The following is a 57,671-nucleotide window of genomic DNA, read 5'->3' on the forward strand; positions in this document are numbered from 1 at the left end:
AGCTCTTGTGAGGCAAAAGCCCTTACAGGAGCTTTTTGATATTTACCAACATTGTATTCGGTTATAAAAAAGAAAGAGGTGAAAGTAATGGATTTTTCAAAAGAGAAATTTAAGCATCTAGATCAGTTCTTTGCTAAGAATCCTGATATTTGCTTAAGAAGTATGAACTTATTGGATGAACAAGAGGTTTCTACCTTATGTTTTGACAGATTAAAAAAACATAAAGACCAGCTTATGCTTCTATTAAAAGCTTGGCAGCGATTACTAAAGATATTACCTGAAAGTCAAGATGAAGTTACAGTCATTAAGAAGTTACTTAATAAAAATCTACATTCAGCAGTACAGATTGCGTCCATACCTAAGAAACACTTTCTAAAAGAGTACGGGCATCTCTTTAATGATTTAGAAGAAGCAAATGCAGTGTATCACAATGCCCAAATGGTGAGAAGTCAAATTGCTGTTAAATACATGAGGTTGAAACAGAACCATGAACCTCATATTGAAGCTGCTAGATTTCGCCATCAATTATAATAAGAGAGGAGTGTAAAAAAATGAGTCAAGATAACAATACTGATTTTTCAAGTTATGAAAAAATCTTTGGTGAGATAGATTTCAGAGAAGGCGATGATGCCAGATCTGTTCTATCACCAGCAGCTTATTTAGCTGATTTACTACAATTATATGAAGATGAATTTGATGAAGAAGCCGATAGCAGCTTATGGAATATGAGAAGAGAAGATATTCTTCATATACTTCTAGACGAAGAGAATACTTTTACTATGGTTCCTTATCTAGATATTGTCAATGAAATATTGGAAGGAAGAGTAGAAGGAGAGACCTATGAGGTATTAAAAGGAGCTAAACATCCAATTAATCTTCCATTCAATCTAGAACATGAGAAGATAAAAAACTATTTAGCACATATGGAAATTACACAAGAGCAATTATATAAACTCTTCTCTATAGATAGTAATGAGGAATTACGTAATAAGAGCAATAATATTATTGCAAGAGAATATTTAGGACTATCAGAGGAAGCTTATAATCATATCTGTAACAATACAACTGAGTTAGTATCACTCTATGGTATTACTCAGGGAGATATTGACGAAGAAGCAGATGACTTAGAAGGAGACAATATAGATAACCTCTTAAAAGAAGATATTAATACTCTACTTACTAATGTAAAGAGGTTCATGAGAAAGACTAAGATTACATTTAAAGAGTTACTAGAATTACTATATGGAAATCTTAGTGACAATGAGTCAGAATATGCAGGAAGCTTCTACTTGAATAATAATTTATCAGGGTATGCTGTATTAGATGAGGAACAAGAAAAAATTATAGGTATTGAAAATAATGATGATATGCAAATATGGTTTAGACGTGCATATCTTTTTATTTATCTAGCTAAGAAGACACAAGTATCATTTGTAGAATTAGATATGATTATTAGGAGTTGTTGCAATAATATACTTGATAAAGAAGCTATTCTACATATGGCATATATTCTAAAATTACATAAAGATTATGAGTTGCCCATTGATATGACATGTGGACTACTTGTATCCATGAACACTCTAGGAACAGGTAATGAAGAGCAGCCTATTGATTTATTTAATAGAATATACAATGGTGATATTACTGCCATTGATAAAAATTACATCCAAGTGACAGATACTCTTCATCCTGAGTACGAGAACAGTGAATATACTAGAATCGTACCAGTTAATGAAGATGATCTCATGAGTGATGATAATATAGATTTTAGAGAAAGATTGTGTAAAGCCCTTAAGATGACAGAGGAAGATGTGGCAGCTTTTATAACATGTTTCACTGATAGATCAGGGATTGAAGGCTTAAAAGTAACCAAGGACATGTTATTAACTAATTTAACCCTTCTCTATAGGGTAGCTGCAGTAACAGAGTTCCTTGATATATCAGTAAAGGAACTATGCTATATATTAGACGTCATAACTGATGACCCTATTATTAGAGTTCATAATGTTTTTGACAGGTTAGTTGCTTATAATCCTAGTATCAGGGACTGTTACACAATCTTTTCAAGTAACGATGTAACAAATAATATTTGGCTTATACAACTCATAGTATCTATTACTAAATGGATGCAGGAAAACGATTTTACGGGTGAAGAATTACGTCAGATAACATTACGTTTTCAAGCTATTGAAGAGGATGAGCTAGAGGATGACGAAGAAACAGAAGAAATAAAAGCTCTGAAAGAAGAGAAGAAAGCTAAGATTGAGTTCTTGAATAATCTTTATACTCAGTTCAAAGCCCTACTATTTGACCCACAAGTATTAACAACTGATGATCGTGATGATAGAACTTCAAGAGCTATTTATCGTTATATTATAGGGCGCGATAATAAAGTTGTTTCTCATAAAAATAAAGGTATTCTTCTTTGCAGTAAAGATAAGGATATAGAGAGAGTTTCTGAAGTTGTATATGAAGCTATTAATCATTTGGATCATCTAGGTATAGAAGATTTTACTAATACTGGTTTAGAAGAGAAAATTCTTAATAAATTAAAAAATAATTTAGTTTATAGAGGTTATATTAATACTAAAGGTGATATCAATGAAAAAACTTTCCCAGATAATGTAGAACATTTCCAGATCACTACGGATTTCAGAATAATGAAAGATGATGTTTTTGACATAATAGCTAATATCTATGAAGAAGTTTTAAGTGAAGAGGAATCTAGTGAAGATGTATTAATGTCATTATATCCATCTGATTTTGAGGAGTTAAATTTATCAGAAGGTGAGCAGCAGGAACTATATGATAATCTATTATTCAACAATTATATAGATGAAGATAGTAATGTGATTGATCCTGAGTTCTTTGGATTTGTGGAGAACAAGGTATTATTTATGGTTAATGCTGATATAGCAGATTATGCTAAAGAAGTACATCAAGTTATTAAAGACAATATGCAGAAGTTTACAGATAAGGATATTGTTCTTGATAGTACTATCTTTTCACATTTACCTATAAGCGAACTTGATACAGAAAAGCTTATGACTAATCTACTATTCAACGATTATATAGATGATGAGCATGTTATTAGGGATAAAGAAGAATTGCTCAATACATCTATTGAGGATTTTAATTTAGCTATTGCTTATTATCCTTATCGTTTTGAAATACTGGATACTATTAAAAAACATATTATAGAGGTGAAAGACTATTTTTATAATGTGGACGATACTATGCTTAGAGAGGTATCAGGTTATATTGTAGCATCAGATATATACAAAAATTTAGAAGGAAGATACTTAAGAAATGGAAAGATGACTTTAGAAGGTTATAATTTCTTCAGTCAGAACTTCAACATTGACAGTTTCGAGCTTGGCGATTATTTCACTAATATCCATGAAGAAATCATTTTCAATCATATGAGTAAAATAGTAGAGGTAATTGACAGATACAGAGTTAAGCCTGCTACTTTAGAAGAATTAGGATTGAATGAGATGGAACGAGAAGAGCTTGTGGAAATGTTGGAAACCTGTGAGTATACCTATGACTATAAGCTTAATAGAGAAGAGATAGATTATTTCTTAAATGTGAATAATGCTCTTGTATTTAAAATAGAAAGATTTGATGATTACAATAAGGATATCTTCTTCTTATTACATGATATAGCTAAGGAGATGAAACAGGAGATTGATGATATTAGTCAGATTCTTATAGATCAGGCAATAATGCAGGAAGAGACATTACTTACTGCTTTACAAGATGTATATGGTATTGGAGCCGATGAGATCAGTGTTGTTATGAATAATATCATTGGAACCCATAATAGCTTAGTGGAACAATTTATGGGTCCTGTAATAGAAGCCGTCAATGTGAATGATAAGCTTATGTTAGAACCTAAGAGCACAAGATTTAACAACCTCTATCGTAGAGCGAAACAGATTGCTATATTGATAGGAAAATTAGGTCTTACCACAGATCAGATAGAAGTAGCTTTTCATGACCAACAATTAACAGAGAAGTTTCCAGAGCATTTAATTTTACCAGAGGGTATTGAAACATTTGATGTCATCTTAGAAGGGGTAGGTTCTATAATATATCTCTTTACTAAAGATAATTATTACGCATATTCTGCTGATGATTATACCTATGTAAGAGATATGGCTACTACAGTTAAGGTTATAGAGGAAAAGGATGAAGAGGATGAGATATATCAAGGTTTAACAGATATAGATAGATTCTATTATGAGTATAGTGAGCAAGGGGTGAACCCATTCTGTGTTGATGCTGCTTTTGTAGATTCATCAGGCACGATTCACATCATATCAGGAACTAACTACTATTGTAAAACTACCAATTCTGACCTATGGGAAATTAAAGAGAGACAATGGGGAAAAGTAGAAAATAACTTTTCTGATATTGACAAGATTGATGGAGCTTACGTAGATGAAGAAGGAAAAACTTATTTATTTTCAAAAGGTCAATATATTAGATATATATCCCATGTGAATATTAATGACCAGATTCAATATATGGATGAAGGCTATCCAAAAGATATTAATAAAAATTGGAAGGAAGAGTTTGGTAAAGAAATTCATCCGTTTTTCCATAAGTCTATAGATGCTTCAATGGTGGGAATAGACCATAAAAGATATTTATTCAAGGATGATGTATATGTATCTTCAGATGACTATGTACATCCAAAAATGATTTTAGACCGTTTTGGACATGTTAAAAATAATTTCAATAGAATGAGACATATTGATGCAGCTTTCACTATTGAAGATAAGTACTATTTATTTGCTGGTGACCAAGTTATATGCTATAGGAATAATATAGAAAATAATAGAGTCTATGTAGAAGAAGGTTATCCTCTTACTATTGACACATGGATGCCAGAATTACCTTATAATTTTAAGAAGAGAATAGATGCAGCTATTAACACAGACGATTGCATTTGCCTATTATCAGATGGTAAATCCATTAATATAACCTGTGATGACAAAGGATTCCATGTATTAGGAAGCGAGGAAGAAACATCTAAACAGTGGGGTATTGTTAAGAATAATATAATTGAAAATAGTAAAGTAGATGCAGCATTTGTAGGATTAGATGGTAAGGCTTATGTGTTTAGTGGAGATCAGTATTATCGCTATTCAGGTGAAGATTATAAGGTTGTTGATTCTGGTTATCCAAGATTTATAGAATCTGATTGGAATTCACTATTAGAGGTAACTGCGGCATTTGTACTAGATGGCAAAACCTATTTATGTGGTATGACAGATGATGAGTCCATGAAGTATGTTAGATATTCTACTAATAATTATACCGTAGTGGATGAAGGCTATCCAAAGACTTTAGATGATAACTGGTGGAATCTACCTTTTGCTTTAACGAAGACTGATACACCAGATAGATATTTTGATACTATTGATGCTGTTTTTACTGACAAACAAGGACGTACTTATTTATTCTCTAGTAACAGATATATTTATTTTGATAATCAACATAGATGGTGGTCAGAACCTGCCTTGATGTCAGATACTTGGGGAGATATGCCATTTGAATATGTTGATGCAGCTTTTACAGGCAAGGATGGAAAAGTATATATCTTCTCTAATGAACATTACATAAGTTATAAGACTAATGATTATTCAAAAATAGATAGTAATGTACCTAGTAGAATAATGGACTTTTGGGGTAGTGTAATAAATAATATTAAAGATACAGGCATAGTGGATGCTTCTATGACAGTAAGAATACCTGATAATGATGAACTTAAAGAGCGTATTTATGTATTCTCAGGTAATCAATATTATAGATATACTTTACCTTTTAATATGAACAGATATGTAGATGAAGGTTATCCTAAAAACATAGCTAAAGAACTATCTGAAGAACCAGGGTTTGAAAATCTGGATATAGACTTCTCTAATGGAATAGATAGTGCTATGGCTAATGGTAGGAATATGTACTTCTTCAAAGATGGTACTTGCACTATACTTGTAGAATCTGTATCACAAGTTTTGGATAAAACATATTCACTTATGGATGATGAAATACCTACATGTGTATTTACTCATGAAGGAAACATCTATATGCGTACTCAAAAGGATGGTAACTATAAACGCTGCAATGATTTAGAAAGTTTGGCTGGTATAAAGCTAACTGATATTTTACCACCATTGCTTAGACCATTAGATGAAGATGGCGACGGCAAGCTTATAGAGGATAATAGGAAAATATCTTCCATTCTTGAGGGAACAGATGGGAACACATATGCTTTCTTTGATTTTAATAATGAAGATTCAGAAGATGATACAGGTAATATAGAAGAGGATAATATGTATCATACATGTTACAACTTCTTATCCAAGCAAGAATATAGCATAGCAGAAGAATGGGGATATGTAGATAATAATATTATCAAGAATAATCATGTTGATGCTGGATTAGTTGGCGTTGATGGTAATACCTATTTATTTAGTGGGGATCAATACGTTATGTATAATCATGAGTCATCAAAAGAATATGCTTATATTGATAAAGTACCAAAACTCATAGAAGAACATTTTGGACTAAGAAATGTGAATATCGCTTATGTCATAGAGGATAAAACTTTCCTATTAGAAAAACCAGATGAACAAGGAAGATTTAGATATGTTCAGTATTCAGGTAAGGATTATAGCAAAACTGATACAGGATTCCCTAAAACTGCTGATGAACATTGGTGGAACATACCTATACAGTTTGTTATAGAAGGATTTGATCAAGTTGATGCAGTATATGTAGAAGATGATAACATCTATTTGATTCATGGGGATAAACAGCTGCAGTATAATTATGTAGAGGGAATATGGTCTTATCCAAAAAACATAAATAAGATGTGGAAGAATATACCCCTAGAGAAGATTACTACTCTGTTTAAAGGTATAGATGATGCTATCTATTTCTTTGATGAAGACAAATATTCTAAATTAGTAGATGGAGCCTTTGTCAATATAAACATAGACCCAGTGGAAGGTGAGAACAGACGGACAGATACATATGTAGAAAGTCTTAACAAGGTCTTTGGTAAGGTAGATAATAATATTGTTGAACTTAATAGAATAGATGCTTCTTTTGTAGATTCACATGGTATTACTTATTTATTCTGCGGGGATCAATATGTACGTTATTCATCAAGTGATTATAGATATATTGACTTCGGTTATCCAAAGAAAATCTATGAAAACCTACGTTTCGAGAAAGGTTTTGAGAATCTGGATCATAAGATTGGTAAGACAGATGAGAATTATAATAAAGAAGTTATTATAAAAGCAATAATAGCTAATCGAGGCACTATCTACATCTTTATAGAAGATAAATGTATAGCTTTGGCACAAGGAGAAATTCGAGAGATGCCAATAAGTCACTTAGGAAGAATCAGAAATAATCTGCTGGAAGAAGAAAAAATAGATGCTGCCTTTGGAGATGAAAATAGAACATTTATTTTCTGTGGGGACCAATATATTCGTTACTCACAAAAAACATACGAATACGTAGATGAGGGTTATCCAAAATCCATTACAGCTATAGTTGACGAGAATTTGGGTATAGATGCAGCTACATTCCAAGGAATATTTACTTATGATTTGGATGCAGCTCTATACAAAGATGAAAGATTATATCTCTTCAAGGGGGACAAGTACTATTATGATAATCAGATAGCAGAAATAGCTACAGCTTGGGGTAAGATTAAGAATACCTTTAACCCAGATGAACATCTAGATGATATGGTTGAAATAGATGCTGCGTTCTTAGATAGAGAGGGTAAACTATTTGTTTTCAGGGATAATCAGTATATTCGTTACAGTAACTTGGATAATGAATATGTAGATGAAGGCTATCCTAGAGATATCTGCAATAACTGGGGTAACATGCCGATTAATTTTGAAGAATCCATTGATGGCGCATTCATATTTGATAATAAAACTTATATGATAAAAGGACAACATTATATACGCTACTCAGACCCTGCTTATAAAAAGATGGATATTATATATCCTCAAGTAATAACTAACAGATGGGGAGAATATGCAGATTATCTATTAGCTGATATTAAGATTATCACTGATTATGAGTATATGGACCATATGTATATAGGAGATAATTATACCCTTACAGATTTTTTACATCCACAGAAGCATATTATAGAAGAATCCTATGAAGTATTAAGTAATATATTTAAGTGGGATGCAGAAGAAATAAAATGGCTCAAGAAAAAACACGCTTTTTTATTTAGTGGGTCACCTTATGAAGTAAATCTTAACATAGAAATACTTATAAAGATGCTGTCTGTCTTCAAAGTAACACAAGATATAGAGACTACACCATCTAAGCTTTATAGATACGTATGGTCATATATCTATGGAGACAATAAAGATTTAGATGAGGCAGCTGGGTATCTGTACAAACAATTAGGACTAATGAATAGTCAGAAGGATTGGGCGATACTAAAAGAACAGATCCAAGACGAAGAAAATATTATGAAACGAGATGCATTAGTACCTTATCTCACATATGTAGAAAATGATGTAAGCAATAGCAGAGAATTGTATGAGAAGCTGTTAATTGATGTGGATATGGATAGCTGTGCTAGAACATCTAGAATCAAAGAAGCTTTAGCTTGTATGCAATTATATTTCCATAGATACTTTATGGACTTAGAAAAACCAGCACTAGAGAATTTTGAAGATATGGATATAGTAAAAGATAAGCTGAAGTCCTATTGGGAGTGGATGAAGAATTATCGTGTTTGGGAAGCTAACCGTAAGGTATTTCTATATCCTGAAAACTATATTCGCCCTGAGCTTAGAGATACTAAGACAGAACAGTTCAAGACTCTTGAAGATGAAGTTATGCAAGGAGAACTGACAGATACATTGGTTGAACAGGCTTATAAGAATTATTTGGATTCCTATGATGACGTATCTAGATTAACTGTTGCAGGTGGTTATCGCTATAACGATGATTCTACTAATGATGATAGAATCATTATTTTTGGACGCACAAAAACAGAACCAACAAAATACTATTATCGTACTGCTATATTTATTGATGGGGATACAGAGACTGTTCAATGGGATTCATGGATAGATACTGAACTTCAAATTGATTCTCAAAAGGTATACCCAGTATATGCCTTTGGTAAAACATTTGTTTTCTGGCCACAAGTAGAACTGGATAACAAAGAAAAAGAGAGTCAAAACGCAACAGCCAGTGAAAGTGACGGAAAATATAATTTTAACAAAACCCAGAAAAATAATAAAGTCATAAAGATTAATTTTTCATACCTTAACTTAAATGGTAAGTGGGTTATACCTCAGACACTAGATCAAGAGATTAAGATATCAGAATTAGTAACTAAGTCCACTACAGAGGTTAAGAGTCCTGTAGGTGTAGAACTGTTTGTAAAGAAATCACACAAATTAGATTCAGATACTCATGATAATATTGTAATCAACTGTAGTTATAGTCTTCTTGACAAGGATTTACTGAATTATAATATTTTCAAATCATTTGATACAGGATATGAACGAAAGAATAAGACCTTCCTATTAACACCAGAACTATATACTGTAGTAAGCAATAACAATCCAGCTTATGAAAATATGGGACAATCAGTATTTAAAACCTTATTTGAGGAAAATATTGCTATGGAAAATGCCGTTGCTTTTAACATAGGAAAAGCACCTTGGTTTGCCTTTGATCATAAGGGTGGTAGTTTCTTATGTAAGCCATCAATGCATAATCTGGATGAAAATGAATGGCCTAAGACTATAGATTATTCGAATCTCGGTGAAGATGTAACACATATTGATGCATCTTTCCAAGTAGATGGTACTACCTATCTTATAGTTGGTGAAAGCTACTTTGCTTTTGATGGAGACTTTATGGATGAAAAAGGAAATATACTTGATAATTATGTTACAGGCCCTAACTATGAAAGATGGGGACACGCAGATCCTAATGAAGAAAGTGTAAAAGTTAAAGCTGCATTTACCATTAATAATTATACGTATATCATTAAAAATGATAATTATTTACGTTTTGAAAATGGTGAGTTCAGTCAGACACCAGTTAATTATCCAAAGAGTATTGATTTCTTGGAAACGGATATAAAATCTGTCCTTGGTAATCAAGAATTCTATGTTAATTTAAATGAGATTAACATTGATTCAGCTTTTATGAAAGATGGTATTCTTTATGTTATTGATGGAAAAGAAATTATAGTTGTTAATAGTGACTTAACAGCAGAAGAATTATTGACACATGAATTTGTAAGACATCTAAAGACAGGTACAGCAATAGGGGCTGTCTCTTTATCAGATAGTGGTGTAATGGTATATAAACGAAACGATATGGTTGATTATAACTTCTACTTCTGTGAATATAACCTAAATACCAATAACTGGGATTCACATGGATTGCTTATTAGGGACCAAGATAATAATCCAGTAGATATTGATGCTAGCTTTAGATATAACAATGATCTATATTTGATTAAAGGTAATGAGGTCATGCTGCTTAATGATGCACCTACAACAGATGTTAGTTGGGTAACTACACAAACTATTGCTGTTAGTAGATTCTGTGATATGAGTAGTGTAGAATCAGCCACTGTAGTAGATAATAAATATCTGTATATGTTTAGTACTGATTTATATATCCGTTATACACTAGTTAACGGTAAATTACCACAATACATGGATATAGGATATCCACAGCCTATAAGTCTAATACCTATACATGCTTCATTTACATTAGATTCAAAGAGTTATATCTTATATAAAGGCTATTATAAGAGATTAGCTATAGACAAAGGAGAAATTATCAATATTGATCCACTTGGTTATAAAAATATGGCTGGAAGTTTATTGAATATACCAAGTGAATTTTTAAACGGTATTGATGCAGGTGTTAATACAGGTAACTATTTGTATCTATTTAAAGATAATGCTTATGTTAAGTATGACATTAATAGTGATATTAGACCTTACGAAGTGGAAGATGTACCTTATGATATCATTAGGCTCACATCAAGTACTTCTCATAAGTTAAGTACTAAGTTATTCACAGAAGGTTTAGATGCTTTCTTAGACCTAAGCACCCAGCAAATAGGTGAATTACCTAAGTTTGATGCTAATATAAGTAATACTACTACTATTAAGATAAATAAAGATAGAATCAAGATATATCCAATATCAGAAACTCTTGATTTTGATAGTGCTAATAGTAGTTATTATTGGGAATTATTCTTCCATGTACCATTCTTTTTGGCCCAGACATTAAATACAGCGCAGTTGTTTGAAGAGGCTAAAAAGTGGTATGAATTTATATTTGATCCAACAGAGGCAGTTTGGTGGAAGTTCTTACCGTTTATAAATGCATCTACAGATGGTCTATATGGAATAGAAGATGATGATGATCAAACTCAAATTAAGAAATATCTAGAAGACCCATTTGACCCTCATGCCATAGCTGCTTTACGTATTATTGCTTATGAAAAGGCTTTGGTAATGAACTATATTGATAATATTATTGACTGGGGAGATTTACTCTTTGGACAATACACAAGAGAATCTATTAATGAGGCACGGATGCTGTATATTCTAGCTTATGATTTACTTGGTGAAAAACCAGAAGCCTTAGGGGAGAGAGTATTAACTGATGATGTAGATTATGAAACACTTACAAAAGAAGCTACTAATAATGAGGATAGATACGAATTCTTGTTAGACCTTGAGAATGCTAATAATCTTAGTCGCAATACTTTGATACACTTATTCTCTGGCGGTACAGTTAATGATAGTTTAGTTAATCCTTATTTCTTTATACCTGAGAATTGGAATTTCATTAATTATTGGAATACTGTTGAGGACAGATTGTATAAGATTAGACATTGTATGAATATTATGGGAATCAATCAACCGTTACCATTATTCCAGCCTCCTATTGACCCTATGGCTCTTGTACAGGCTGTAGCAGGTGGAATGAGTTTATCACAGGCAGTAGCTGTTAGTGATGGAAGTACTCCACACTACCGTTTTAGCTTCATGATAAATAAGGCTAACGAGTTAGCATCTAAGGTTAGCCAATTCGGTAATGACCTATTAGCTACCCTTGAGAAAAAGGATTCTGAAGAGCTTAGTCTCCTACAGCAAAAGCAGGAGAATACTATCTTGACTATGACTCGCAAGATTAAAGAAGATCAGCTGCAAGAGGCTATAGAAAATACAAAATCATTAGAGGAAAGCCTAAAGAACACTGAGGACACTATTAAACATTATAAGGATTTAATAAATACAGGTTTCATACCAGCAGAGATAGCTCAGATGAGTCTTATGTCTATTGGTGCTGCATTCATGACAACAGCTTCTATTGCCAAATTTGTTAATATGGGTATTTCACTCATTCCTAAGGCTATAATAGGAACGTTCACTTATGCAGAAGTTAATACAGATGGATTACTAGAAAATTTCTCAGAAGCTACAGAAACCTCTGGTGAAAGCATTAATATGCTAGGTGAGATTGTAGGTATGAAAGCTAATCTGGAACGTATGAAAGAAGATTGGCAATTACAGCTCAAGATGGCTAAAAGCGAAAAGATACAATTACAGCATCAGATTAATGGCTCTAAATTATCAGAACGTATAGCTCAGACAGAGATTGATATTTTAGAAGAAGAAATTAGACAAAACGATTCAGTTAATAGATTTATGAAGAACAAATTTACGAATAAAGAGTTATATAACTGGATGGCAGGTAAATTATCTACACTGTATTTCAAGACTTACAAGCTTGCACATAAAATGGCCAAATCTGCTCAAAAAGCATTCCAATATGAGAGAGGTATGAAGGAAAGAGAAGTAAATTATATCTCATCCATGTACTGGGATAGCTTAAGAAAAGGTCTTTTAGCAGGAGAGAGTTTGGGCTATGATTTAGACACAATGGAACAGGCATATATAGAGAGTAATAGTCGTGACCTGGAGATAGCCAAACCTATATCTCTACTAGAACTTGACCCATTTGCACTAGTTAGTCTTAAGGAAAAAGGAGTTTGTGAGTTTAATTTAACAGAAGCTCTATTTGATTATGATTTCCAAGGACATTATGGCAGACAAGTAAAGACCATATCAGTTGTATTTGATATGGGAGAAGGTAAAGCACCTGTTAATGCTACTTTGACACAGTTAAGCCATAAGACTATTATTGAACCAGATGTAAAAGCCGTTAAGTACATGATTGACCCTAAAGATGTTCAGCCTACTTCTATTCGCTCAGATTGGAGAGCTAATCAGCAGATTGTCTTATCACCAAGAGGTGAGTATGAAGAGAATAACGGATTATTCGAGCTTCGCTATGATGATGAACGTTATTTACCATTTGAAGGCACTGGTGCAGTATCAAGATGGCGACTAGAACTTAATGGGAAAAAGGGAGCATATAATCCTAAGGACTTAAAAGATGTCATTATTAACCTTAAGTATACAGCAAAACAAGGTGGACAAAGTTTTGGGGATGCTGTTAGAGGTATGTTAAAGCCATATAATGCTTTGCATTTTATAGATATGGCAGAAACATTTGGTGATAATTGGACTGATTTCCTACAAAGTAATGATGAGCTAGCTGTGACAATAACTAGAGATATGTTACCTAATATGGCAGGAAGCAAGATTGATGGTATCTACATGATAGGTGACCTTTATGAAGAAGGTAAATTAGGAATGATACTTGATAGTGGCAAAACATATAACCTAGAAAGTGGCAATTATGTAGAGACAAGCGGTTTAAGTATCAGTAGTAGAGGTTCACAGTGGAGCTTTACTCTAAAAGGAGATAAGTACAATGTTAAGAATGTAGGACTTATTATAGGATATAAGGCTTCCGTATAATAGTTACTAATAAGAGAGAAAACTATTAAGTTTTTTCTCTTATTTTTTCATATAAAAAGGAGAGTGAAATTATGCCAAACGAAGTATTTGATAGTTTATTAAGTTGGTTAGAGCAATGGATGCAAGTGGTAGATGATAAATTTACTACAGAAGACGCTTATGCAAAGTATGATTATAATCGTAAGATTAAGGATATATATAATCTATACAAGGTGAATGTACCTGAGTATGATGAACCTAAAACATTAACAGATAGTGAAAAAGAAGCTTTCAAAAATCAATTAGTAGCAGTTGAGGGTAAGTATAAAGGACTTAGAATGTATGGACAAAGTTCAAAAACTACAATTAAAAAAGCCCTTAGAGATAGGAAAAAAGATTTTGCTTATTTTATAAGAGATATAAGGAGTAAAAAAGTAGAACAAGGAAATTCAAGAACTACATTAAGTTTTGACCCTAAAAAATCCAAAGAGGCTTTTGAGTTATTGGCTAAGTATATGGAGGATATAAAAAGATCTCCTGAAGCATCATATATTAATGGCTTAAAAGTTCTAGGACCTAATTACCAAGGAGAAAGAACAGATAGTGCAATTATTTATTTAACTACTAGTGACAAGGAAATAATAGATAAGATTGTTAAAGAATTAGATGATAGATTCAAAAAAGCGGGTATAGAAATGTATGACCATGCACCTCTTGGAATGAAAAAATGGTCACCAGGATTTTCATTCTCACAACAGGGTCCTTTTAGCTCAAGTCATGGAATGGCTAGGTCAAAGATAATAAATGATGCCACAGATATTTTGGTCAAGGATGCTGATTCTGATTTAAGTCAAGAAGCTCTGAAAAAAGCGCTGCAAGAGTCATTGAAAATGAATGGCTATGATACAGATAAACCAGAATTTCTTGATATCATAAATTTTGTAGAGAATATTGAGACTACTGATACAGATACTGAGATCAGACGTGATATTCTAAAACGCTATATACTCAATAATAAAGATAAAGGAGTAACTAAAATAATTTCTGCTAATAAAGAAATGTTTAAAAATGAATTAAAGCAGTTGGATAAAAAATATAATGACGATAAGAAAAGTAACCCAGCTGAAGCTCCTTATTCTGTTAATGATCAGGTTCTTAGTTTAGATGAAGATTTTGGTGATGATGGAGATGAAATTGATGTAAATAGTACTGTAGTCGAAAAAGATATCACAGATGCAATGGTATACGGTAAGATTATGAGATTCAGAGATTTATTTGGTGCCAATAAAGAAGTAGAGGAGATACTGGAAAGTCATATAAGGAATAAATGCGAAGAGCTTGAAAAAGAAGATAGATTGTTTATATTAGCAATGGAAAAAGTTGCTTTGTCAGTAAAGATGGATCGAGCAGCTGATATATGGCCTAAAGAAGAATCAGACAAGACTATCAAAGCATTAAAAGAGCAGATAACTACCATAGAAAAGGAAGTAAAAGAAATTAATGATCGTATGGTTGTTATGAGAAGGGAAAAAGAAGCACTAGAAAAGAAGATTAAAAAAGTACGAGAAGACATAACTAAGCAACGACAACAACAAAGAATTCCTATACAAAAATCTGAGGATGATAAGAGTAAAGAGTCAGATGCTGCTGATAAGAAAAAGGATAGTGATTCAGCTAGTAATGTCAGTGACGCTAGTAGTTCTGATAGCGATAAGAAATCTAAGATACATAGACGCAGGAAAAGCAATATTAAGAAGTAAATTTTTATAATAGGAGGAGATTTTTATGAGTATGGAACAAGTATTACAAGTTATTCGTCCTGAATTATTAATAGTTGTGGTGGTATGTTATTGTCTAGGGTTATTCCTTAAGAATATTCCACATATTAAAGATTGGGTTATCCCATTTGTACTACTAATAAGTTCTATTATTATGTGTGTATTATATATTGGACTAGTAATAGAGAAAACATGGAGTTTTGATATTGTTTTCATTGGTATTATGCAAGGTATTTTATGTGCATCTGTATCGGTATTCGGTAATGAAATTTTAAAGCAGATTACATACAAAAGAGATATTGACAAACGAAGATCATAAGAACTACCATGGAGGTGATTCAATGAACATCATTGAAGATTTTATACCAAGTAATAGACCAAATAGACCAGGAGTTACAATAACACCTACTAGTATTACTGTACATAATACTGGAAATACTAACAAAGGTGCAGATGCAGCCATGCATGCATCGTATATTAAATCAACTAATGACAAAGTATCTTGGCATTATACAGTTGATGATTATAATGTAATTCAACATATACCTATAGATGAGATGGCATGGCATGCTGGATGTAGAAAAGGTAATGAAACTAGTATAGGAATTGAGATATGCATGAATCAAGGTATTAATATGGAAATGGCAGAAGAAAATGCACAACAGCTTATTGCTTACCTAATGGCAAAAACATCTATTACTGACATTAAGAAACATCAGGACTGGACAGGCAAGTACTGTCCAGCTGTACTCCTTAAGGAAGGAAGATGGGAACAATTTGTCCGGGGCTGTTTTTGTTTGTTTGAAGAAAAGAAAAACATTAAAAAAGAACATTGGGCTAAGATATATTATCAACTGCTTATTAACAGAGGAATGGTTATTTATGAAGAACGATTTGATGATCCAATTACTCGTGGAGAATTATTTGCTATATTATGTAGAATGTTAGAGTTATAACCATAAGGCACTATTTGTAATCATTACAAATAGTGCCTTTTTTTATTTTAATCTTAACATTTAATACCATTCAATTAAATAAATTGTTATCTTATTGTTATAATTATACATTAAAATAGAATTATAACAGCTCTGGTTAGTATAATATAGTCCTAATATGAATTGGTTGTAAGTCATTCATTGAATAAGAGTGTAAAAATTTAATGCTTATCTTATCCTGGTAGACAATTATCAACAAATAATGGACAAAAAAAGGACAGATAAGAGAATAAAACAATAAAAATAAATGTTATTATTAAGAAAATAATGTATATTCTAAATAAACTACATACATTGTAATTAAAATGTTAACTAAATAACTAATTATTAAACATGTACATGGCTCATAGGGGTTAATGAAGCATTAGTTTTTACAGCTTAAAAACAATATTTAGGGAGGTTGTAATTTGAAGTATATAAAATTAATCGAGGATCTACTCAAGAATTATGAGTACAATAAGGTAAGAGTGACATTTTTAAGGAATCAAATACAACGACTATCAAGTGAAGAGGAAAATGAATATATACGGTCTAAGATGCTTAAAGGGGGATATTCAGGTAAAGTGACACGTTTTGTGATTGAAAATGGTAAGGAGGTTGCTACATTAAATAATGTAGAAGCAACTGCAGATAACTATAAAGAAAAGATTGAAGAAGAATATAAAATGGTTCTTCGTGAAATAGAACAAGAAATAAAACAATTAAGCTATGATATAAGTATTATTGATGATTCTTTGGCATTAATAAAAGGAATAAATGAAAAATATTATATAATACTCAAGCAGAACTATGTTCATAAATGTCCTATGGAGATTGTTGCAGAAAGCATGCATATGAGTAGAAGTAGGTGTTATGAACTTAGAAAACAAGCAGTAGAGCTAATTGTAAAAATCGTATACGGTGAACGATTGTTATTACAACAAATAGCAGAAAATAAATAGATGGAAATTGATATACATCTTTTATAGCAGACAGTTGAAATAATAAAACTGTCTGCTATAAAGGAAATTACTCTCTACAGTTGTTTATCAAAATATTTTAATGAAAAAAATTCAATTGAATTTCTCAAACCGACGAATAATAAGCCGTAAGTTAAAGCTCTATCGAAGGTAAAGGTTATTTGAATATCCTTAAATAGTGTTACTGCTTCGCCCACAGCTAAAGATACTATCAAGATATAGTTTGAAAAATTTGCTGCATTGTTTGCTTTGTTCTGAATTAATTGCCAGCGTTCGTCTTTTCTGTATTCAATTTCCTTCTTAGCCTTCCACACATAAAGAAAAAGTGTAATGCTAAGACCAAAAATAAGAAAAAGTAATAGAATAGTTTGTTCATTCATCGATTTAACCCTCCTTGTGTTCAAAAACTTTATTGATTGAAACATTAAATACTTCTGCAATTTTGAAAGCTAATTCTAATGAAGGAGTATATTTATACTTCTCGATTGATATAACCGCTTGACGAGAAATACCTACCTTTTCAGCTAAATCAGCTTGTGTCCAATCACGTTCTGCTCTCAAAACCTTAATTCGATTCTGTACCAAGGTAATACCTCCTTAACAAAATGTAACTTGTTATTTACATTTATAATGTAACATAATGATTACATTTTGTCAATACATGTTAACTTAGTTATTGCTCAAAATATATTTTTTGTCTTGTGGTTAATACATACGTCTGAGTTAAATATGATTACTATTTTTTTAATATATGTAATTTTCTATAATCAGTTGGTGACATATTCATACGTTCATTAAATACCTTTGAAAAATAACTGGAACTGTTGAAACCAGTCATTTCAGCAATTTGAGTCATAGAGTAATTTGTCGTTAGTAGTAGTGAAAGGCTAACCGATATACGATATTTCATAAGATATTTTACTGGTGGTGTATGGATGATATTTTGAAAACATCTGGAACATTCTCTGGTACTGATACTAGCGAAATCAGCGATGTCTTTGATAGATAATGGTTCTGAATAATTATCATGAATAAACTGCATCATGCACTGAGTACGACTTTCCTGTAATGGGTTAATAGGCACGCTCTTTAAATTTTTGTACATTATATCATTTAGAATGAACCGCCAAATACGCGAAAGATTTTCACATATAATCAGCTCTTTACAAAAAAGTTCTTTATTAAAAGCAGAATAAATCTCTTTAATGGCTAAAATTATCTCATTTTTCCATGTGGAAGTATTGGAAAAAGTATAGGTTGCTAACTCTGTATTGTCAAAAATAAGTGTAGTCATTTGATGATAAAGTGAGGTTGCTTTACCACCAGTAAAAATAGATGGCGAAAAAAGAATTGTGATTAATTCACAGCCTTCACCCTCTGCTACTTCCATTGAATGCAAAATATTTGAATTAACAAAAGCTCCTTCGTTTTCATGGATGATATACTCCTGACTACCCAAAAGCATTCGTAGACAGCCTTTAGTAACCACAAAAATTTCTATTTCTTTATGCCAATGCCATGGTACACTACCTAGTGCATATTTTGCTATATCAGCAAAGAAAATTGCACAAGGGAAGTCTTCGGCAACATATTCTAATATTTCCATACCTTTTTCGTTAATAGGAATAATATCTCTCTGCATAGTTATATACCTCGGTTGTCTTAAATTTACAAAATATAGTCTTAAATATAATATAATATAATGCTTTTTGGCTATATAATTATAACATAGCAAATTAGTATCAACTATAGTTATAATGAATGATACTGATAAAAGATAATAAGAAAGGATTAATTTATTGTGATAAAAGATGTTTTCGGTAAAAGGTTAGGTATGGTTATATCGGGGATCATAGGGACTGCTATAGGATGTGGATTATTAAAATTCGCAGATTTAGGAATTGATCCTTTTAATGCACTAGTAACTGGAATGGCAAATCTAAGTCATATGCAGTATGGTATGATATGTATGATAGTGACAGGTGTATTTATGGTTGTTACATTGATTTTTGATAAATACTACATAGGTATTGCAACCATTTTCAGTCTTTTTTTATTCGGATATATGGTTGAGTATACATTGGTACTATTAAATATAATTTTGCCAAATACAAGTATGCTTATCCGAGTCATCACATTGATGTTGGGATTAATAATTATCAGCGCATCATCTTCTCTATATTTTACTGCCAATATGGGTGTTTCAACATATGATGCAATGTCTTTGATTGCAGCAGATAAATCACCGATTCCATTTCGTATATGCAGGATTATTTCAGATGTTATTTGCGTAATTATAGGATTCGTTTTTAATGCCACCATTGGGATTGGAACTATTATCACTGCATTTTTCCTTGGTCCTGCAATTGACTTCTTTAACAAAAGTCTAGCCAAACCGTTACTCTATGGGAAGTGTAGTTGTGAAACAACAAACCATTTGAATAAAGATATGAAACAGAACAGGAGGAGGATTATATGAAAACAGAAGGTATTATGCAGAGGTTTCATTTTCATTTTTTTTAAAGAACCAACTAAGTAAAGAAGAAATCAACCAACTAGCAGAAGAAAAAGAAGTTGTCTACAGACAATTATGCCTTTCAGATAAGCAACATTATCGATTGGCTGATGGTTTAGTTGAGTTTTTGGATTATTTAAAAAGGCAACAGATACCTTTTACTATTGCGACTGCCTCTGGTCTAAATAATCTTAAATTCTTCTTCGAAAATTTAGATTTGGGAAAATGGTTTAACATAGAACAAGTAGTTTATGACAACGGACTTATTCCAAGTAAACCTGAACCTGATATATATATATAAGCGTCTCAAAATATAGGTGTTTTGCCTGGTAATTGCATTGTATTTGAAGATGCTATGTCAGGTATTGAAGCTGCCCATAGAGCAGGAGTAAGTAACATTATAGGAGTTGCTTCTACATTATCCAAGGAACAGCTCCAGCAAATACCTGATATTTCTATGGTAATAGAAGATTACAAAGATGTAAAAAACTTGATTAATCTTATATAATAGATTACCTATTAGCACATGAATCAAACATATAAACTATAGTAAAAATTTTACTTGACTATTTTCAGAATAGGAGTATAATTAAACCAAAATTATTAACAAGTATTAAAAGAAGGAGTTGATTTTATCGAAAAACGCGAACAATATAATAGGACTATTTAGAGCATTACCACTATTTAGCTAATTGTTTAGCGCTTGAATATTTTGATGATACATTGTGTTGTTGAGTTTGAGTTCACCATAGGGGTGATGCTTTTTGTATGCATAAATTTATAATGTAACTAGGAGATATGGAACAAAGAATATTAAAAGGAGATAAAGTGATGATACATACGATTAAGAAAATATTAGGTGAATTTTCAGGGATGGATTATAAACTTGTTACAAATGATATGAATTTAAAAGATGATTTGTATCTTGATGATAGTGATTTAGATGATGTACTTAATGAGATTGAAGATCTCTTTGGATTTGAGTTTAATGAAAGGGACACAGAATTGATTTATGTTAGTGATTTAATTGCATTTGTTAAAACTGCAATATAATCATTTAAATTAGGTTTTGGTAAAAATTCTAGGATTATAGTGACGTGGTTAAAATGATGTTTATTGATGGTCATGGTGTAATCAAAAGATAAGAGGTGTTATGTATGGTGTTAGCTTATGTACAGAAAACAATAGCTGAAATAATTGGTGTAGAAAAGCCAAAAGAGATTGGTTTGGAATTTTCATTTGTTGAGGATAAGAGGATGAATGAAGATGAATTTTTTTCTATGCTAGAGGATCTTGAAGAAGAGATGCAGATAGATTTAGTTGATTATGCATGGAAGTTTGAGACTGTAAAACAACTGGTTGATTATATTAATAGACATAAATAGAGTTAATCTCTGCATATATCTTGAAAACAATATGAAAATGAAATAATAAGTTAAATCTAAAAGGAGATTAAATTAACAATGGAAAAAGAAAGGGAATTAAACTTTGATGAAATGATGATCATGAAAGAGAAAAGGCGTACTTCAAGATCAAAAGGTAAACGTACTTACGAAAAAACAAAGATTAGAAATAGTAGACAAAAGCAAAGAAACGTAAAAAACATTAACTATGATTTATCCTATAATGAAGATTATTATAATGAATTCGAAGAATATTAAGAGGTAGAAATGAAAGGTATATTACTTTATAAAGTAAAAGAAAGTGAGCTAAATATCACTCATTATGAAACAAGAAGGTTTTTGGAAGAAGCTGCAAACTTATGTATAGACCTAGATGTAATGAGTCCGGATCAATTTGAGTTATTTGTGAATAAAGAAGATGAATGTAGTATTTATGTAGATGGAGAACCTTTGGATTTACCTGATTTTGTTATTCCTAGGATGGGTTCAGGAACTACTTATTTTGCTTTAGCATTAATAAGACAGTTTGAAAGGCTGAATATACCATGTATTAATTCAAGTGTAGGTATAGAGACTGTTAAGGATAAGTTGTTTTCTCAACAAATCCTTGCTCAAAAGAAATTGCCTGTACCAAAAACAATGCTAATGAAATTTCCTGTAGATGTTGACTTTGTAACCAAGCAGTTTGAATATCCCCTCGTAGTAAAAACCTTATCTGGGTCACTAGGCAAAGGTGTGTTTTTGATGGAGAATCGAAAACAGCTTGAAGATTTATCTAGAATGATTGAGATTGCTAATCCAAATATGAATATTATCATTCAGGAAATGATAAAAGATAGCAAAGGGAAGGATTTAAGAGTATTCGTTGTTGGAGGACGTGTTGTAGGTTGTATGCTGAGAAAAGCTAAAAAAAATGACTTTAGAGCTAATTATTCAGCAGGTGGAACGGTTGAAAGCTATCCTTTATCACCGATTATTGAACGGATTGCTCTTGAAGCTTCAAAAATACTAGGTTTAGATATTGCTGGAGTTGATTTATTATTTGACGGAGAGAGTTTTAAAATATGTGAAGTGAATTCTTCTCCAATGTTTAAAGGCTTAGAGTCATGTACAGATGTAAATATCCCAAAAGTTATCTTTAAATATGCATACGATGAGCTGTATTTAACAGACCATGTTATATCAAAAAAATTAGAGGTTGTGGAGAAAATGTGACCATAAGGTTTGATGATTGTAGGTAATATTATGAAGGAGCCAATATGATTATAGAATTTGGAAAACCAGCAGTAAAGATTTTAGACAATACATTTAGTAGCGAACAACATTATTATAACAAGGTATTACATGCCCAAATGCATGAATTGGTTAAATTTTTCTTTAACATGGATAGAGAAAGAGTTGCTGAAAGATTTTGTCATTTGAATCCAAGTGTAGATAAAGAAAAGTTATTACTTTGGTTAAAATATAAGCCTAAGTATATGCAATGGTCAGGTACAGATTTGTTTAATGTAACGACAGAAAAAGGAGTAAAAAGGATGGTTGTACTTGAAACGAATTCATCACCATCTGGACAAAAGTCGATGCCCCTATTGAATGAAAATGAAGAGATGGGAGGCTACAAACGATTAATAGAACAATCTTTTTTACCTTTTGTTAGGTCTAGGCGCACGATACCTGGTGCTTTTGCGGTTGTATATGATAAGAATGAGATGGAAGCATCAGGTTATGCCATCACACTCGCCAATTTAGTCAATGAAGATGTTTATTTAGTACCATTTTTTAATAATGATCCAAACCCTAGTGTACGTTTCGAAAATGAGATTATGCAAGTTAGGGATGAATTAGGAGAATGGCATGATATAAAAGCAGCTTATCGTTATGTAACACAAAAACCATGGAATCGAATACCGGTAAAGACAAAAACATTAATTTATAATCCAATAATAGCATGCCTTGCTGGTGGACGTAACAAGAGAATGGCTTCGAAAGCTTATGAGCTTTTCAATTCAGAGCTGAAAGATGCTAATTTAAAAATAAGAAAACCTGAAACAATTAATGATGTAAAATTTAATGAAATTCCCCTATGGGTTGATAGATTTAATGGACATGCGGTTATTAAAAATCCATACTCTAATGCGGGACAAGGCGTGTATACAATTACTTCTGAAAGAGAACTGAAAAAGTTTATGGATGAAAGACATGACTATGATGATTTTATTGTACAAATGTTGATTGGTAATTATCATTGGTCAACCAATTCAACTGAAGGGAAGTATTATCATGTAGGGATGGTGCCTAATAAAAAAAATAATATTTATGTTGCTGACTTAAGATTTATGATTGCATCAACTGAAGACGGATTTGTACCAGTAGCTATGTATGCTAGAAGAGCAGAGAAGCCACTTACGCAGAATCTAATGTCTTCAGAAGATTCGTGGGAAATGTTAGGAACGAATCTATCAGTAAAGACTGCTGATGGATGGGATAGTGAAACAAGAAGATTAAAACTAATGGACACGAAGGATTTCAACCAGTTAGGTTTATCATTAGATAGTTTGGTGGAAGGTTTTATTCAATCCGTTTTATCAACAATTGCTATTGATAGAATGGCAGATCAATTAGTTGGAACCAAAAAAACAATGAAAAGAAAGCTATTTTCTGCAATAAATGGTGATCCAATACTTCTTAAAGAAATAATGAAATAAGTTTTAAATAGGGCAGGATTAGATTGTACCAATCGGATCCTGTTTTTTTGTTATATAAGTAAAAAATGTACATCACTTAGCACTGAGTATAAAAGCTTTGCAAAGAAAATAGAGGAGGAGTTAAAAAAATTGAATAACATGTTAATTGTATATAATGAAAAAGAAATTACTGACTTGACTTTACCCTTAGGGCAAGGTGTAAGATATAGGTAAACATATAGGATATGCTGAAAGGAGGATAATCTATGTTATCTATTGGAGAGTTTTCAAATATATGTAAAGTATCTACAAAGACGCTTCGTTATTATGCAGAAATAGGGCTTATTCTACCTGCTGAGATTAATACTGAAAATGGTTATAGATATTATTCTGTAGAGCAATTAGAAACCATGTTATTTATCAACCGCCTAAAATCATACAATTTTTCTTTGGAGGAAATTAAAACAATCATCAAAGCGGAAGAATTACTGGACGAAAAACTTTACTTGGCACTTACCAAAAAGAAAAAAGAAATTGAGAAACAAGTACTGGAATCTAAAAGAAGTCTAGACCAATTAAATAATGATATATCAAATTTGAAACAAGGCAAATCAATTATGTCATATCTGGAAAGTATTGATGTTCAACTTGTAGAAGTACCAAAGATGTATCTTCTATCTTATCGAAAAATGGTTCATGAATATGAATTTGCTGAAGAATATGGTAATAATTTTGCTAAATTATTTAAGAAAATACAAGACGACAAATTAACAATACTTGCTCCACCGATGGTACTTTTTCACAGTGCAGAATTTAGTCCATTTGGTTTAGATACTGAATTTGCTATTCCAATAAAAGAGTATGTTACAGGTACAAGAGATTTTCATCCGGGACTATGCTTAAAAACAGTGTTGTATGGTTCTTATTCAAACCTTTCTTCTATATATACTAAACAGCGTGAATGGGCAGAAAAGGAAGGATATGAATCTAACAATGCCCTTTATGAAGTATATGTAACCGACCCTTCTCAAGTTCAAAAAGAGAGTGAGCTTATAACTGAAATATATTATCCTGTAAAGAAGAAAGTGTGAAACTTTATATAGCATATGAAATAAGAAAAGATCAGTAAGCTAAAAAGACAGTAAATGATAAAGGAGAAAATTATATGAATCAAGAAAAAATAACAGAGTTGGAAAATAAAATAAATAATGATTATAGCAATATTACAGGTATGGTTGTATTGAAAAACGGTAAAACAGTATATGAAAATTACTTTAATGAATGTAATGATACTAGTCGAATTCATGTCTATTCAGTAACAAAAAGTATTATTTCCATATTGATAGGTATTGCAGTAGATAAAGGGTACATCAAAAGCATCAACCAGAAGGTATTAGATTTTTTTCCAGATTACATAGTTAAAAAAAGAGAAAAAACAATACAGAATATTACACTTAAGAATTTGCTGACAATGACAGCTCCGTATAAGTATAAGGCGGTTGTACCCTACATAAAGTATTTTACCAGTGATGATTGGGTAAAATTTACACTTGATTTATTAGGGGGTAGGGGACAGATAGGAGAATTTAAATACACTCCCCTCATAGGACCAGATATTTTATCAGGGATACTTGTAAAAGCAACTGGGCAATCTGTGTTAGATTTTGCAAGAGAAAATTTATTCTCACCACTAGGAATTACTGTTGAGAGTAATGTGATTTTTCATAGTAAAGAGGAACAAATGGAATTTAATAAATCAAAAAATATCAGCGGATGGGTTGCTGACGGCGCTGGAGTAAATGCAGGAGGATGGGGGCTTACGCTTTCTCCTATAGATATGGCAAAAATAGGTCAATTATACTTAGATGGTGGAATGTGGAATGAAAAACAGATTGTATCCACAAACTGGATAGACGAGAGTATAAAGGAACATAGCCGATGGGGAAAAATCAATCTTGCGTATGGATATTTATGGTGGATTATCGATGAAAAAGAACATTCCTGTGCAGCTATAGGAGACGGAGGAAATGTGATTTATTTTAATGCAAAGAAAAAAATAGTAGTTTCTATTGCTGCCTTTTTTAGGCAAAATGTAAAAGATAGGATAGAATTTATAAAGGAATATGTTGAACCAATATTTGAAAATTAATATTTTTAATTAATATATATAATTCTTGACTATTAAAAAGTGCTATAATATAAATTAGAATTATAGTTAGTTTATGTATATATTCTAAAATGATAATATTTTATGTGATGATGTGGTTTAAGGGGGTTTTAATGTTTGAGATTGGTTAAATATATTTTTAAAAATAAGATTTCATCTATTGTAATAATTATTCTAAGTGCATTGTTAATAATATTAAGCTCAAAATATTATAAGTTAAAAAGTTATGTTGATTCTAATATTGTAATTGAATCATGGGGTTTTGCAGTAAATAATTTTGGAATCATTGAGTTGTTAGAACAAGACAATATACAAGAAGATCGTGACAAAAAAATTCATAAGCTTTGTTTTGAAATGTATGATCAGTACAATGAAATATGTAGAGCATATGGAATGTCAGGTGTTTCAGGTGAAAAAAATACATTTGATAATAGATTAGTAGAAATACTGCATGATGATTTAAAGAACTTTAATTACTCAGAAATTGTAAAGATACACAAAATGATAGAGGAAGTATTGATAGAACATAAAGTATGCTATAAAGATTTAGAAAATTATATGAATACAAATGAAGTAGACTACAGTAGGTTGCTTGTTAAAGAATGGAAGGAAATAATAATTAAGTTGAATTCGTTAAGCTTCTAAAGATGGTATTAATTCACTTTCTATAGAGTAAGTAACTAAGAGAAAAGTGCGTACTTGTATAGCTTTGCTAATATCAGGAGCAGGGATTCTACCAGTTGATATAATCGAGAAAAATGATGATTATAAAATAGTTATGACACAGGGGAAAATTATAATGCACTTTCCCAGTTGAGCGAAATCATAGAATGTAATGGATATTATGTTTTTACCCAAGATTCAAAAGATGAAAATATTTTGGTTGAAGGTAGAATGTTTGCCCCGGCAATAGGAATAAATGAAGACCCAGTTACAGGGAATGCTAATGGACCTCTAGGGGCATACATTGTTCATCATAAACTTGTAAAGCATAACAAATCTTTATGTACTTACTTTAGAAACCTATATAGGTTTCTTTTATTTATTGGAAAAACTAAAAAGTAGTAAGGAATGTATCTATAGTCACTACCATCAGCCGGTGTAAATTAGTTCAAGCTAGTGATGATTTTAATTTAGCCTTATGTTATAATAATTTAGGGTAATTTATGGAAAACAGAAGTTTGAATTTAAAACTACAGATTATTTGTATTTTTATGTCTTTGAGAATAGGGCAATATAATTAATTAGCTTTTGTGATATAAAACAAATTAATATAAAATAATAGTAATAAGGAGGTAAATTATGAGCGATTGGTTTACCATTGAACAAATTGACAAAGATACTCATATCATTAGTGAGTATAAACACTGGGAAGAATCTCATGCGTATCTTCTAAATGGTGCAACTTACAGTTTGCTAATTGATACCGGTCTTGGTATTATGAATATTTATAACGAAGTTGTTAAATTAACAGACAAACCTATAATAGCTGTTGCCACTCACGTACATTGGGATCATATTGGAGGACATGAGTATTTTCCTGATTTTTATGTACACGAAAATGAGGTTAATTGGCTTGCAGGTGAGTTCCCATTAACGATGGAACAAATAAAAGCCTTTGTTGTTGAGGACTGTAAGTTGCCAGAAAATTTTAATATTGATGATTACAGGTTCTTTCAAGGGACTGCTACAAGAGTTTTGAAGGATAATGATATTATTAATCTTGGAGGACGTACTATACAAGTGCTGCACACACCAGGACATTCACCGGGTCATATGTGTTTTTATGAAAAAGAAAAGGAATATCTTTTTACTGGCGATTTGGTTTACAAAGGAACATTATTTGCTTATTTCCCATCAACTGATCCCGAAGCATATTTATTATCCATAGAGAGAGTTGCAAGTTTCCCAGTAAAAAGAGTGTTTCCTGCACACCATGATTTGAATATTAACCCTTCTATCCTTCAAGATATGAAGAAAGCTTTTACTGAACTAAAAGCCCATGACAAACTACACCATGGAAGTGGTACTTTTAAATACAATAATTTTGCTATATGGTTATGATTAACTATATTAATAAAAATAATAAAGAAAATTTAGAGGTGTTCAGATAAAAATCTTTCTGCTTCTGTTTTCATATAAATCAAAAATACAATTTAGTTAATTTGCTAATGGGCAAAAGCTATGAGACTATGCTCTTCATATTCATTTAACAATAGTGAAAACCATACTCTAAGAAGGTGGTTTTCACCTATTTAGCATCCAATAATACTATGAGTGGCCTATATGGATGAGGGAATAAGTAAATAGAGCCAATAAAAAAATTATGGTTGACTGATTGTTTATACTGTATAATAAAAAAGTAAAATGAAATGAGTTACAAGTTTAATAAGAAAATAAATTTAATAAAAATTAGAAGTCTGGTTAATACCATTAATTAGCATATCAAGAATATATATAATAAACGACAATTAGAAGACTAAATGATGCATAGGAGGAAGTATGGAATTAAAGCTATTTGGATTTATACATGATGTGACGAATTATTTAGAGAGTAAAGAAGATGATTTGGAAATAGCATCTAATGAAATAAAAATTTTTCTAAAAGAATTATTAGAGGTAAGTACTGATGGTTACTTGAACATTAATAGAAGAGTGAAATCAGTTCCTAGTTTAAAAGAAAAGATTATCAGAAATAATTCTTATAAGGAATATGATTCTTCAGAAGAATTCATTTCCAATCTATCAGATTTAATAGGTATAAGAATAGAATGCAGATTCATTGAAGATGAATATAAAATATATGAAGTATTGAAGAGATGTTTTAGTATGTGCCACTCAGATGGATATTATTATAACTCACTTAATAATAATATTAGACTGGAACTAGATGGACCACAGCCTCAAAAACAAAAAAATGGGTTTGAAATATATAGGATAGATGGAGTTTATGAATATGATGATGAATTGTTTAATTTTGAACTACAAATAAAATCCCTTGTTAATGTGTTTTGGGGTGAAATAGAACATAAGATAATATATAAAAACAATAATTACACCATATGGGACAGCTTTTTTAAAGATATTATGGGATCAATAAACGAAAATCTTTCCATGATAGATAAACAATTACATATTATTGATGATCAATTTAAACAACTAAATACAATCAGTCCATCAGTTAGAAAAAATCAAATTGAAACAACCCTGGCAAAAATGATTTATGATATTTTCTCAATAAAAATTAAGAATAGCATTGGTTTCATTGTAGATTTTAGAAAGTCATGTGATACGATAATGAAATATATTTTCAGGTCTAATCATGCAGAAAACTTGGACGACTATAATAAGACTTTAGTAAAAACATTTTCAAGGTTAAATGATATAAGTGAGAATGAGATTGATTTTACACATGAGATAATATTTGAAAGAGAAGTAACATTCCAAGATGAATTCTCTAAGGTTATGGGAGAAACTATCATAGCTTCAATTAATAGTGATTTTCAATGGAATATTTTTTTTAGAATATTATTTGAAATAGAGCTTGGAAATAATGTAGAGGATTTTGAAACGTTTATCCAATTTATTAAGGAGCGATTTAGTAAAAATCGAAGTCTATCAAAGTTATTTGTGTTATTTGAAGAGATGCAAGCTGAGGAAATGATAGAAAAATTAATGGAAACCATTGTATATGCTTTTAAAAAGATTGATTCAATAAAATTCATTTATGATACAAGCATAGAGGAAATAAACCATACACTCCGCTATATAGTTGGACTAATATGTAAAAATATTCAAACATATGAAGATTGGCTCGAGTATAAAGAAATATATCTGGAATATTTACAGGTGAAAATCTTATCTATATTTGACTACAAAATAGAAATAACAAAAGTGAAAAAATTTCTAGAAAAAGCAAAACATACATCAAGTATAATAGAAATTAGTGAAGATATCCTTGGGTATACCCATGAATTAGAGTCACTATCTGTGATAGAAGCAGATCAAGCTTTAAAACTTTTTAAGTTGTAATTTTGCACTAAACATTACTAATGCGTTATAGCAACTTAAGGCTGGGATATAAAAAGGAATAATCTAGGAGGAGATACTATTATGAAACATACTGGATCATGTCTTTGTGGTGAAATTGTTTTTGAGATAGAGGGAGATTTTGAGAATTTCTATCTTTGTCATTGTGGGCTTTGTCGTAAAGATACTGGCTCTGCTCATGCTGCAAATCTGTTTTCTTCCACAGCTAAATTAAAATGGTTGTCAGGTAAAAATAAAGTAAAAACCTATCAATTCAAATCAACTAGGCATATTAAGAGCTTCTGCCCTGATTGTGGATCGGCGCTTCCGAACATTCAGATGGATGGAACACTGTTAGTTGTTCCTGCTGGGTGTCTGGACACTGAAGTACCCATTAGACCCCAAGGTCATATTTATATGGCAAGTAAGGCTAACTGGGACAATGATTTAGATAAAGTCCCTAGATTTGATCAAGTTCCAAAATAAAATAAAACCTGACTATAAATAAAAGGAAAGCTAAATTATTTTCATTTGAATAAATCTTATCTTTTAAAATAATAATAATAATAGAAAATATATGAAGCGGGGTAATCTACTTGCTTGAATCTTTAATAATTGTACTACGGACAGTTTTGGCACTCATTTTTCTTTTTATATCTACAAAAATACTAACTAAAAGAAGTTTGTCTAAGTTAACTTATTTTGATTATCTTGCTATTGTCACCTTGGGAACTGTAGCGGGTAATCTAGCATTTAATGTGAAAATCAAGATGATTGATTTTATTATTTCTATGACTGTAATCACATTAATTATTTATTTAATATCTTGCCTTTCTTTAAAATCTAGATTGTTACGTAAGTATTTGGCTGGAGAATCAACAACTTTGATTAAGAATGGTAAGATTTTAGAAAATAATATGACTAAGTTGAAATACTCCTATGATTATCTAATTCAACAACTTCGTCAGGAAGAAGTTTTTGATATTAGTCATGTTGAATTTGCTATATTTGAACCTAATGGAGAATTAAGTATTCAGTTAAAATCTCAAAACCGTCCATTGACTCCACAAGATCTAAATATACAGACTAATTATGAAGGACTTGCTACGGAGATAATCCTAGAGGGAAAATTAATAGAAAAAAATCTTAAGTTAAACAACTTAACCAAAGAATGGATTAATGATGAACTAAAGAAAAGAGGAATTGAAGATATAAAAGAAGTGGCTTTTGCAGCATTATCTACAAATGGGAACTTATATATTGACCTTTATCAGGATTAATTTGATTTATGTCAATTTATTAATTATGAGGCTTACATTTACTTACTTTTCTTTAAGATTAAAACAGGCTTACTTAAAAGACTGTTTTTTTTTACCCATCAATACTCCAGATAATCCATCTCCTATAACAATTACTTCACAGTATTTAATTACTTGAATCATAAGATTTGCCTCCTAGCTTAATGTAATAGGTAACTGTAGATTTATATATATCGTAATACCACAATAAGTAAAAATCCTTAAAGAATAAGTAAAGAATCTTAAAAAAAATGCATGGTTTAAAAAAGTGATACAAGTTATAATAAAGTTAGATTAATGGATGCATCATTATACTGGTTTAAAGACTTTGTTGGAGTATCTCCATCTATCTATAGAAAGGGAATTGATCATGAATCCATTTAAGAGAAGTATTTCATTACAAAAGAAATTAATGTTAACAATTTTCCTTGTTGCTTTTATCCCAATGGTGATTTTACCACTTATTGGCTATTTTTATACAAGTAACCTTCTCAAAGATAAACTTGAAGTTTTAACGAATCAAAATGTTGAAGAAATTGAAAATGGTATTAACCATGTTATTGATGATATTATTATTGCTTCTAATGTAATTGTTTTAGATAAAGAAATACAAAAAAATTTACATAACAAAATGGATAGTATAACGAAAGAAATACAGCAAAAAAAAGTCATTGAAAGTAAATTAGAAAACATGGAAGCCAGTAATTTGTTTCCTTATAATGTAGAATCTATTCTATTAGATTTCAATGGAAATTACTATCATACGGGAATAGAAAGATATTATGATTATAATCAAATTGTCAAAGAAGACTGGTTTATCGATACTGTTAATAAAAATGGCTTTTTCTTATGGGATGCACCTACCACAAAAATATTACAATTTCAAGGTGGAATTACCCTGGTAAGGCTGCTAAAGGAAGATTATTATGAAGCAACCGGAGTGTTGGCTATACATCTTTATCCAGAAAAAAAAGTAAAAAAATTATTGGTTAGGGAAGAAGATTATGGAGGCACTGAGAGGTATTTATTAAATAGTTCAGGGGAGATAATATTAGATTCTATTAATCATATGAAAGAACCCAAATATATTAATCAACTTGCTCACATCATCAGTGAAGAAGGTGTAGTACATATTGGAGGAGAATCAGTTTTCGTATCTATTAGAGAAATTGAAAAAACCAACTGGACTTTAGTTCAGATCATACCCTATAATTCAGTTATGCAGGAGGTAAAGCATTATAGAAATTTTACAATCTTTTTAAATTGTGTCTTTATTGGACTTATGTTATTTAGCGCTTATGTTGCTTCAAGACAAGTTACAAAGGCCATTAAAAAATTAAATCAGACAGTGAATCAAGTGACTAAAGGTGATTTAACGGTTAAATCAAATATTACTGGTAGTATAGAAGTCAATCAGTTAAGTGAAAGTTTTAATTATATGGTAGATGAAATTAATGGCTTGATTGAAAATGTCAAATTGGAAATAGAACAAAAACAAAAATTTAAATTAGAAGCTCTCCAAGCACAGATTAATCCTCATTTTTTATTAAATACGTTAAATGGAATTAAATGGCTGTGTGTTATTGAAAATGCAAAAACAGCAGAAAAAATGCTTGTTTCTTTAGGTTATCTTTTAGAAAATACTCTTGAAAAGTATGATGATTTCATATCTCTTGAGGATGAAATTAAGTGTTTAGAAAGCTATGTTAAACTCCAAAAAATGCGATATGGTAAACGATTTCGTATAGAATATAATATTCATGAACAAGTAAGAACTATAAAAATCCCTGTATTGCTATTACAACCTATATTAGAAAATAGCATATTACATGCATTTGATAAACCCTTCGAAGGTGAAGGGTTAATTACTGTACAAGCATCTCCAAAAGCAGGATTTGTAGAAATTATTATATTAGATAATGGTGTAGGAATGAATCAAGAGAAGGTTCAAAAGTTAATGGAAGGTATTAGAAAAAATGAAAAGTATTCAGGTATGGGAGTTAAAAATGTAAAAGAACGTGTAAAGCTTTATTATGAAAGTCCATGTGGCCTATGGATAGAAAGTGAAGAAGGTGTTGGAACAAAAACTACAATAATCATTAAAGATTTATTAGATGGAGATGAAGATGATGAAAGTATTAATAGTTGATGATGAAATACTAGTTAGAAAAGGTATAGCCATGGGAATTGAATGGGAGGCTCTGGGTTTTAATGAAGTATATGAGGCTAGTAATGGCGTTGAAGCCTTAGAGATTGTTCATCAAGTTCACCCAAATCTTATTTTTACTGATATTAAAATGCCTAAAATGGATGGGTTGGTACTCATTGATGAGATTAAGAAGGTATATCCAGACATTGTAATACTGGTACTAAGTTGTATTAATGATAGTGATTATGTAAGAAAGGCTTTAAAATTTAATCGTGCCATTGATTATATTCCTAAGCTTTCTATGGGTACTGATGAATTAAAAGAGATAGTTATTAAGGCAAAAAGCTATATTAAGATCAATAATGAACCTACTTCAAAATATATCCCAATATTTAGTGGTGATCGGATACATTCCCTAAGAGAAGCTATTAAGCATAGAAATGGAGAAGAGGTAAAAAAAATTCTTAAGAACTGTTTTTATGAAGCTAAATCCTATTATAATGTAGTAGAAACCTTTATAGAATGGCATGATATCTTTAGTGTATTTAGTACTGTTATGAAAGAAGCAGGTGGTAATGTTCATAATATAAAAATTGCAGATGTTGAAGCATATGAGTATTTACGTAGAGCGAATAATCTTGATGAACTAGAAGAACGCTTTAATAAGTTTGCCCTGACATATCTAGAAAGTCTAATAGAACTTGAAGGAGCAGGACTTAGTAAAGAAATCAAAAATGCAATAACATATATTCGAAATAGATATGCACTGAATTTAAGATTACAAGATGTTGCCATGGAGATTGGCTTAAACGATACTTATCTTTCTAGAATCTTTAAGAAACAATTAGGAATGAATTTTAGTGATTATCTGAATAAAGTTCGGTTGGAAAATGCAAAGGAACTCCTAAATACAAAGAAATTACCTATCTATGAGATAGCTGAAAAAGTCGGGTATAATAGTGAAAGCTACTTTAGCAGGATTTTTAAGCAGTACTATGGAATTACGCCAAAGCAATATCAAATGAAATAATAGTACATTTTCAACTTTTTGATGCACTATTTTTACTTTTTTAGTTTTCAAAATTAAATCAGAGGAAAAGAATGAAAAAACAAGTAAATACAGTTCATTCAAAGCTTAAGATTAATCTTTTATACTTAACTTATATTTTAGAGGAGGTAGGAACATGAAAAAAATATTTTCTATAGTACTTTTAGTATCATTAGTGCTTTCAATAGTAGGATGTGGAAATCAAAAGGGAGATATCAAAACAACAAATAGTAATGGACAAAGTGAAACAGGTACATCAAGCTCGTCAATGAGTAACAGTGAAGTTTCCGATGAGATAATTAACTTAGTAGTATGGGGTGGAGTACCAGCTGAATCAGGACCTCAAGCATTAGTTAATGCATGGAATACTGAACATCCAAATATACAAGTAGAATATGTACGCTTTGTTAATGATGACACGGGAAATACAAAGTTAGATACAGCAATACTTTCAGGGGAACAAATTGATGTATTCTTCACTTATAGTATTGATACATTAAAGAAACGTGTTGAAGGTGGTATGGTTGAATCATTAGAATTGTATGAAGCTGAAGAGTTTATTAAAGAAAATATAATTGGTGGTGATGATGGTCAAGTAAAAATTAATAGTGAATTATATGGCTTGTCAACAGCTAAGGAATCAATAGGATTTATGATTAACTCAACCATGCTTGAAAGTCAAGGGGTTACCATTCCAGATAATTGGAGTGTTGATGAGTTTATGGAAGTTGCTAAACAATTGACTCATGAAAAAGATGGTCATAAAGTTTATGGAACTCATGGTTACTATGCAGGATTACCCCTTGCTATTTCATCCACGGTATTAGGCGGAGATCAGTATTATAGTGAGGATGGCAAAGCTAGTAATTTTGATGCACCTGAATTTGAAGTGAATGCTAGGGTAAAAGAATTAATGGATGATGGTTATGCAATGCCTTATGATGAAGTTTTCTCTAGAAAGCTTGAGGCTTATTGCCATTCAGCATTTTTAAATGAAGAAGTAGCAATGATGCCATTTTCTGGTTGGATGCTTCGTTATGTAAAAGACCTAGAAAACTATCCACATGACTTCATAACGACATTTGCACCATATCCAACTAGCGAAAAGGGTGTGCCTAATAATTATCAAGCAACTCTTAATAATCATATAAGTATTAGTAGTAATTCCAAATATAAAGAAGAAGCTTGGGAATTTATTAAATTCTGGATTACTGATGGAACAAAATTTATGCTTTCAGCTGGAAAAATTCCTGTGTGGAACCAAGTGAGCGATGAAGAAGTAATCGCTGGAATCGTAGGAAAAGACGGAGAAAAACTATTTGATATAGAAGGTTTTAAGAGAGTTATGTTAAATCCTCATTTGCAATATATTGTAGATACATACACAACTGCTTATCCACAAATTATGCAAATATACAAAGAAGAAAGTGAGATGTTTTTCTTAGGAGAAAGCTCTAAAGAAGATTACTTATATAATATAAAAAGAAGAGCAGACGAAGCTATAGAAGCCGAATTACAATAATGAAAGGTTGGCTTTTAGCCAACCTTCTTTTAAAGGATGTGACTATATGAAAAAAAGAAGAAATTGGACTGCTATTTTATTTATTGCTCCAAATTATATTGGATTTATTATATTTATCTTATTACCTGTAGTATTTTCTTTTTTTGTTTCCTTTACAGATTTTAATATCTTTAAGGGAATAAAGGGTATGCAGTTTATTGGTTTTGAAAATTTCTTAAATATGTTAAAAGATCCATGGTTTAAAGCGGCCTTAATCAATAACTTAAAGTATACATTGATTACAATACCTTGTTTAATTGTAATATCCATGGTTTTAGCTACAATTTTAAATGATAAAGTCTATGGGAAAAATATTATGAGAGCTCTTGTATTTATACCTTATATAGCTAGCGTTGTAGCAGTTAGTGCTGTTTGGTCTATGCTGTATAATCCTTCTCAAGGGATTATTAATCAGTTGTTAATGGCAATAGGAATTAGTAACCCCCCAGCTTGGTTAGGAAGTACTCACTGGGCATTACCCGCATTAATGATTGTTGGTATATGGATGGGATTGGGCTACAATACCATTGTCTATATGGCTGGTCTTCAATCCATTGATAAGACTCTATATGAGTCAGCACAAATTGATGGGGCAAATAGTTTTCAATCTTTTTTCCATGTAACAGTTCCAATGCTTAGCAGCACTTCTTTTTTCTTATTTGTAACGAATATTATTGCATCTTTTCAAGTATTTGGAACAGTCAATATTATGACAGATGGTGGTCCAGGAACATCAACAACAGTGTTGGCTCAATATATTTATATTTCCGGCTTTAGATATCATAAGATGGGTTATGCAGCAGCAATTGCTTGGATTCTATTATTATTCATTTTTGCAGTTACGTTATTTCAATGGAAACTACAAAAGAGATTTGAAAATTCAATGTAAAAGGAGGTAAATGATGGAAGAGCAAAATACTGTAAAAAGCTATAAACTAACAAATATAGATGAAATTATTAAACACATTAAACAAAAATTTAATATTCAAAAAGTATTGATAACTTTTATTATCGGCTGTATTACAATGTTGATCATTTATCCTTTTCTTTGGATGATTGTATCTTCTTTTAAACCACTTGGCGAGATTTATCAATTTCCGCCTAAATTTTTTACTAAGTCCATGTCTTTAAAAAATTATAAAGAAGTATTATTCAATCAAAATCCTTCATTTTTACTCTATTTCAAGAATACAGTAATAACAACTGTAGTATCTGTATTTGGTACAGTTATAACTGCTTCTATGGCTGGATATGCCTTTGCAAAAATGAAATTTAAGTATAGAGATAAATTATTTATGCTATATTTAATTACAATGATGGTTCCTTTTCAAGTGTTAATGGTACCTCAATTTATTCTATTTAAATATATGGGTATATTTAATACTTTATGGGCTCTAATTTTACCGAGATTGTTTTCTCCTCTAAGTACATTTCTTATGAGACAATTTTTTGTAGATATCCCTAATAGTATTATTGAAGCTGGAAGAATAGATGGAGCCAGTGAATTTCGAATATTCCACAAGTTAGTTTTTCCATTAGCAAAGCCAGCTTTGGCAACAGTTGTTATATTAAATTTTGTGTGGAGATGGAATGACTATGAAGGACCACTCATTTTCTTAACAGATAAAAAATACTATACATTAACTGTAGGTCTTACAAACTTTATTGACGAAGCAGGGGTTGCACAAGATCATTTGATTATGGCAGGTGCTGTAGTAGCTTTAATTCCTATGTTAGTAATATTCTTAATAGGACAAAAATATATGATACAAGGATTAACTGCAGGAAGTGTAAAAGGTTAGGTTAAACAATAGCATTTGATTGTAAAAATAATGAAATAGAAAGGAAGTTGGAATAATGGAAATCATTCAATATAAACAGGAAATACCTATTACTGATGAAGTAGATATAATTGTTTTAGGAGCAGGACCTGCTGGGTTTGGTGCAGCCTATAGTGCGGCAAAGCAAGGGAAAAAAGTTATGTTAGTCGAACAATCAGGTATGGTAGGAGGCGTAGCAACATCAGGATTAATGAGTCATTGGACTGGTAATACAAAGGGGGGCCTTTATGAAGAATTAATTGAAAGAGCTTATTCTTTTGAACGAGAAATAAATAAATCGATTATTAAAGAGGACATGATTAAGGTAAGGGCAGAAAAGAGTTCCCTTTGTCCACAACAAATTATTAACCCTGAAACGTTAAAGGTTGTCTTACTTCGTATGCTTGAAGAAGTAGGGGTTATCTTAAGATTATATACTTTCGCTATGGATGTACATTTAAATGAACAAAAGGATAGAATTCAGGGAGTACTGTTAACCAGTAAATCAGGAATAGAAATGATAAAAGCAACAATAGTTATAGATGCAACTGGAGATGGAGATATTGCTTATAAAGCTGGAGTTCCTTTTACTAAAGGGAGAGAGAAAGATGGTAGGATGCAGCCTGTAACGATTATGTTTAAGATGGCTGGAGTTGATATGTCTAAGGTTAAATATGTTTATGGATTTGAAGAGAGCTATGAAATTGAAGCTGGAGACTTACAAACTATAGCAAAACAAGTATTAAAAGCCCCTGCTGGACATGTGTTGATCTACCCATCCACTTTGCCCGATGTAGTTACGATTAATATGACCAATTGTATTGATATTGATGGTACAGATGCCAAAGACTTAACCAAAGGAGAGAGAGTATGTAGGTATCAAATTCAAGATATTACACATTTTCTAAGAGACTATGTGCCAGGATTTAAGAATGCTTATGTGATGGATAGTGCATCAATACTTGGTGTTAGAGAGACGAGACATTTTAAAGGAATATCAATGATGACAGAAGAAATTATTCTTGAGGCGAAAAAATTGGAGGATTGGCTTGTTAAAGATGCACATTTCAATTTTGACATTCATAATTTAACTGGGGCTGGTTTAGATAAAGATGGAGTACAACAAGAGTTTTCTCAATCTAAAGGGTATTGTATTCCATATGGTTGCTTTGTTGTGGAGAAAATTAATAATCTATTATTAGCAGGTCGAATGATTTCAGGTACTCATAAGGCTCACTCTAATTATAGGGTTATGCCAATCTGTGTGAATATGGGTGAAGGAGTTGGGGTGGCAGCCAGCTTAGCAATAGATGTTAACAGTTCAGTGAAAGATGTTAATATTAAAGAGATCCAAAAGATATTAATGAACACTGAGCCCAATTTCATGTAGGAAATTTATACTGGATAGAAAAGATGTAGTGTACAAAATTAAGTATAAGTAACAATGATTATTAAATGGAAGGATAACCATAATTCTAATGGTTATCCTTTTTTTGACTAAAAGGATTGATCTATTAGTAAGCTTTTAATAAATAATTTTATTATAAAATGCAAATAATGGATAAAATTTACAAAGAAACTTAATGCAAATAATTTAATTGTGCAAAATACTGAAATAAGTTAATGGGCTTGCAAAAGTGACAACTTATGTGTATAATAAGAAATGTCAGTAGAAACAACTTATAAAAAAATACAAATTGTCACATAGGAGGATTATATGAAAAAGAATTTATTTATAATTATAAGTGTATTATTAATCATATCACTTACAGCATGTGCAACAAAAGAGAAAAAAATAGTGATTGGAGAAGGAGATTGGGATAGTAATGCCTTTCATGATCAAATAGTTAAAATTATTATAGAAGAAGGTTATGGTTTTGAAGTGGATATCGTTACTGCAGATACATCTGTGATGGTGTCAGGATTAAAAACAAAAGATATTGATGCAGTTTTAGAATTATGGTCAGATAATGTGCTTACATATAAAGACGATATTGCAAATAAAGAATATGTTGAGCTAGCAGTTAATTTTGATGATAATATGCAAGGCTTATATGTACCAACATATCTGGTTGAAGGCGAAGACGCTTTGGCTCCTGATTTGAAATCAGTAAAAGATCTTAATAAATACGCTGATTTATTCCCAGATCCAGAAGAACCAGGAAAAGGTATTATTTACGGTGGACCAGAAGGATGGTCAGCGACGTTAATGCTTCATAATAAAATGGAAGTTTACGGATTAAGCGATAACTTTAATTTTAAAACAATTGATTCAAATGCTACCCTATCAGCGACGTTAGCTGGTGCATATGAAAAAGGGGAACCATGGGTAGGATATAATTGGGAACCAACTTGGATTATGGGGCTATATGACATGACGTTACTAACAGATAGTAGCTATAATGCTGAAGAATTTGAAAAAGGTATTGGTGCATTTCCAGCTGTCCGTGTAACGGTATGTGTTAATAATGACTTTCAAGAAAAATATCCTGAATTAAATAAGTTTTTAAGTAATTATACAACATCATCTGACTTGACAAGTAAAGGTCTTGCTTATATGCAGTCAGAGGATGTTGAAGCAGATGTTGCTGCTAAATGGTTTTTAAAAGAGAACGAAGAATTATGGAAAAAAATGGTAAGTGAAGAAGCATATAATAAAATAAAAAAAGCAATAGAAGATTAAAAGATATATATCAATATTATAAATAATAAGCTGAATATATTATGAATAAGACATAGAGCGTGGTAATATTTTCTATGTCTTATTATCTATAGTAGAAAAGGAGTGAAAAAATTTGTGGAATTTTCCGGAAAAAATAAGCTTTGAAATTAGTAAACCAATTGACGCTGTAGTAAAATGGTTACTCGTCAATTGGGATGGTTTTTTCGATGGAATAAGTACATTTGTTTTAGGTGTATTTAATATAGTTGAAAGTGCCTTAGGAATAGTACCTTGGTGGCTCATGTTGATTGGATTATTTTATGCAGGATTTAAATTGTATAATGTTAAAACAGCAATTCTATTAACAGGTATGTTATTTACAATTGGTTTATTTGGGTTATGGGAATTGATGATCTATACGTTAGTTATTGTTATTATAGCGGTTCTCGTTTCGGTAATAATAGGATTACCTATGGGAATACTAATGGCTAAATCTGAGGTAGTTAAAAGGATAATGATGCCTGTTTTAGATGCCATGCAAACCATGCCAAGTTTTGTATATTTATTACCAGCAGTTATGTTCTTTGGTCTTGGTAAAGTACCAGCTGTTATTGCAACAACAACATATGCGGTACCTCCTCTTATTAGATTAACATATTTAGGAATATCATCAGTGGATAAAGAGGTTATAGAAGCCGGTAAGTCTTTTGGATCAACTACAAAGCAGATGTTATTGAAGATTGAATTCCCACAAGCATTATCATCAATTATGACAGGCATTAATCAAACAACAATGATGGCAATGGCAATGGTTGTAATAGCTTCTATGATTGGAGCAGAAGGTATTGGTGCGCAAGTATTGATTTCTATTCGAAGAATGGAAGTTGGTAAAGGTTTTCAAGCTGGTTTAGCCATTGTATTTCTAGCGATTATTCTAGATAGAGTATTGCAGGGGGCTGCCAATAGACTTAAGGAAGCGGAGTGATAAAATTGGGAAAGAATAAAGTAGAAATTAAAAACTTAACTCTTGTTTTTGGTAATAAAAAAGAACGTGCGTTGAAGATGTTAGATGAAGGAAAATCCATACAAGAGATACGTGAAAAGACAGGCTTAGCAGTTGGTGTTAATAACATAAGCCTTGATATAGAAGATGGGGAAATGTTTGTTATTGTAGGTTTATCAGGTAGTGGTAAGTCATCACTTATTCGTTGCATGAATATGCTGAATAAACCTACCAAAGGCGAATTGTTAATTGATGGTGAGAATATATGTAACTATAATAAAAGTCAATTACAAAAATTAAGAAGGAATAAAGTAGCTATGGTATTTCAACATTTTGGTTTATTAAGTCATAGGAGCGTTTTAAAAAATGTTGAATATGGACTAGAGGTACAAGATGTTCCAAAAGAAGAGAGAGCTCAAAAAGCAAAAGAAGCAATAAAACTTGTAGGTCTAGAAGGATGGGAAAATTATTTTCCTAGACAATTAAGTGGTGGTATGAAACAGAGAGTTGGTTTGGCTAGAGCATTAACCAATGAACCAGAAATTCTATTGATGGATGAACCATTTAGCGCTCTTGATCCGTTGATTAGAAGAGACATGCAGACAGAACTTCTAAGTATTGAAGATTATATGGATAAGACAATTATTTTTATTACGCATGATATGAACGAAGCTTTTCGATTAGGTGATAGAGTTGCTTTATTAAAAGATGGTGAATTAGTACAGGTTGGAAAGCCTAGGGATTTTTTTGAAAATCCTGCTAATGATTATGTAAGTAGTTTTATTGAAGATGTTGATAAATCAAGAATTCTAAGAGTTAAGACTGTTATGAGAGAACCTATTGTATTGGCGAAACTAGGGGATAAAACAGACAAAATACTGGAAGAGCTTAAAAATAAAGATAGAGACTTTTGTTATGTTGTTGGAGATAACAAAGAGCTATTAGGTTACGTTGAAAGTGAGACTATCAGCAAGCATCTAGGTCATAAGATTGATTCTTTTGTCGTAGAAGATGTGGAGAGTATTAACCGTAATGCATTTGTTTTTGAAACATTTTCTAAATTAGATGAAAGTGATATTGATGTTGCAGTAACTGATAAAAGGAATCGTTTACGTGGTGTTATTGATCACGAAGATGTTGTTTCAGCTTTGACTCACTAAATATTATTGAAAAAATCGACATAATAGAGTATAATTAGTTGATAAAATTGATGAGGAGGTGTATATATGCCAAAGAAAAATTCAATACCAGTTTATATGCAAGTTGCTGTAGATGTTGCGTCTAGAATTACTAGAGAAGAAATCCCTAAAGACAAAAAAATTAGCGGTAGATCTACATTAGCAGGAGAATATAATGTGTCTCCTGAAACTATTAGAAAAGCAATGCGTTTATTATCAGATATGAATATTGTTGAAGTAAAACATGGTAATGGTATATATGTATCATCTATTTCTCGTGCAGAAGAATTCATTGAAAGATATCGCATAAGAGCTAGTGTCAACGAATTAAAAGAAGAACTTGTCGAGCTTATGAAAAAACGAGATGATATAGAAGATAAAATAAATAAAACGGTGAATGCAATTGTTGATTATACAAGTAGATTTAAAAATAGTGAGCATATAACAGTTTATGAGCATTATTTAAATTATGACTCAAGTATATTTGATATGACACTTGAAGAACTCGATATGTGGAATAATACAGGAATAACTGTAGTTGGAATAAAAAGAGATGGTAAAATTATTCTCTCACCTTCACCAGAAGAAAAGCTGCTCGTTAACGATAAGCTATTGTTTGTGGGTGATCCAAGTTCTAACATGCGTTTATCAGAATATATAATATCATTATAAGGATGATATAATTTTTATGGTACTTTAAAAATAATTTAAAATATTAGATGAAGTAATAACATGAGTATCTGATTTATGAGCTTCTCTACGCAGACTATGAGTAAGTGGAGGGAAGTAAGTTTATCGAATAGAGAGAAATTGATTATGAAAAATCACCTGAAGAACTGGGGTTTGGTTAGGACTTATTAGTCATGGCCTACACTACATATAGTGGTGTAATACGAGCATTAGCGAAGTTTAAACACTCTAACTCTTATTAATATAGGAGTTTAGAGTGTTTTTTATTTTAATAGAAAAAATTATCTTCTAAATCTTATGTGACACAGTCACTTTAGTTTTTAGAAGAAAGGAGATTATAAATATGTATTTAGAAAATCATAAAAGTTGGAAAGATTGGAAATGGCAATTAAAAAACAGAATTACAACAATTGAAGAAGTTGAAAAGGTGCTTGATTGTAACTTTAATGAAGATAAAAAAAAGGTATTGAAAAAAACAATTGAAAAATTTCCACTATCAATTACCCCATACTATCTATCTCTAGTTGATGCATCTGATTATGATAATGATCCGGTATTTAAGCAAGCTTTTCCACAGGTGAAAGAATTGGAAGTTTGCCGTGCAGATATTGAAGATCCATTGGGAGAAGAAGATGATAGTCCAATTAAAGGAATAACACATCGATATCCGGATCGTGTCCTATTTCACGTTAGCAATGTATGTGCTATGTATTGTCGACACTGTACGAGAAAAAGAAAAGTTGGTGACAAAGAGTATAATCCAATGAAGGAAGATTATGAAGCAGGTTTTAAATATATCGAAAGCCATCATGAAGTTCGAGACGTATTATTATCTGGTGGAGATCCTTTTTTATTGTCAAATGATTTAATTGACTATTTACTAGAACGATTAAGCAAAATTCCTCATGTGGAATTAATTAGAATAGGAACAAGAACACCCGTAGTATTACCTTATAGAATAACTGAAGAATTAGTAGACGTATTATCGAAATACAAAAACCTATGGATTAATACACATTTTAATCATCCTAAAGAGATAACCGAGGAAGCCATTGAAGCATTGGATAAGCTAGCTGGCTGTGGTATACCTCTTGGAAATCAATCGGTTTTATTAGCTAATGTGAATGATTGTCCTAGGATTATGAAAAAGCTTGTGCATAAATTGACGGCAAATAGAGTGAGACCTTATTACCTATATCAATGTGATCTATCAGAAGGGTTAGAACATTTCAGAACAAGTATTGGTAGAGGAATAGAGATAATGGAAAGTCTTAGAGGGCATACCAGTGGATTGGCAGTACCAACTTATGTTATTGATGCCCCTGGAGGAGGGGGAAAGATTCCCGTTATGCCTAACTACCTTATGTCATGGTCCACCAATAAAGCTATACTAAGAAACTATGAAGGTGTTATAACCACTTATGAAGAACCCAATGAGTATGCGCAAATTGCCTGTGACCTTGAATGTAGAACCTGTCACTTGCAACTTAAATTAGATAAAAAAGATAATATTAAATCAATTGGAATTGAAAAGCTATTATCAGATAATAGTGAAATTATTACACTAACACCAATAGAGGAGTGATTAAATGTTAGTAAAAAAAGATAAAGAAGTATTGTTAGGGTATAGTAGGATTCAACATGGTCCATTGAATGATAGAATATATGTGATGGATTATAAGCATGCACTTGACCCTTATTTAATTAGTAAATTAGATTTGATGGTTAAAAACTATCGTTACGGAAAAATTATTGCTAAGGTACCAAAAGAAGCTAGATTAAAATTTTTACGCAATGGCTTTGATGAAGAGGCTATCATACCAGGATTTTATAATGGAAGAAAACCATGCTATTTTATGGCAAGGTATCACAATGAAGAACGAAAAAAAATTATAAAAAAGAAATCAATATATACAATCATTCATAAGGCTAAGAATAATAAAAAAAGCGACTTGATTTCTATGGACGACAAGTACAACTTAATATTATTAAATAAAGAAGATAGTGTAGATATATCCGATGTTTATAAGCAAGTATTTAAGACATATCCATTTCCAATACATGATGAAAAGTATATACAAAAAACCATGGATGAGGATGTAGTATATTTTGGTGTGATGGATAATGAAAAGCTTATAGGTGTAAGTTCATGTGATATGAATACCCATGAAGAGAATGTTGAAATGACTGATTTTGCCATACTACCAGAGTATAGAGGAAATAAGTTAGCTAGGCATTTACTTAAAATGATGGAAGACACTATGGGAGAATCTGGTATAAAAATAGCATATACAATAGCAAGAAGTACTTCATACCCAATGAATGCTACTTTCTCAGCTGCAGGATACAAATATGGAGGAACCCTTTGGAATAATACTCAAATCGCAGGAAGTATTGAATCTATGAATATATGGTATAAGCAATTATGCAATAAAAAAAGTATTGAGAATGATGAAGAATCCAGTTACAATTATATCAACATATAGTTGGAGAGGTCTAAAAAATTATTAAATATTAGTAGTTAACTTTATTTAATAATCATTTAATAAATAAATCTATGCAAGACATTTACTAACGGGCAAGTATCTAAATTTCTTTATAATTAAATGATAGTCCCAACCCCTAAATTAAGTGAATCACCTTCTGCTTTTTAATAAGATAATGGTGGTTCACTTTTATTTTACTATTTTTCTATACGTGATGTGATATACTATAGGTGGATTAAAATCTGCAAGACGAACAAAAATCAGGAGCAGCAAATGTAGAGGATGGTACAGCCCAAGCCTAACATACATTTTGTTAAACATAGAAAGGAAGAATACTAATGCAATTAACTGTAATTGGAGTAGGACCTGGAGATAGTGAATTATTAACTGTAAAAGCAGTACGTATGATTAAAGAAGCAGATGTTATTTTAGTACCGGTCAAAAAAGAAGGATCGACTAATAGTACGGCTCTTAATATTGCAAAACCATATATAGAAGATATGGATAAGGTACAGTACTTATATTTCCCAATGATAGATTTTGGGGAAAATAAAACTTATGTTAATACTATTTTTAAGGAACATGGGGAAAAAATTAACCATCAGTTACAGGAACGTAAAAAGATGGTTTATCTTACCCTTGGTGATCCTATGATCTATAGTACATTTACATATATCAGTCAGTATTTAGATGGAGTTCAGTATATTCCTGGTATACCCTCATTCCTTAATGGAGCAGCGTTAAGTAAAAGTCCCCTTTGCATAGGAAAAGAGTCAATGGTGGTTATTAATATGACAGATGATGAAGATAAAATTAAAGAGGTATTCAATCTCCATGATAGTATTGTTGTTATGAAGGTATGTACTAATCAGGAATTATTAAAATATTTAATCAAGCAAGGAAAGCGGAGTGCAATTTTTATGTCTAATATTGGACTTGAAAATGAGTATTTTACTACAGATATTAATTATCTGGATGAAAAAGTTCCATACTTCACAATAGGAATTATTCGATAATGAAAATAGCAATAGTACAAACAAAACCAGTAATTAATGAAATGGAGAACAATATAAAGACTATATTATAAGAATGATTTGAAATTTAACAATGGTTGGAAAAGTAATTGATACCAGTTGCTTTTTTGATTATTATAAAATAATATGTTAATATTAAACAAGATATCAGTCGGGAATTTCATACATAATAAATATTTTATTACATAAATTATTCCATATTGGGGGGATTTTTTGAATTATAAGATAGATAAAAATAGCCTAGCTAATCAGGGGATAGTAATAGTTAATTGTATTAATAAATATGGTGAAATAGAATGGACCAAAAAATATAAGTATATTAAGAACAATGATATTGTATATGAAAAGTTTGCAAAAGGAAATAAAGTTATATTAAATAAAATATATATGGAAGGGTTATCACTAAAAGAATATATTGAGTATTTAAACGTTCATTATCCAGATAAAGAAAAAGTAGATATAAGGATTGAGTTAAAATCATCGTTCATAGTTAATGCAGATTTCAGTAATACTACTTTTCAAGGGAAAACAAAATTTAATCGAACAATTTTCAAAGGCAAAACAAAATTTAATAAAGTGACTTTTTTAGATGAAACAGATTTTTCACAGACAATTTTTTTAGATGAAGTACAATTTAACTCTGAAAGTACTTTTTATAAAAAAACTAAGTTTGTTAATACGACCTTTTATAAAGTAATCTTTAATAAAACTTATTTTCTAAATGAAGTAACGTTTTTCAACTCAGCATTTAATGGTGTAGTACGTCTTTCTAATGTTTTGTTCAAAAATGTAGATTTCAAAAATGCTTCTTTTATGAATGATGTGCATTTTGGTCCAAATGCTAATTTTCAGGAAGGTGAAGTAGTTTTCAAGGAAGCCTATTTCCATAAAGAAGTAGATTTTCGTTTGAGTACTTTTATAAAAGTAGATTTCAGTAGTTGTAAATTTTCAGATGAAGTGAGATTTGATGAAGTAGTTTTAGATAATGGAAAATTCTATAGAAGCGTATTCAAAAAGAGTTTATATTTTAAAGGGGATGTTTCTAAGAATTTAAATCTAGAAGATATTAATATTGAAAAAAAGTTATTCATAAATAATTATAAAACATCTATTAAAACAATGAATTTGCTTGTTAAGGATATAAGTGGTTTCATTGATTTAGATTGGCAGACAATGAAAGTTAAAAATATGATAATGTCTCAAGGAAACGATACTACATATAAACAGAAAGCAGATCAATTTATATTATTAAAAGAGAATTATAATAAACAAGGTCACTATGATGATGAAGATAATGCCTATGTTGAATTTAAAAAATGCATGAGAAAATCAAAAGTAAAGGGGGAAGGGATAGAGAATGGAATAAGAAAATGGTTAGCTATTGTATGGGAAATCATATGGTACATACCTAAATTAATTTTATTTGAGTTGATAGGTGGATATGGAACCAAACCTAAGAATGTTTTTATTACTATGATATTAACTATTCTAGGATTTGCATTAATATATTTGTATATACCAGCAATAAAGATTGATTTATCTAATGTTAATATGGTCAATTATAGAGTAGCTGCACTATATTATAGTGGCATTACTTTTTTAACTATAGGTTATGGTGATATTAGTCCGCTAAATGAGTTGACAGCAATGGTTTCTGTTGTAGAAGGATTTATAGGAATATTTTTAATGTCATATTTTACTGTATCATTTACAAGAAAGCTATTAAGATGATTCTTAATGGTTATTTTTTTATATTTTTATAAAAAACATTGACTTAGTAGTAAAACTATACTATTATATATTTAAAGATAGTATAGTTTTACTACTAACCTTGAGAAAGGAGTAATTCTTAATGAATAAAAATAATAATGAGCTAGAGTTTTTAAATACTTATAATAAAAAACAGTATGAAAAACCTTCAGTTACAGTTGACTTATTGATTTTTACAATAGAAGATGATGAGTTGAAGATTGTTTTAATCAGAAGAAATGAGATGCCTTATAAAGATTTCTTAGCATTGCCAGGAGTGTTTGTAAGAATTGATGAAACATTGGAGGAAGCGGCATACAGGACAATCAAGGAAGAGATAGGTAGTTGTGACATCTATCTAGAACAGCTGTTCACATGGGGGGATGTAGATCGTGACCCTAGGATGAGAATTATATCAATTTCTTATATGGCAATAGTATCTTCTGATAAGCTTAAATTAGTTAAAGGTGAGAGAGTTTCAGAAGTTAAACTCTATTCAGTAAATAGACTTATCGATAACAAAGAGGAATTAGCCTTTGATCATATGAAGATGATTAAATATGCTATAGAGAGAATTAAAAACAAAATAGCATATACCAAAATAGCTTTCGAATTTGTTGAAGAGGAATTTACGTTACCTCAGCTACAGAAGGTATATGAGATACTACTTAACAAAGCGTTATATAAGGCTAATTTTAGAAACAAGATAAAGGAGTTAGTTGAAGAGACAGATAAGATGACAGAAAAACAACCACATAGACCAAGTAAATATTATAGATTGAGGGAGACAGAATATGAACAGAATAAAGGAATTTTTAAAAGATGAGCTGACAGGATGGAAAAAATGGGAAGTAATATGGATGGTGTTTGCAGTTGCTGTAATTGTTTCACTATCATTATATTGGGGAGATAATGCAAGAGGTATCATTGCAGGAGTTACTGGTGTAGTTTGTGTAATACTTACAGGAAAAGGTAAAATGAGTTGTTACATATTTGGGTTAGTGAATACAATTCTTTATGCATGGATTGCTTTTGAAGTAAAATATTATGGCGAGGTTATGTTGAATGGATTATATTACGTACCTATGCAATTTGTAGGATGGTTCATGTGGAAGAAACATATAAACGAAGAAACAAAGGAAGTTGAGAAAACAAAACTTACTGTAAAATGGGAGGTTATTTTACTACTTATATCAGCTGCTTGTATATATGGTTATGGACTTATATTGAAAAGTTTAGGAGGTAATCTTCCTTTCTTTGATAGTATCTCTACTTGCCTTAGTATAGTCGCCATGATTTTAAGTGTTAGAAGATTAATGGAACAGTGGATAATATGGATTGTTGTAGATTTAGTAACTGTATATATGTGGGTAATGGATTATATTAATGGTGGAACAGATATTGCGACTTTACTCATGTGGATTGTCTATCTTCTTAATGCTGTTTTCATGTTCATTAAGTGGTTTAAGGAGAGTAGGAGGATAAGTAATGAAATATAATGTTGGAATGTACGGAGGTTCCTTTGATCCATTACATATAGGTCATATTCATGATATCATTAGAGCCTCATCAATGTGCAAGGAATTGTATGTAGTAATTAGTTGGTGTGAAGGAAGAGAATCAACGACTAAAGAGCTTCGTTACAGGTGGATAAATGATTGTTGTAGACATCTATCCAATATAAAGATTATTATGATAGAAGATGAGGCTGTTGATAAAGAAGCTTATAATACTGATTACTATTGGGAGAAAGGTGCCCAAGATATAAAAAGAGCAATAGCTAAATGTATTGATGTAGTATTCTGTGGTACAGATTATCTAGGCACAAATAGATTTGAAAGCTTATATTCTCCTGAAAGTGATGTAGTATATTTTGATAGAAATGAAGTACCAGTAAGTTCAACAGATATTAGAAAATGGGTATTTGATAACTGGGATTACATACCCAAAGTTTGTAGACCTTATTATACAAGAAAAGTATTGATTGTTGGAGGTGAGAGTACAGGTAAATCAACATTAGTTCGTAATCTGGCTCTAGCCTATAATACAAATTATGTAGAGGAAGTTGGACGAGATATTTGTGAATTTGCTGGAAGTGAAGAATTAATGATAATGGAAGATTTTCATGAAATACTATTGCGTCATAAAGTCAAGGAAATGGATGTTATCAAGGAAAGTAATAAAATACTCTTTGTTGATACTGATTCAATTACTACATTGTTTTATTCAAAATTTCTATTGACTGAAAAAGAGGAAATTGCTAAATGTACGTTACTGGCAGATGCAATTACTAACATTAATGAATTTGATTTGATACTATTCCTTGAACCCACTGTAGAGTTTGTACAGGACGGAACACGAAGTGAGATTATTGAATCTGACCGTGAGAAATATAGTAATCAAATAAAGGAGTTATTAGATATTCATAGTTTCAAATATCACTGTATTTCGGGAGATTATGTTGAAAGATTTAATGAAGCTAAGAAATTAATTGAAGAACATTTGGGGTTGAGTACTAGATGGTAAGGAAATAGTATACTAAAACTTGATTTTAGAATCAATATGTGATAAAATCATTTCAATTTATTAAAGGAAGTGCATATTATGTTATTTATAAAAGCAAACATTGCACAATTACATCATCATCACAAACAGCGCTTGTAGCCAGAAATGGGTGCAAGTGCTATTTGCATTTGCATCCGTGATGATAAAAAACGTCGTCCGGATGGACGGCGTTTTTTTTATGGTTTGAATTAAAAATTTTTTAGGAGGAAAAGAAAATTGAAAAATGTAAAAGGAACTTATGATTATTTACCACAGGAACAAATAATACGAGAGAAAATTATTGAGACTCTAAAAAAGGCATTTCGAATATATGGTTTCAATCCCATAGAAACACCTATACTTTGTATGCAAGAAATATTGGCTTCAAAATATGCAGGTGGTGCAGAGATTCTAAAAGAAATATATACCCTGTCAGATCAAGGAAAAAGAGAGCTTGGTTTAAGATATGATTTGACAGTACCTTTTTCAAGATTTATTGGCATGAATAAAAATGAAATACTGATGCCATTTAAAAAATACGAAATAGGAAAAGTTTTTAGAGATGGTCCTGTTAAGTTAGGAAGAAAAAGGGAATTTTATCAAGCAGATGTAGATGTAGTTGGTATTAAGTCTTTTTATTCAGAGATTGAATTCTTTCAAATGATTGATTATATTGCTAATGAATTAGGAATAAATATAGTTGTAAAATACAATAATCGTGCTTTGCTAGTAAAGTTACTTGAAATATTAGAAGTACCTAAGTCTGTTTCTAGCTCAATTATCTTAACAATAGATAAACTTGAAAAAATTAGCAGGGATGAGGTTATGCAAGAATTACTAGATAAAGGTATGTCAAATAGTAACGCAGAAGAGTTGTTAAGAATAATGGAGATGAATTTTTGTAAAATCTTGGAGTTAATTCAAGAGAGTAAGAATGAAGACGAAATTGAACAGTTTATTAGATTTAAAGAAGTACTCGAATCCATAAAACCGAGTATATATACCAACTATGTATTTTCACCATCATTGGCTAGAGGGCTAGAGGTGTATACAGGAACAATATGGGAAGTCTTTGTTGATGACGATAATTCAATGATTACATCTAGTATAGGAGCAGGAGGACGATATGATAAAATTATTGGGCAGTTCTTAAGAACAAGTGAAGAGTCTCCTGCAGTAGGTATGACTTTTGGGGTTGACGTATTAATGGAAGTAATCAAAGAAAAACAACAATTAGACAATACAACTGTTGTTGATTATTTGATTATACCTATGAAAGGTACCGAGTTGGAATCACTGAAATTTACAAATGAATTAAGAAAACTAGGGATAAAAGCAGATATGGATATGTCAGGTAAAAAAATTAAGAAAGTGATGAATTATGCTAATAAGATGAGTATAGGATATGTGACAGTTGTCGGTCAAGACGAAATTGAGAAAGGTTTTATTATAGTTAAAGAGATGAAGAATGGAACAGAGATAGAATTTAGGATTGATGATTATGAGAGTATAAGTAATTTTATTCAAATTTAAGTATGTAAATACTTAGTAGATAATAATACATGTGACATATCGATTTGGGAATTTGAAAAATTTCTGTTATTTCATATTAAAGCTTTTCATGATAAAATGAATACTATGAGTTAAGTATTATAAACAAAAACTTAAAGAGGTAATTGAAATGATACAAGGAATATATGAACAACTAATAAACAAAGAAATCGAAGACAAGATAGCTCATTTGGAAGAGTTAAATCAGGGTTCACAGAAAAAGCCTTTAGATGAAGCAGAGGCTCACTTGATATTATCCAAATACATTGAAGAAGTAGTACGAAAAGCATTAATATTCATTCGTGAAGACAATCGAACGGATAGAAAAGATAAAAGAAACATGGTATATCAAATAGAGTTATGTAATCGTTTGATTCAACTATTATCTGATAATCTTGATTTGGAGACATTTAATAATTACAAAGTATCTGAAACATCAGAACTACTTTTATCTATCTATTCAACATTAAATACTGCATCAGCACTAGATGATAAACTACTACCAGTTCGTCCTGCTACATCTATTGCAACCAGTTCTCTTTTTACAGGGTCAGTAAAAGAGCCAGATCTTGTATCTGAGTTAAAAAAAGAGATTCAGTCTAGCGACCGTATTGATATGTTGATTTCATTTATTAAGTGGAGTGGGTTAAGACTAATATTTGATGAGTTGAAGACATTTACTAAGGATGGGAATAAAAAGGTGCGAATTATTACCACCTGTTACATGGGAGCCACAGATGCAGGAGCTATTGAGAAGTTAGCCAAGTTACCTAATGTGGAGATAAAAATATCTTACGAAACCAAGCGTACCAGATTGCACGCGAAGTCATACTTATTCTACCGAGATTCGGGATTTACAACTGCATATATTGGTTCGTCCAACATGTCAAAAGTCGCAATGACAAGTGGACTTGAATGGAATCTCAAGGTAAGTGAAAAGGATTCATTTGATGTTGTGCGGAAGTTTCAAGCAACTTTTGAAAGTTATTGGAATAGCTATGATTTTGAATTATTTACATCAGGGAGTGAAGCTAATAGAAAAAAGCTGAAATCAGCCATTTTAAAAGAACGTAGTGGGGATTATGATAATAATATGACCTCATCTATGACCTTTTTTGATATACGTCCTTATGCCTATCAACAAGACATTCTTAATAATTTACAAGCTGAGCGTGAAATTTTTGGTAAGTACAAGAATCTCGTTGTTGCAGCAACAGGTGTTGGGAAAACAGTTATAGCTGCATTCGATTTCAAACAATATTATAAAAAGAATCCTAATGCTAAATTGTTGTTCGTTGCCCATCGTGAAGAAATATTAAAACAAGCAATGGATACATTTCGAGGCATATTGAAAGAGCCTGATTTTGGAGAGATGCTAACAGGTAATTATAAACCAAACTCATTAGACCATTTGTTTGTTACAATACAGTCATTTAAAAGTCAAAAGTTAATGAATAAGACCACATCAGATTTTTATAACTTTATTATAGTGGATGAATTTCACCATAGTGCTTCCAATTCTTATGGAACCTTATTGAACTACTACGAGCCAAATATTTTATTAGGATTAACGGCTACACCAGAACGTATGGATGGTAAGAATATATTAGAAATCTTTGATGGTCACATAGCGTCAGAGATGCGACTTCCTGAAGCAATTGACCATAAGTTGTTATCACCATTTCATTATTTTTGCGTATCTGATGACATTGATTTATCGGGACTAAAATGGACTAACGGAGGTTATCAGGTCAGTGACCTTACCAACCTTTATAAAATCAATCATGAAAAACGTCTTCGTACTGTTTTAAATAGTATGGAGAGATACTTAACCGATTTTGATAATCTAAAAGCACTTGGATTCTGTGTCAGTGTAGAACATGCAGAGTTCATGACAAAATCTTTTAATGATTATGGGATAGAAGCTATTTCAGTTACAGGTAAAACAGATAAAAACTTGCGTAACCAAGCTAAAAACAAGTTAAAATCAGGTCAGATTAAAATAATATTTACTGTTGATGTTTATAATGAAGGTGTGGATATTCAAGAAGTAAATACTGTTTTGTTTTTACGACCTACACAAAGTTTAACTGTTTTTTTACAACAGCTTGGTCGTGGACTTAGACATGCTGACAATAAAGAATGTTTGACCGTTTTGGATTATGTAGGAAGAGCTCATGAAAAATATAACTATGAAGAAAGATTCAGAGCCTTGATTCATAAATCAAAACGTTCTGTTAGAGATTCAATAGGGGACGAGGTTCTAAGGCTTCCAAGAGGATGTCATATAAAAATGGAAAAGCTAGCTAAGGAATATATTCTTAGCAATATTCGCAACGCTACTATTAACAAAAATGCTATTATAAGCAGGATAAGAACTTATCGGACAGAAACAAATCGCCCATTGACCTTAAGAAATTTTTTAAAATATCATGATATGAGTTTGATTGATTTCTATGGTAGGTCTGGCAATAGAAGTCTTTATTCCTTAGAATGTATTGCATTGAATAAAACTATGGATTCAAGTTATGATATGACTATGGTTAAGAGATTCAAGAATTTATTTTATATTGATAGTAAAAGATTGTTAAGTATAGGTATCAAATATTTTAGTGGTGATATGAAAGAAATTATAGATGCTAAGGTTACAGCTATTTTTTACTATAGTTTTTATAATAAAACACCCGATAAAGAAGGTTTTGATTGTATGAGTGATGGTCTAAGCAAGATTCGTGATAATAAGATGTTATGTAAAGAAATATTAGAGATTCTCACATATCAATACGAGCATATTAGTTTTGTAGATAACCATCAGCAAATGAATATTGATAGCCCTCTTGACGTGCATTGTACATATACTTCTAATCAAATATTAGCAGGTTTAGGGTATTATAATGAAACCGTAATGCCTGCTTTTAGAGAAGGAGTATTGTATATTGAAGAAGGTAATACAGATATATTCCTCATTACACTTAATAAAAGCGATAAAGATTTCTCAGAAGTGACTATGTATGAAGATTATCCTATTAATAATAATCTCTTTCACTGGCAAACACAGAATAGAATATCTGAATCAACACCTACAGCACAACGTTATATCAACCATATAAAAAACAATCATGATATTTTATTATTTGTTCGTGAATATAAGAAACGTAATGGTTTTGTGAGGCCCTTTATTTTTATGGGAAAAGCAAAATATGTTTCTCATAGTGGATCAAAACCAATGAGTTTTATATGGAAATTAGAAAATGATATGCCAGCTAGATTTTTGGAGGAGAATGTGAATCTAGCAAATTAGAATTAAATATGAATTAGAAAGTAAGTATCGTTAGGTAGTACAAATATAATTTAATCAAGGAGAAAATAATGAAGCGATGTTTTGGAAATAAAGAAGGACAACAACTCTATGCTAAGTATCATGATGAAGAGTGGGGAGTTCCTGTTCATGATGATCAAAAGCTGTTTGAGTTTATTATATTAGAAGGTGCACAAGCCGGATTAAGCTGGTATACGATTTTAAAAAGAAGAGAGGGTTACCGTGAAGCCTTTAAAGGTTTTGATCCTGAATTAGTGGCGAAGATGACAGATGAGGAACTTGAAGATCTTCGCAGTAATGAAAAAATAATCCGCAACAAGCTCAAAATCTATGCAGCAAGAACCAATGCCATCGTTTTTCTTGCGATTCAGAAGGAATTTGGAAGTTTTGATACCTATTTATGGGCATACATGGATAACAAACCATTGGTCAACAATTTCTCATCGATGGCAGATGTTCCTGTAACTACGGATATAAGTGATAAGATAGCAAAGGATCTTAAAAAGCGTGGTATGAAATTTGTAGGATCAACCATTATATATGCCTATATGCAAGCGATTGGTATGGTGGATGACCACGGGGCTGATTGTTGGAAAAGACAAATCTAAGTTGACAAATCCAAACCAAAATGATATATTGTGTATACACAACAAACACAATATTGAAGGGAGTTTTGTATTTGATAGCTTTAAAAGTTGAAAAATTAAATAAAAAATATGAAAAATTCACCTTAAAGATATTTCTTTTAAGTTAGAAAAAGGCTATATTATGGGATTCATCGGCAGTAATGGCGCAGGGAAAACAACAACACTTAAATCAATATTAAATATGGTTCATAAAGATAGTGGTGAAATATCAATTTTGGGCAAGAATTTTATCGAAAATGAAATTACATTGAAACAGGATATTGGTTATATCTTCGGCGGTGTAGATTTCTATACAAAAAGTAGAATTAAAAATGTGACCAATGTTATCAAGGGATTTTACACTAATTGGGACGAGGAAATATATACTTATTATCTTAAAAGGTTTAAACTAGATCCAGATAAAAAAATAGATGAATTGTCAGAAGGAATGAAGGTAAAATATTCATTGGCTATTGCGCTATCCCATAATGCCAAATTATTTAT

At 31.1% G+C, this 57,671-nt stretch carries 46 protein-coding genes (1 of these 46 only partly in view); 43 read left to right on the forward strand and 3 right to left on the reverse strand.

Annotated features, from left to right (window positions below; all coding sequences use genetic code 11):
* Nucleotides 1-87 precede the first annotated feature (87 nt).
* The 6 genes from AACQ14_RS06730 to AACQ14_RS06755 all read left to right on the forward strand — a co-directional run bounded on the left by AACQ14_RS06730 (nucleotide 88) and on the right by AACQ14_RS06755 (nucleotide 17,633).
* Nucleotides 88-531, forward strand: a complete 444-nt coding sequence (locus AACQ14_RS06730; protein WP_339362809.1) for a hypothetical protein — start codon at nucleotides 88-90, stop codon at nucleotides 529-531.
* 20 nt (nucleotides 532-551) lie between these two features.
* Nucleotides 552-13,940 carry a Tc toxin subunit A-related protein gene (locus tag AACQ14_RS06735; RefSeq protein WP_339362810.1) on the forward strand — a complete coding sequence of 4,463 codons (13,389 nt, stop codon included), beginning with the start codon at nucleotides 552-554 and terminating at the stop codon, nucleotides 13,938-13,940.
* Between the two features lie 71 nt (nucleotides 13,941-14,011).
* Nucleotides 14,012-15,679: a T3SS effector HopA1 family protein gene (locus tag AACQ14_RS06740; RefSeq protein WP_339362811.1), complete on the forward strand. Its 1,668-nt coding sequence runs from the start codon at nucleotides 14,012-14,014 to the stop codon at nucleotides 15,677-15,679.
* Between the two features lie 25 nt (nucleotides 15,680-15,704).
* Nucleotides 15,705-16,016 carry a phage holin family protein gene (locus AACQ14_RS06745; RefSeq protein ID WP_339362812.1) on the forward strand — a complete coding sequence of 104 codons (312 nt, stop codon included), beginning with the start codon at nucleotides 15,705-15,707 and terminating at the stop codon, nucleotides 16,014-16,016.
* 22 nt (nucleotides 16,017-16,038) lie between these two features.
* The gene (locus tag AACQ14_RS06750) at nucleotides 16,039-16,653 is read left to right on the forward strand and encodes a peptidoglycan recognition protein family protein (protein ID WP_339362813.1); all 615 of its coding nucleotides are present in this window, start codon (nucleotides 16,039-16,041) and stop codon (nucleotides 16,651-16,653) included.
* Between the two features lie 446 nt (nucleotides 16,654-17,099).
* On the forward strand, nucleotides 17,100-17,633 hold the full coding sequence (locus AACQ14_RS06755) for a hypothetical protein (protein ID WP_339362814.1): 534 nt from the start codon (nucleotides 17,100-17,102) through the stop codon (nucleotides 17,631-17,633).
* Nucleotides 17,634-17,707: 74 nt separating this feature from the next.
* On the opposite strand, the gene AACQ14_RS06760 is transcribed toward AACQ14_RS06755, so the two are convergent.
* The 3 genes from AACQ14_RS06760 to AACQ14_RS06770 form a co-directional block, all read right to left on the reverse strand.
* On the reverse strand, nucleotides 17,708-18,031 hold the full coding sequence (locus tag AACQ14_RS06760; protein ID WP_339362815.1) for a hypothetical protein: 324 nt from the start codon (nucleotides 18,029-18,031) through the stop codon (nucleotides 17,708-17,710).
* Between the two features lie 4 nt (nucleotides 18,032-18,035).
* Nucleotides 18,036-18,236 carry a helix-turn-helix transcriptional regulator gene (locus tag AACQ14_RS06765; RefSeq protein ID WP_339362816.1) on the reverse strand — a complete coding sequence of 67 codons (201 nt, stop codon included), beginning with the start codon at nucleotides 18,234-18,236 and terminating at the stop codon, nucleotides 18,036-18,038.
* A 151-nt stretch (nucleotides 18,237-18,387) separates the two neighbouring features.
* Nucleotides 18,388-19,293 (reverse strand): AraC family transcriptional regulator, encoded by a 906-nt coding sequence (locus tag AACQ14_RS06770; RefSeq protein ID WP_339362817.1) that lies wholly within the window; start codon nucleotides 19,291-19,293, stop codon nucleotides 18,388-18,390.
* Nucleotides 19,294-19,452: 159 nt separating this feature from the next.
* On the opposite strand from AACQ14_RS06770, the gene AACQ14_RS06775 reads away from it, so the two are divergent.
* From AACQ14_RS06775 to AACQ14_RS06955, 37 genes are all read left to right on the forward strand, one after another.
* Complete coding sequence (locus AACQ14_RS06775; protein WP_339362818.1) at nucleotides 19,453-20,130, forward strand: YczE/YyaS/YitT family protein; 678 nt, start codon at nucleotides 19,453-19,455, stop codon at nucleotides 20,128-20,130.
* Nucleotides 20,131-20,197: 67 nt separating this feature from the next.
* Nucleotides 20,198-20,467 carry an HAD family hydrolase gene (locus AACQ14_RS06780; RefSeq protein WP_339362876.1) on the forward strand — a complete coding sequence of 90 codons (270 nt, stop codon included), beginning with the start codon at nucleotides 20,198-20,200 and terminating at the stop codon, nucleotides 20,465-20,467.
* Nucleotides 20,468-20,488: 21 nt separating this feature from the next.
* On the forward strand, nucleotides 20,489-20,674 hold the full coding sequence (locus AACQ14_RS06785; protein ID WP_339362819.1) for an HAD family hydrolase: 186 nt from the start codon (nucleotides 20,489-20,491) through the stop codon (nucleotides 20,672-20,674).
* A 290-nt stretch (nucleotides 20,675-20,964) separates the two neighbouring features.
* Complete coding sequence (locus AACQ14_RS06790) at nucleotides 20,965-21,219, forward strand: hypothetical protein (protein WP_339362820.1); 255 nt, start codon at nucleotides 20,965-20,967, stop codon at nucleotides 21,217-21,219.
* 104 nt (nucleotides 21,220-21,323) lie between these two features.
* Nucleotides 21,324-21,551, forward strand: a complete 228-nt coding sequence (locus tag AACQ14_RS06795; protein WP_339362821.1) for a hypothetical protein — start codon at nucleotides 21,324-21,326, stop codon at nucleotides 21,549-21,551.
* Between the two features lie 78 nt (nucleotides 21,552-21,629).
* Complete coding sequence (locus AACQ14_RS06800) at nucleotides 21,630-21,827, forward strand: hypothetical protein (RefSeq protein ID WP_339362822.1); 198 nt, start codon at nucleotides 21,630-21,632, stop codon at nucleotides 21,825-21,827.
* A gap of 9 nt (nucleotides 21,828-21,836) precedes the next feature.
* Nucleotides 21,837-22,784 carry an ATP-grasp domain-containing protein gene (locus tag AACQ14_RS06805; protein ID WP_339362823.1) on the forward strand — a complete coding sequence of 316 codons (948 nt, stop codon included), beginning with the start codon at nucleotides 21,837-21,839 and terminating at the stop codon, nucleotides 22,782-22,784.
* Nucleotides 22,785-22,828: 44 nt separating this feature from the next.
* A complete protein-coding gene (locus tag AACQ14_RS06810; protein WP_339362824.1) occupies nucleotides 22,829-24,274 on the forward strand; it encodes an ATP-grasp domain-containing protein in 1,446 nt (481 codons plus the stop codon).
* A gap of 245 nt (nucleotides 24,275-24,519) precedes the next feature.
* A complete protein-coding gene (locus tag AACQ14_RS06815; protein ID WP_339362825.1) occupies nucleotides 24,520-25,344 on the forward strand; it encodes a MerR family transcriptional regulator in 825 nt (274 codons plus the stop codon).
* Nucleotides 25,345-25,418: 74 nt separating this feature from the next.
* Nucleotides 25,419-26,402: a serine hydrolase domain-containing protein gene (locus AACQ14_RS06820; RefSeq protein ID WP_339362826.1), complete on the forward strand. Its 984-nt coding sequence runs from the start codon at nucleotides 25,419-25,421 to the stop codon at nucleotides 26,400-26,402.
* Between the two features lie 135 nt (nucleotides 26,403-26,537).
* Complete coding sequence (locus tag AACQ14_RS06825) at nucleotides 26,538-27,065, forward strand: hypothetical protein (protein ID WP_339362827.1); 528 nt, start codon at nucleotides 26,538-26,540, stop codon at nucleotides 27,063-27,065.
* Nucleotides 27,066-27,233: 168 nt separating this feature from the next.
* A complete protein-coding gene (locus tag AACQ14_RS06830; protein WP_339362828.1) occupies nucleotides 27,234-27,485 on the forward strand; it encodes a PhzF family phenazine biosynthesis protein in 252 nt (83 codons plus the stop codon).
* Between the two features lie 237 nt (nucleotides 27,486-27,722).
* On the forward strand, nucleotides 27,723-28,484 hold the full coding sequence (locus AACQ14_RS06835; RefSeq protein ID WP_339362829.1) for an MBL fold metallo-hydrolase: 762 nt from the start codon (nucleotides 27,723-27,725) through the stop codon (nucleotides 28,482-28,484).
* Between the two features lie 438 nt (nucleotides 28,485-28,922).
* Nucleotides 28,923-30,452 (forward strand): GTP pyrophosphokinase, encoded by a 1,530-nt coding sequence (locus AACQ14_RS06840; protein WP_339362830.1) that lies wholly within the window; start codon nucleotides 28,923-28,925, stop codon nucleotides 30,450-30,452.
* An 81-nt stretch (nucleotides 30,453-30,533) separates the two neighbouring features.
* Nucleotides 30,534-30,935 (forward strand): GFA family protein, encoded by a 402-nt coding sequence (locus AACQ14_RS06845; protein WP_339362831.1) that lies wholly within the window; start codon nucleotides 30,534-30,536, stop codon nucleotides 30,933-30,935.
* A gap of 110 nt (nucleotides 30,936-31,045) precedes the next feature.
* Nucleotides 31,046-31,729, forward strand: a complete 684-nt coding sequence (locus AACQ14_RS06850) for a DUF421 domain-containing protein (protein ID WP_339362832.1) — start codon at nucleotides 31,046-31,048, stop codon at nucleotides 31,727-31,729.
* Between the two features lie 388 nt (nucleotides 31,730-32,117).
* Nucleotides 32,118-33,896, forward strand: a complete 1,779-nt coding sequence (locus tag AACQ14_RS06855) for a cache domain-containing sensor histidine kinase (RefSeq protein WP_339362833.1) — start codon at nucleotides 32,118-32,120, stop codon at nucleotides 33,894-33,896.
* A complete protein-coding gene (locus AACQ14_RS06860) occupies nucleotides 33,877-34,926 on the forward strand; it encodes a response regulator transcription factor (protein WP_339362834.1) in 1,050 nt (349 codons plus the stop codon). Before AACQ14_RS06855 ends, AACQ14_RS06860 begins: the two co-directional genes overlap by 20 nt.
* A gap of 154 nt (nucleotides 34,927-35,080) precedes the next feature.
* On the forward strand, nucleotides 35,081-36,466 hold the full coding sequence (locus tag AACQ14_RS06865) for an ABC transporter substrate-binding protein (protein ID WP_339362835.1): 1,386 nt from the start codon (nucleotides 35,081-35,083) through the stop codon (nucleotides 36,464-36,466).
* A gap of 46 nt (nucleotides 36,467-36,512) precedes the next feature.
* A complete protein-coding gene (locus tag AACQ14_RS06870; protein ID WP_339362836.1) occupies nucleotides 36,513-37,394 on the forward strand; it encodes a carbohydrate ABC transporter permease in 882 nt (293 codons plus the stop codon).
* 13 nt (nucleotides 37,395-37,407) lie between these two features.
* Complete coding sequence (locus tag AACQ14_RS06875) at nucleotides 37,408-38,307, forward strand: carbohydrate ABC transporter permease (protein WP_339362837.1); 900 nt, start codon at nucleotides 37,408-37,410, stop codon at nucleotides 38,305-38,307.
* Nucleotides 38,308-38,362: 55 nt separating this feature from the next.
* On the forward strand, nucleotides 38,363-39,715 hold the full coding sequence (locus AACQ14_RS06880) for an FAD-dependent oxidoreductase (RefSeq protein ID WP_339362838.1): 1,353 nt from the start codon (nucleotides 38,363-38,365) through the stop codon (nucleotides 39,713-39,715).
* Between the two features lie 327 nt (nucleotides 39,716-40,042).
* Nucleotides 40,043-41,008, forward strand: coding sequence for an ABC transporter substrate-binding protein (locus AACQ14_RS06885; protein WP_339362839.1), 966 nt, complete (start codon nucleotides 40,043-40,045; stop codon nucleotides 41,006-41,008).
* A gap of 112 nt (nucleotides 41,009-41,120) precedes the next feature.
* Nucleotides 41,121-41,972 (forward strand): ABC transporter permease, encoded by an 852-nt coding sequence (locus AACQ14_RS06890; protein WP_339362840.1) that lies wholly within the window; start codon nucleotides 41,121-41,123, stop codon nucleotides 41,970-41,972.
* A gap of 5 nt (nucleotides 41,973-41,977) precedes the next feature.
* Complete coding sequence (locus AACQ14_RS06895; RefSeq protein WP_339362841.1) at nucleotides 41,978-43,150, forward strand: quaternary amine ABC transporter ATP-binding protein; 1,173 nt, start codon at nucleotides 41,978-41,980, stop codon at nucleotides 43,148-43,150.
* 66 nt (nucleotides 43,151-43,216) lie between these two features.
* Entirely contained in the window at nucleotides 43,217-43,840 is a 624-nt protein-coding gene (locus AACQ14_RS06900) for a TrkA C-terminal domain-containing protein (protein ID WP_339362842.1), read from the forward strand.
* 361 nt (nucleotides 43,841-44,201) lie between these two features.
* Nucleotides 44,202-45,443: a lysine 2,3-aminomutase gene (gene kamA / locus AACQ14_RS06905; protein WP_339362843.1), complete on the forward strand. Its 1,242-nt coding sequence runs from the start codon at nucleotides 44,202-44,204 to the stop codon at nucleotides 45,441-45,443.
* Between the two features lie 4 nt (nucleotides 45,444-45,447).
* Complete coding sequence (gene ablB, locus AACQ14_RS06910; RefSeq protein WP_339362844.1) at nucleotides 45,448-46,344, forward strand: putative beta-lysine N-acetyltransferase; 897 nt, start codon at nucleotides 45,448-45,450, stop codon at nucleotides 46,342-46,344.
* Between the two features lie 338 nt (nucleotides 46,345-46,682).
* Nucleotides 46,683-47,360, forward strand: coding sequence for a precorrin-2 C(20)-methyltransferase (gene cobI, locus AACQ14_RS06915; RefSeq protein WP_339362845.1), 678 nt, complete (start codon nucleotides 46,683-46,685; stop codon nucleotides 47,358-47,360).
* Nucleotides 47,361-47,591: 231 nt separating this feature from the next.
* Entirely contained in the window at nucleotides 47,592-49,109 is a 1,518-nt protein-coding gene (locus AACQ14_RS06920) for a potassium channel family protein (protein WP_339362846.1), read from the forward strand.
* A 121-nt stretch (nucleotides 49,110-49,230) separates the two neighbouring features.
* Entirely contained in the window at nucleotides 49,231-49,953 is a 723-nt protein-coding gene (locus AACQ14_RS06925; protein ID WP_339362847.1) for an NUDIX hydrolase, read from the forward strand.
* On the forward strand, nucleotides 49,931-50,626 hold the full coding sequence (pnuC, locus tag AACQ14_RS06930) for a nicotinamide riboside transporter PnuC (RefSeq protein WP_339362877.1): 696 nt from the start codon (nucleotides 49,931-49,933) through the stop codon (nucleotides 50,624-50,626). Before AACQ14_RS06925 ends, pnuC begins: the two co-directional genes overlap by 23 nt.
* The gene (nadR, locus tag AACQ14_RS06935; protein WP_339362848.1) at nucleotides 50,616-51,653 is read left to right on the forward strand and encodes a multifunctional transcriptional regulator/nicotinamide-nucleotide adenylyltransferase/ribosylnicotinamide kinase NadR; all 1,038 of its coding nucleotides are present in this window, start codon (nucleotides 50,616-50,618) and stop codon (nucleotides 51,651-51,653) included. The genes pnuC and nadR overlap by 11 nt, the downstream gene beginning before the upstream one ends.
* 255 nt (nucleotides 51,654-51,908) lie before the next feature.
* Nucleotides 51,909-53,204: a histidine--tRNA ligase gene (gene hisS, locus AACQ14_RS06940; RefSeq protein ID WP_339362849.1), complete on the forward strand. Its 1,296-nt coding sequence runs from the start codon at nucleotides 51,909-51,911 to the stop codon at nucleotides 53,202-53,204.
* A 148-nt stretch (nucleotides 53,205-53,352) separates the two neighbouring features.
* Nucleotides 53,353-56,523, forward strand: coding sequence for a DEAD/DEAH box helicase (locus AACQ14_RS06945; RefSeq protein ID WP_339362850.1), 3,171 nt, complete (start codon nucleotides 53,353-53,355; stop codon nucleotides 56,521-56,523).
* A gap of 68 nt (nucleotides 56,524-56,591) precedes the next feature.
* Nucleotides 56,592-57,149 carry a DNA-3-methyladenine glycosylase I gene (locus tag AACQ14_RS06950; protein WP_339362851.1) on the forward strand — a complete coding sequence of 186 codons (558 nt, stop codon included), beginning with the start codon at nucleotides 56,592-56,594 and terminating at the stop codon, nucleotides 57,147-57,149.
* 160 nt (nucleotides 57,150-57,309) lie between these two features.
* Nucleotides 57,310-57,671: the beginning of an ABC transporter ATP-binding protein gene (locus AACQ14_RS06955; RefSeq protein ID WP_423247987.1), read on the forward strand. It continues 415 nt past the right edge of the window; only the first 362 of its 777 coding nucleotides appear in the window; the start codon lies at nucleotides 57,310-57,312; its stop codon lies beyond the right edge, outside the window.

The sequence above is a fragment of the Vallitalea maricola genome (genome assembly GCF_036985595.1).
GTDB classification, from domain to species: Bacteria; Bacillota; Clostridia; order Lachnospirales; family Vallitaleaceae; genus Vallitalea; species Vallitalea maricola.

Coding starts and splice junctions, on each gene's coding strand:
- AACQ14_RS06840 (WP_339362830.1), top strand. CDS start 28,923: ATGGAATTAAAGCTATTTGGATTTATACATGATGTGACGAATTATTTA.
- AACQ14_RS06925 (WP_339362847.1), top strand. CDS start 49,231: ATGAATAAAAATAATAATGAGCTAGAGTTTTTAAATACTTATAATAAA.
- AACQ14_RS06810 (WP_339362824.1), top strand. CDS start 22,829: ATGATTATAGAATTTGGAAAACCAGCAGTAAAGATTTTAGACAATACA.
- AACQ14_RS06740 (WP_339362811.1), top strand. CDS start 14,012: ATGCCAAACGAAGTATTTGATAGTTTATTAAGTTGGTTAGAGCAATGG.
- AACQ14_RS06880 (WP_339362838.1), top strand. CDS start 38,363: ATGGAAATCATTCAATATAAACAGGAAATACCTATTACTGATGAAGTA.
- AACQ14_RS06820 (WP_339362826.1), top strand. CDS start 25,419: ATGAATCAAGAAAAAATAACAGAGTTGGAAAATAAAATAAATAATGAT.
- AACQ14_RS06735 (WP_339362810.1), top strand. CDS start 552: ATGAGTCAAGATAACAATACTGATTTTTCAAGTTATGAAAAAATCTTT.
- AACQ14_RS06845 (WP_339362831.1), top strand. CDS start 30,534: ATGAAACATACTGGATCATGTCTTTGTGGTGAAATTGTTTTTGAGATA.
- AACQ14_RS06865 (WP_339362835.1), top strand. CDS start 35,081: ATGAAAAAAATATTTTCTATAGTACTTTTAGTATCATTAGTGCTTTCA.
- AACQ14_RS06875 (WP_339362837.1), top strand. CDS start 37,408: ATGGAAGAGCAAAATACTGTAAAAAGCTATAAACTAACAAATATAGAT.
- AACQ14_RS06885 (WP_339362839.1), top strand. CDS start 40,043: ATGAAAAAGAATTTATTTATAATTATAAGTGTATTATTAATCATATCA.
- AACQ14_RS06805 (WP_339362823.1), top strand. CDS start 21,837: ATGAAAGGTATATTACTTTATAAAGTAAAAGAAAGTGAGCTAAATATC.
- AACQ14_RS06745 (WP_339362812.1), top strand. CDS start 15,705: ATGAGTATGGAACAAGTATTACAAGTTATTCGTCCTGAATTATTAATA.
- AACQ14_RS06790 (WP_339362820.1), top strand. CDS start 20,965: ATGGAACAAAGAATATTAAAAGGAGATAAAGTGATGATACATACGATT.
- nadR (WP_339362848.1), top strand. CDS start 50,616: ATGAAATATAATGTTGGAATGTACGGAGGTTCCTTTGATCCATTACAT.
- AACQ14_RS06750 (WP_339362813.1), top strand. CDS start 16,039: ATGAACATCATTGAAGATTTTATACCAAGTAATAGACCAAATAGACCA.
- AACQ14_RS06795 (WP_339362821.1), top strand. CDS start 21,324: ATGGTGTTAGCTTATGTACAGAAAACAATAGCTGAAATAATTGGTGTA.
- AACQ14_RS06835 (WP_339362829.1), top strand. CDS start 27,723: ATGAGCGATTGGTTTACCATTGAACAAATTGACAAAGATACTCATATC.
- AACQ14_RS06815 (WP_339362825.1), top strand. CDS start 24,520: ATGTTATCTATTGGAGAGTTTTCAAATATATGTAAAGTATCTACAAAG.
- AACQ14_RS06945 (WP_339362850.1), top strand. CDS start 53,353: ATGATACAAGGAATATATGAACAACTAATAAACAAAGAAATCGAAGAC.
- kamA (WP_339362843.1), top strand. CDS start 44,202: ATGTATTTAGAAAATCATAAAAGTTGGAAAGATTGGAAATGGCAATTA.
- AACQ14_RS06870 (WP_339362836.1), top strand. CDS start 36,513: ATGAAAAAAAGAAGAAATTGGACTGCTATTTTATTTATTGCTCCAAAT.
- AACQ14_RS06760 (WP_339362815.1), bottom strand. CDS start 18,031: ATGAATGAACAAACTATTCTATTACTTTTTCTTATTTTTGGTCTTAGC.
- AACQ14_RS06855 (WP_339362833.1), top strand. CDS start 32,118: ATGAATCCATTTAAGAGAAGTATTTCATTACAAAAGAAATTAATGTTA.
- AACQ14_RS06730 (WP_339362809.1), top strand. CDS start 88: ATGGATTTTTCAAAAGAGAAATTTAAGCATCTAGATCAGTTCTTTGCT.
- cobI (WP_339362845.1), top strand. CDS start 46,683: ATGCAATTAACTGTAATTGGAGTAGGACCTGGAGATAGTGAATTATTA.
- AACQ14_RS06800 (WP_339362822.1), top strand. CDS start 21,630: ATGGAAAAAGAAAGGGAATTAAACTTTGATGAAATGATGATCATGAAA.
- AACQ14_RS06900 (WP_339362842.1), top strand. CDS start 43,217: ATGCCAAAGAAAAATTCAATACCAGTTTATATGCAAGTTGCTGTAGAT.
- AACQ14_RS06770 (WP_339362817.1), bottom strand. CDS start 19,293: ATGCAGAGAGATATTATTCCTATTAACGAAAAAGGTATGGAAATATTA.
- AACQ14_RS06950 (WP_339362851.1), top strand. CDS start 56,592: ATGAAGCGATGTTTTGGAAATAAAGAAGGACAACAACTCTATGCTAAG.
- ablB (WP_339362844.1), top strand. CDS start 45,448: ATGTTAGTAAAAAAAGATAAAGAAGTATTGTTAGGGTATAGTAGGATT.
- AACQ14_RS06860 (WP_339362834.1), top strand. CDS start 33,877: ATGAAAGTATTAATAGTTGATGATGAAATACTAGTTAGAAAAGGTATA.